At 54.5% G+C, this 56,648-nt stretch carries 54 protein-coding genes and 1 pseudogene; 28 read left to right on the forward strand and 27 right to left on the reverse strand.

Features of this window, described 5'->3' with window-relative positions:
- Window positions 1-140: 140 nt before the first annotated feature.
- Both SBL51_RS20985 and SBL51_RS20990 read left to right on the forward strand, forming a co-directional pair.
- Window positions 141-512 carry a hypothetical protein gene (locus tag SBL51_RS20985; protein ID WP_317933126.1) on the forward strand — a complete coding sequence of 124 codons (372 nt, stop codon included), beginning with the start codon at window positions 141-143 and terminating at the stop codon, window positions 510-512.
- A gap of 122 nt (window positions 513-634) precedes the next feature.
- Window positions 635-1,042 carry a hypothetical protein gene (locus SBL51_RS20990; protein WP_317933127.1) on the forward strand — a complete coding sequence of 136 codons (408 nt, stop codon included), beginning with the start codon at window positions 635-637 and terminating at the stop codon, window positions 1,040-1,042.
- 251 nt (window positions 1,043-1,293) lie between these two features.
- Here SBL51_RS20990 and SBL51_RS20995 read toward each other — a convergent pair.
- Window positions 1,294-2,338 (reverse strand): annotated as a pseudogene (locus SBL51_RS20995) (transposase).
- Window positions 2,339-2,598: 260 nt separating this feature from the next.
- Window positions 2,599-3,447: a hypothetical protein gene (locus SBL51_RS21000; RefSeq protein WP_317933128.1), complete on the reverse strand. Its 849-nt coding sequence runs from the start codon at window positions 3,445-3,447 to the stop codon at window positions 2,599-2,601.
- A 401-nt stretch (window positions 3,448-3,848) separates the two neighbouring features.
- On the opposite strand from SBL51_RS21000, the gene SBL51_RS21005 reads away from it, so the two are divergent.
- Window positions 3,849-4,256, forward strand: a complete 408-nt coding sequence (locus SBL51_RS21005; protein ID WP_317933130.1) for a nuclear transport factor 2 family protein — start codon at window positions 3,849-3,851, stop codon at window positions 4,254-4,256.
- Window positions 4,257-4,280: 24 nt separating this feature from the next.
- Complete coding sequence (locus SBL51_RS21010) at window positions 4,281-4,616, forward strand: hypothetical protein (protein WP_317933131.1); 336 nt, start codon at window positions 4,281-4,283, stop codon at window positions 4,614-4,616.
- A gap of 27 nt (window positions 4,617-4,643) precedes the next feature.
- Here the strand turns inward: SBL51_RS21010 and SBL51_RS21015 are convergent, their stop codons facing one another.
- Window positions 4,644-5,513, reverse strand: a complete 870-nt coding sequence (locus SBL51_RS21015) for an NAD(P)-dependent oxidoreductase (protein ID WP_317933133.1) — start codon at window positions 5,511-5,513, stop codon at window positions 4,644-4,646.
- 6 nt (window positions 5,514-5,519) lie between these two features.
- A complete protein-coding gene (locus SBL51_RS21020) occupies window positions 5,520-6,194 on the reverse strand; it encodes a peroxiredoxin-like family protein (RefSeq protein ID WP_317933134.1) in 675 nt (224 codons plus the stop codon).
- Window positions 6,195-6,302: 108 nt separating this feature from the next.
- On the opposite strand from SBL51_RS21020, the gene SBL51_RS21025 reads away from it, so the two are divergent.
- The 13 genes from SBL51_RS21025 to SBL51_RS21085 all read left to right on the forward strand — a co-directional run bounded on the left by SBL51_RS21025 (window position 6,303) and on the right by SBL51_RS21085 (window position 14,997).
- The gene (locus SBL51_RS21025) at window positions 6,303-7,205 is read left to right on the forward strand and encodes a LysR family transcriptional regulator (protein WP_317933135.1); all 903 of its coding nucleotides are present in this window, start codon (window positions 6,303-6,305) and stop codon (window positions 7,203-7,205) included.
- Between the two features lie 68 nt (window positions 7,206-7,273).
- On the forward strand, window positions 7,274-7,696 hold the full coding sequence (locus SBL51_RS21030; protein ID WP_317933136.1) for a PaaI family thioesterase: 423 nt from the start codon (window positions 7,274-7,276) through the stop codon (window positions 7,694-7,696).
- A 164-nt stretch (window positions 7,697-7,860) separates the two neighbouring features.
- Window positions 7,861-8,355, forward strand: a complete 495-nt coding sequence (locus SBL51_RS21035) for a VOC family protein (protein WP_317933137.1) — start codon at window positions 7,861-7,863, stop codon at window positions 8,353-8,355.
- Window positions 8,356-8,394: 39 nt separating this feature from the next.
- Window positions 8,395-8,865, forward strand: coding sequence for a DUF2938 family protein (locus SBL51_RS21040; RefSeq protein ID WP_317933138.1), 471 nt, complete (start codon window positions 8,395-8,397; stop codon window positions 8,863-8,865).
- A 41-nt stretch (window positions 8,866-8,906) separates the two neighbouring features.
- Window positions 8,907-9,185: a hypothetical protein gene (locus SBL51_RS21045; RefSeq protein WP_317933139.1), complete on the forward strand. Its 279-nt coding sequence runs from the start codon at window positions 8,907-8,909 to the stop codon at window positions 9,183-9,185.
- A gap of 121 nt (window positions 9,186-9,306) precedes the next feature.
- Entirely contained in the window at window positions 9,307-9,729 is a 423-nt protein-coding gene (locus SBL51_RS21050) for a cytochrome c oxidase assembly factor Coa1 family protein (RefSeq protein WP_317933140.1), read from the forward strand.
- Window positions 9,730-9,847: 118 nt separating this feature from the next.
- Window positions 9,848-10,789, forward strand: coding sequence for an AEC family transporter (locus SBL51_RS21055; RefSeq protein WP_317933141.1), 942 nt, complete (start codon window positions 9,848-9,850; stop codon window positions 10,787-10,789).
- Window positions 10,790-11,433: 644 nt separating this feature from the next.
- Window positions 11,434-11,886, forward strand: a complete 453-nt coding sequence (locus SBL51_RS21060; RefSeq protein ID WP_317933142.1) for a hypothetical protein — start codon at window positions 11,434-11,436, stop codon at window positions 11,884-11,886.
- A gap of 90 nt (window positions 11,887-11,976) precedes the next feature.
- A complete protein-coding gene (locus SBL51_RS21065) occupies window positions 11,977-12,519 on the forward strand; it encodes a hypothetical protein (RefSeq protein ID WP_317933143.1) in 543 nt (180 codons plus the stop codon).
- Between the two features lie 150 nt (window positions 12,520-12,669).
- Window positions 12,670-12,969 carry a hypothetical protein gene (locus SBL51_RS21070; protein WP_317933144.1) on the forward strand — a complete coding sequence of 100 codons (300 nt, stop codon included), beginning with the start codon at window positions 12,670-12,672 and terminating at the stop codon, window positions 12,967-12,969.
- Window positions 12,970-13,129: 160 nt separating this feature from the next.
- Window positions 13,130-13,306, forward strand: a complete 177-nt coding sequence (locus SBL51_RS21075) for a hypothetical protein (RefSeq protein ID WP_317933145.1) — start codon at window positions 13,130-13,132, stop codon at window positions 13,304-13,306.
- A gap of 90 nt (window positions 13,307-13,396) precedes the next feature.
- Window positions 13,397-13,870, forward strand: coding sequence for a GNAT family N-acetyltransferase (locus SBL51_RS21080; RefSeq protein WP_317933146.1), 474 nt, complete (start codon window positions 13,397-13,399; stop codon window positions 13,868-13,870).
- Between the two features lie 137 nt (window positions 13,871-14,007).
- Complete coding sequence (locus tag SBL51_RS21085; RefSeq protein WP_317933147.1) at window positions 14,008-14,997, forward strand: FUSC family protein; 990 nt, start codon at window positions 14,008-14,010, stop codon at window positions 14,995-14,997.
- 229 nt (window positions 14,998-15,226) lie between these two features.
- On the opposite strand, the gene SBL51_RS21090 is transcribed toward SBL51_RS21085, so the two are convergent.
- Window positions 15,227-17,677, reverse strand: a complete 2,451-nt coding sequence (locus SBL51_RS21090; RefSeq protein WP_317933148.1) for a TonB-dependent receptor — start codon at window positions 17,675-17,677, stop codon at window positions 15,227-15,229.
- A gap of 1,088 nt (window positions 17,678-18,765) precedes the next feature.
- Here SBL51_RS21090 and SBL51_RS21095 point away from each other — a divergent pair.
- From SBL51_RS21095 to SBL51_RS21110, 4 genes are all read left to right on the forward strand, one after another.
- Complete coding sequence (locus SBL51_RS21095; protein WP_317933149.1) at window positions 18,766-19,161, forward strand: ACT domain-containing protein; 396 nt, start codon at window positions 18,766-18,768, stop codon at window positions 19,159-19,161.
- Window positions 19,162-19,407: 246 nt separating this feature from the next.
- Window positions 19,408-20,718 carry a hypothetical protein gene (locus tag SBL51_RS21100; RefSeq protein ID WP_317933150.1) on the forward strand — a complete coding sequence of 437 codons (1,311 nt, stop codon included), beginning with the start codon at window positions 19,408-19,410 and terminating at the stop codon, window positions 20,716-20,718.
- A gap of 116 nt (window positions 20,719-20,834) precedes the next feature.
- The gene (locus SBL51_RS21105; protein ID WP_317933151.1) at window positions 20,835-21,044 is read left to right on the forward strand and encodes a hypothetical protein; all 210 of its coding nucleotides are present in this window, start codon (window positions 20,835-20,837) and stop codon (window positions 21,042-21,044) included.
- A 191-nt stretch (window positions 21,045-21,235) separates the two neighbouring features.
- Window positions 21,236-22,531, forward strand: coding sequence for an APC family permease (locus tag SBL51_RS21110; RefSeq protein WP_317933153.1), 1,296 nt, complete (start codon window positions 21,236-21,238; stop codon window positions 22,529-22,531).
- 16 nt (window positions 22,532-22,547) lie between these two features.
- On the opposite strand, the gene SBL51_RS21115 is transcribed toward SBL51_RS21110, so the two are convergent.
- The 14 genes from SBL51_RS21115 to cysD all read right to left on the reverse strand — a co-directional run bounded on the left by SBL51_RS21115 (window position 22,548) and on the right by cysD (window position 36,702).
- Complete coding sequence (locus SBL51_RS21115) at window positions 22,548-22,967, reverse strand: hypothetical protein (protein ID WP_317933154.1); 420 nt, start codon at window positions 22,965-22,967, stop codon at window positions 22,548-22,550.
- Window positions 22,968-23,289: 322 nt separating this feature from the next.
- Window positions 23,290-23,664 (reverse strand): DUF805 domain-containing protein, encoded by a 375-nt coding sequence (locus SBL51_RS21120; protein ID WP_317933156.1) that lies wholly within the window; start codon window positions 23,662-23,664, stop codon window positions 23,290-23,292.
- Window positions 23,665-24,253: 589 nt separating this feature from the next.
- Window positions 24,254-24,751, reverse strand: coding sequence for a RidA family protein (locus SBL51_RS21125; protein ID WP_317933157.1), 498 nt, complete (start codon window positions 24,749-24,751; stop codon window positions 24,254-24,256).
- Window positions 24,752-24,773: 22 nt separating this feature from the next.
- Window positions 24,774-25,397 (reverse strand): c-type cytochrome, encoded by a 624-nt coding sequence (locus SBL51_RS21130; protein WP_317933158.1) that lies wholly within the window; start codon window positions 25,395-25,397, stop codon window positions 24,774-24,776.
- A 9-nt stretch (window positions 25,398-25,406) separates the two neighbouring features.
- Complete coding sequence (locus tag SBL51_RS21135; protein ID WP_317933160.1) at window positions 25,407-26,963, reverse strand: flavin monoamine oxidase family protein; 1,557 nt, start codon at window positions 26,961-26,963, stop codon at window positions 25,407-25,409.
- 452 nt (window positions 26,964-27,415) lie between these two features.
- Window positions 27,416-27,802 (reverse strand): hypothetical protein, encoded by a 387-nt coding sequence (locus SBL51_RS21140; RefSeq protein ID WP_317933162.1) that lies wholly within the window; start codon window positions 27,800-27,802, stop codon window positions 27,416-27,418.
- 77 nt (window positions 27,803-27,879) lie between these two features.
- Complete coding sequence (locus SBL51_RS21145; protein WP_317933164.1) at window positions 27,880-28,845, reverse strand: ribonuclease Z; 966 nt, start codon at window positions 28,843-28,845, stop codon at window positions 27,880-27,882.
- Between the two features lie 62 nt (window positions 28,846-28,907).
- Window positions 28,908-29,330: a GNAT family acetyltransferase gene (locus SBL51_RS21150; protein ID WP_317933165.1), complete on the reverse strand. Its 423-nt coding sequence runs from the start codon at window positions 29,328-29,330 to the stop codon at window positions 28,908-28,910.
- A 6-nt stretch (window positions 29,331-29,336) separates the two neighbouring features.
- The gene (locus tag SBL51_RS21155) at window positions 29,337-29,531 is read right to left on the reverse strand and encodes a hypothetical protein (RefSeq protein ID WP_317933166.1); all 195 of its coding nucleotides are present in this window, start codon (window positions 29,529-29,531) and stop codon (window positions 29,337-29,339) included.
- A 41-nt stretch (window positions 29,532-29,572) separates the two neighbouring features.
- Window positions 29,573-31,102: an NADP-dependent phosphogluconate dehydrogenase gene (gene gndA, locus SBL51_RS21160; protein ID WP_317933167.1), complete on the reverse strand. Its 1,530-nt coding sequence runs from the start codon at window positions 31,100-31,102 to the stop codon at window positions 29,573-29,575.
- A 194-nt stretch (window positions 31,103-31,296) separates the two neighbouring features.
- Entirely contained in the window at window positions 31,297-32,907 is a 1,611-nt protein-coding gene (locus SBL51_RS21165; protein WP_317933168.1) for a C13 family peptidase, read from the reverse strand.
- Between the two features lie 33 nt (window positions 32,908-32,940).
- On the reverse strand, window positions 32,941-33,423 hold the full coding sequence (locus SBL51_RS21170) for an asparaginase domain-containing protein (protein ID WP_317933169.1): 483 nt from the start codon (window positions 33,421-33,423) through the stop codon (window positions 32,941-32,943).
- 448 nt (window positions 33,424-33,871) lie between these two features.
- The gene (gene cysN / locus SBL51_RS21175; protein ID WP_317933278.1) at window positions 33,872-35,776 is read right to left on the reverse strand and encodes a sulfate adenylyltransferase subunit CysN; all 1,905 of its coding nucleotides are present in this window, start codon (window positions 35,774-35,776) and stop codon (window positions 33,872-33,874) included.
- Between the two features lie 23 nt (window positions 35,777-35,799).
- Entirely contained in the window at window positions 35,800-36,702 is a 903-nt protein-coding gene (gene cysD / locus SBL51_RS21180) for a sulfate adenylyltransferase subunit CysD (protein ID WP_317933170.1), read from the reverse strand.
- A gap of 302 nt (window positions 36,703-37,004) precedes the next feature.
- Between cysD and SBL51_RS21185 the strand changes: the two genes are divergently transcribed.
- Window positions 37,005-37,598, forward strand: coding sequence for a TetR/AcrR family transcriptional regulator (locus SBL51_RS21185; RefSeq protein ID WP_317933171.1), 594 nt, complete (start codon window positions 37,005-37,007; stop codon window positions 37,596-37,598).
- Window positions 37,599-37,659: 61 nt separating this feature from the next.
- Here SBL51_RS21185 and mak read toward each other — a convergent pair whose 3' ends face one another.
- Window positions 37,660-38,559, reverse strand: coding sequence for a fructokinase (gene mak / locus SBL51_RS21190; RefSeq protein WP_317933172.1), 900 nt, complete (start codon window positions 38,557-38,559; stop codon window positions 37,660-37,662).
- A 218-nt stretch (window positions 38,560-38,777) separates the two neighbouring features.
- Between mak and SBL51_RS21195 the strand changes: the two genes are divergently transcribed.
- The 3 genes from SBL51_RS21195 to SBL51_RS21205 all read left to right on the forward strand — a co-directional run bounded on the left by SBL51_RS21195 (window position 38,778) and on the right by SBL51_RS21205 (window position 42,828).
- Complete coding sequence (locus SBL51_RS21195; protein ID WP_317933173.1) at window positions 38,778-41,051, forward strand: YgiQ family radical SAM protein; 2,274 nt, start codon at window positions 38,778-38,780, stop codon at window positions 41,049-41,051.
- Entirely contained in the window at window positions 41,052-41,336 is a 285-nt protein-coding gene (locus tag SBL51_RS21200) for a hypothetical protein (RefSeq protein ID WP_317933174.1), read from the forward strand.
- Window positions 41,337-41,697: 361 nt separating this feature from the next.
- The gene (locus SBL51_RS21205) at window positions 41,698-42,828 is read left to right on the forward strand and encodes a lactonase family protein (protein ID WP_317933175.1); all 1,131 of its coding nucleotides are present in this window, start codon (window positions 41,698-41,700) and stop codon (window positions 42,826-42,828) included.
- Between the two features lie 44 nt (window positions 42,829-42,872).
- Here the strand turns inward: SBL51_RS21205 and SBL51_RS21210 are convergent, their stop codons facing one another.
- The 4 genes from SBL51_RS21210 to SBL51_RS21225 all read right to left on the reverse strand — a co-directional run bounded on the left by SBL51_RS21210 (window position 42,873) and on the right by SBL51_RS21225 (window position 48,067).
- Complete coding sequence (locus tag SBL51_RS21210) at window positions 42,873-44,420, reverse strand: DHA2 family efflux MFS transporter permease subunit (RefSeq protein WP_317933176.1); 1,548 nt, start codon at window positions 44,418-44,420, stop codon at window positions 42,873-42,875.
- Window positions 44,395-45,393: an HlyD family secretion protein gene (locus tag SBL51_RS21215; protein WP_317933177.1), complete on the reverse strand. Its 999-nt coding sequence runs from the start codon at window positions 45,391-45,393 to the stop codon at window positions 44,395-44,397. Before SBL51_RS21215 ends, SBL51_RS21210 begins: the two co-directional genes overlap by 26 nt.
- Before the next feature lie 60 nt (window positions 45,394-45,453).
- Entirely contained in the window at window positions 45,454-45,885 is a 432-nt protein-coding gene (locus SBL51_RS21220) for a MarR family transcriptional regulator (RefSeq protein WP_317933178.1), read from the reverse strand.
- A gap of 259 nt (window positions 45,886-46,144) precedes the next feature.
- Entirely contained in the window at window positions 46,145-48,067 is a 1,923-nt protein-coding gene (locus tag SBL51_RS21225) for an endonuclease (RefSeq protein WP_317933180.1), read from the reverse strand.
- 328 nt (window positions 48,068-48,395) lie between these two features.
- Between SBL51_RS21225 and SBL51_RS21230 the strand changes: the two genes are divergently transcribed.
- The 3 genes from SBL51_RS21230 to SBL51_RS21240 all read left to right on the forward strand — a co-directional run bounded on the left by SBL51_RS21230 (window position 48,396) and on the right by SBL51_RS21240 (window position 53,710).
- Complete coding sequence (locus SBL51_RS21230) at window positions 48,396-49,211, forward strand: hypothetical protein (RefSeq protein ID WP_317933181.1); 816 nt, start codon at window positions 48,396-48,398, stop codon at window positions 49,209-49,211.
- A 463-nt stretch (window positions 49,212-49,674) separates the two neighbouring features.
- A complete protein-coding gene (locus SBL51_RS21235) occupies window positions 49,675-52,317 on the forward strand; it encodes a TonB-dependent receptor plug domain-containing protein (RefSeq protein WP_317933182.1) in 2,643 nt (880 codons plus the stop codon).
- A gap of 70 nt (window positions 52,318-52,387) precedes the next feature.
- On the forward strand, window positions 52,388-53,710 hold the full coding sequence (locus SBL51_RS21240; RefSeq protein ID WP_317933183.1) for a hypothetical protein: 1,323 nt from the start codon (window positions 52,388-52,390) through the stop codon (window positions 53,708-53,710).
- A gap of 49 nt (window positions 53,711-53,759) precedes the next feature.
- Here SBL51_RS21240 and SBL51_RS21245 read toward each other — a convergent pair whose 3' ends face one another.
- The 3 genes from SBL51_RS21245 to SBL51_RS21255 all read right to left on the reverse strand — a co-directional run bounded on the left by SBL51_RS21245 (window position 53,760) and on the right by SBL51_RS21255 (window position 56,648).
- Entirely contained in the window at window positions 53,760-55,034 is a 1,275-nt protein-coding gene (locus SBL51_RS21245; protein ID WP_317933184.1) for a hypothetical protein, read from the reverse strand.
- A gap of 720 nt (window positions 55,035-55,754) precedes the next feature.
- The gene (locus SBL51_RS21250) at window positions 55,755-56,429 is read right to left on the reverse strand and encodes an alpha-ketoglutarate-dependent dioxygenase AlkB (RefSeq protein ID WP_317933185.1); all 675 of its coding nucleotides are present in this window, start codon (window positions 56,427-56,429) and stop codon (window positions 55,755-55,757) included.
- Window positions 56,430-56,648, reverse strand: a complete 219-nt coding sequence (locus tag SBL51_RS21255) for a Nif11-like leader peptide family natural product precursor (protein ID WP_317933186.1) — start codon at window positions 56,646-56,648, stop codon at window positions 56,430-56,432. It abuts the gene before it with no gap.

A 56,648-nucleotide genomic window follows, 5' to 3' on the forward strand; every position in this document is an offset into this window, starting at 1 on the left:
CTTGGTGTGTTCGCGCTAGGTTTGTTCGCCTTTTCAATTCTCTTATGGCAAATTTCTAACAAGCGCAACCAGGCAGGGACAAACTTTCCGCTTGCGCTCCAAGTTTGCCCCTGTTGCGGTCGTTATGTTTCTGAATAGATATGCTCAGTGATCAAGAATTAATAAAAGAGGTATCGCCGACGACACGCCGAGTGCTTGGAGTTGTATGCTTAGTTCTTGGTTTGGGTTCTTTGGCGCTGTCGTATTTGGGCGGCAATGATATTTCATTGGTTTTAAGTATTGTTGTCGGCATCCCCATTATCTTCGTAGGTATTTCTCTGCTATTTGGCAGAGCGAGTAAAGGCAAGGGCATTCTATCGCCGTTTACACTTTACCTATTTGGTAGCTGCTCAGCTTTGGCGAGTGTTTGGGGTATCTATGCGGGTGCAAGTAAGGCCGGCATAGGTATTCTTATTGCATTTGGTTGTTTCGCATTGGCTAAAAAGCGCTCAAAGGAAGCTCGGTCATGGTAAAACATAACAAACGGCGGCAGGCGGACAGTTTTTCCGTGGCTCGTTTTGCGTATGGCTCCGCCATAGTCGCGCAAACCGTTCCACTCCAAAACTGCCTCAGTGCCGGGCGTTATGTGTAAATCATGCTGAGAGATCTACATACATTTAGTGTAATTGCCGCATTCTGCGCAATGTCTGTCATGGTCGTAGTGACCTTTACAGCCGGTGGAGGCATAGCAAGCATTTTGTACGGTGGCATGGCGCTACCTTTTGCGTATGTTTTTTCGTTGCTCTTTGGTCTGCCTTTGTTATTTCTCCAGAAATATTTGCACCTAAATGTATACATTTGGTTTTTTATCTATGCTTTTGCAGGCGTAATTGGTTCTGTTTTGGTGCTTTTCGTTCTGGGTATAAATATTACGTCGGCTACCTTTATAAATTCGGGGTTCTTTTTAACCTATGCCCCAATGGGCTTGGCCGCAGCTACTGGTGCATGGTATTTCTCGGTGTATCGTAAACAGAAATCAGGTGGGCGTAGTGTCAACACATAACAAGGCCAAGCACAATCGTGCAATGCAAAAAACGCATTGCACTGGACAGCCTACAATTAACAAGACACCCACATTAAGAAGAGCCAAATATTTAGCTAAGCAGGAGCACTTGAATATCGTATTAAATATAAATAATTCTGGTGTTCCCCAATAGTGGAATTCCAAAATCATCGGTTAATCTAGGTTAATTTAAACTAGAAGGTAATAAGAAAAGCTTTGAGGCGGACCTCTCCTTACGCGTGTGGAGAAGGCTAATTGAATAGTCGTTGGTTTTGAGTAATACCCGGGGTGCGCTGGTAACCGAGCATCTCGGCAATAGCTCTAATTTGTTTGGGTGATCCTACAAACCCGTGCATTTGCTCAAACTGAGTAGTTAACCATAGCCAGCGTTCGGGTGGTATTTCTAGGCGGCTTAATATTGAAGGGAGTCCGTTAGGAATGAACCCGCGCTTATCATCCCGAATTGCTCGGCCGGTCCAGTCCACCAGCTCTAAATAATCAGAAAAATTAAATGGAATTCCGATAGGGGTATCGTCACGGACGTTACCGGTAAATGGCAATAAGTTTGACGGTTTAGGTGGTGTTAGTGGTAGCGACTGAATTCGTTTTTGAATCGATGTGTGACTAGACGCCTCTGGTGTTTTCGCCAGTTTGGACCTTATAGGATTAAGGTCTACGTATGCCATACAGGCCAACAATGCCCACTCATCCAAAAGGGCTTGTGAAGTGAATCGCCCCTCCCACAAATTCATCCGGAATGAATTTGAACAGCTTTAGCTGGCCCGGAGGGTGATTGCCATGGATGGAAATCATAAAGCGCCCGGTGCAGTGATCTTCAGCATTGGCTTGACGAGCAATGGGTTCGTTCAGTGCCCGCATAAACCAGCTAATATCACACAGCTGTTGGCGCCATAGATCAATCTTTACATTGACAGCATCAAGTTCTGCTTTTGATAACGTATCACCGTTGGCATACTTTCGCGTAAGGAGAGTACCCTTATAGAGTTGATGCCAACGGTCACAAACCTCTTTATGGGATAGGGACTTGGCTAGATCTTGATTAACATGTAGTACCACATGTAAGTGGTTACTCATCACGGCATAGGCGCACAGATCAATAGTAAATACGTTAGCAAGCTCTAGGAGTCTATCCTCAACCCATTGCCGACGATGCTCGTAAGATTGGCCTGAGTAGTGGTCCTCACCACAGAGAAAGGCCCTCCGGACACACCGGGAGGTACAGTGGTAGTATGGCGTGGCATCTAAAGATACTTGAAGTTTCCGAGCTCTTGCCATATGCAAACCTATCGGTTGGACTGCGCCTGAAATACTGGTTAAAAATACAGTAATTGTCGTAAGTATCAAGTCTTTTTATGGGGTGTCTTATTAATTTTATTATTAATTTCTATTGTGGGTTCGGCAGAGCATATTATAGAGGTGGAGCCCTACATCTATTTGTCCGTACTCACCGCGAATTTAACGCCTGAGCTAAAGAAATCTCAATTCACGATTATCGTAATTAATAGGGCTCCGCCTCTGATTGCTGATACTCCTACTTAAGGTGCAAACGCGTGAACGTCGATCAGGTTGGTCCATACGGTCGGGCCGCCGGAAGCCTCTTTGACCTGCAGCAACGCTCCACGTCCGCCATCGGCCTCTGGGCAGTAGTACTTGTGCTCAATCGCACCGTGCTCCAGAGGGCTCCACTCCTTGGTTTCCAGGCAGTTCGCATACTGCCCTCCTGCTGAATCCTCAACCGTGACGAAATTGAGCACCTTTCCCCAGTCCTCGGCGTTTTCCTGGTCGAATTCCTGCTGGTAGAAGTCACCTTTTGAGGGCGAGGCCATCATTACAATGCCGGCAAGTGCATCGTTTTCACCCGCGATAAAGGAGCCATCCAGGCAGACGTTCAAGGCCGGAAAAATGGCATCAGTACCGTAAACATAGGTTTCACACTCTGCCGGTGCGATGGTCATGTCGAGAGTGTGTTCACCTAGGTACCAGATATTACCGGAGTCATCCTGTGCATGGTAATCTTGTGTAATCTCGGCCAAATTGCCATAGGGGAAGCCGCTGGGATAAACATTGAGTTGGTCCGCACAGTTTTCTGACTCATCCAGCCAGACCCGATCGAGCACAATCCGGGTGTTGATGCCATCAATGAACCGTATCTGGTTAGTGACATCGACCTCGTCCCACTCACAGCCGTCTGCGGTTTCGCTGAAGTATACGTAGGCTGTGTTAACGGGCAAAGGCCAGTACTGGTTGTTGATCGTGAGCGGTGTTGAAAAGTCACCCGGAAAAAACTCAGGTGCAAATAGCCCTCCAGCCATCACGTTGCCACTTGCGCACAGCACCAGCATGACTGGCATACTGAACCGAGTGTTTCTTTGTCGTTTTTTCATCGCCTTCTCCTTTTCTTTCGAAAATGGATAATGAAGAGCTGGCCGGAAGCGGGCAGGCCGACTCTATGATGTTAGTTCGAGTTGACGGCGTTCAGTTCAACCTGATTTTAATGTTGGAGGTTAAATCTCGTTTCACACTATGGTAGCTCTGTGCTTATCTGGATGAGTAATATAAAGTTGCCAATATTTGCTATTCTTTCCTTTTTATTCCCCGTTGTTATTCGCCTAAAAAGTGGGCGTAGGGCTGGCCGAGATGGGTGTGCTAGAGGCTCTAACTGTTTCACTATTGTTTACCATCTTTGTGTGGGACGTCATTGGATGCGATATCAATGAAAACCATTGGTATTACAAGGGACCACACTGTTTTTTTACATTGGCAAAATACGATATTGGAAATGCCCATGAACGACTTAATAGACGGAATTTTTAAAAAATGGCATACGTACGCTGAAGTACAAAATATTAAGGCTTTGGCTGCTCTGTATAGTGATGATGCGCTGTTTGAAAGCCCATTAATCCCTATTATTTTAGGCGGTAGCCTCGGTGTACTGCGGGGCAGGCCGGCTATTGAGCAATTTTTTGAGAAGGCTGCACAAATCAGATCCGATAAGCCCATTAACTGGTTTCGAACGGGCGACTATTTTACCGATGGTAAAACCCTGGTGTGGGAGTACCCGCGCGAAACCCCGGATGGGCAGCAGTTTGATGTGTTAGAGGTGATGGAGATAGACTCGGGAAAGATTAAAAAACACCGGGTCTATATGGGATGGTACAGTTGTGAGAATCTTTTTGGCGCTTCGCCTCCTTAACGCGATACAAAAAACGATAACCGTATGAATAAACTCACTCAATTATTGGCAGAGGCCGTTAATAGCGGGGCTAATAGTCGCGGCCGCGATGCGTTATCGCAGGCGATATTGGCGTATGGCTCCAGTACCGACGATAACCTCGCCTGCACAGCCAATATCGCGGTGGTGCAGGAGGAGGAATATATCGGCCTGGGTACGGCCAGCGGCCGGCTGCTATCGGGCATTACCAATAGCGCCGAAGGCTGCGCCATTCCGGCCGAGCTGCAAGAGTCTTATCCTGATCTGACCCAAGCCGAATGGGATGCGCTGCTTAGGGTGTGTACCTTGTTGCTGACTGATTTGGAACGGACAGGCAGCTAATAGCTTACCCATTATCCAGTCAGCAATTTATCTACTTTCCAAATAGAGCTTCATAACGCTGGTGATGTTTTCCCACCCCAACCCCTCAAACTGAGCCTGCTGGAATACCGCTGCGGTCTGCTCCGCCAGTGGTGCTGGCGCGGCTGCATCGGCGGCGTACTGTGCCATGTAGCCCAGATCTTTAACCACCAAATCCACCGGAAAGAGCGGCGCGAACTGACCCTTGCGCATAAGGTGCAGGGCTGCGGTCATTACCGGGCTGGTCACCGGCAGCTGTTCCAACAGTGGTGCCACCTGGGTCAGTGGTAGCCCGGTTTGTTGCAGCACGCCCATTAGCTCCGCCATGGCCGCCAGTTGCAGGGCAAACAGGGTGTTGGCCACCAGTTTTAATTTCATCCCCGCGCCTTGTTCGCCCACGTGCAGTACCGTTTTGGCGTTCACCTGTAGCACCGGCTGCACTTGGGCGATGGCTTGCGGGTTACCGCCGGCCAGGTAGATCAGTTGCCTCTGTTCGGCGTGGGGCAGGCTGCCCATTACCGGCGCATCAATAAACTGTGCACCGGTAGGCTGAATAGCGGCCGCCAAAGCCTGGCAACAGTCAACGCCGAGGGTGCTGCTCTCAATAGCGATATGTCGAGGGCTGAGGCCGTGAACGGCGCCGGTTTCCGGTGCCAGCCAAACGGCCCGCGCGGCGTCGTTGTCGGTGACCATGGCTATCACCACATCGGCCTGTTCCACAGCCAGGCAAGGGGTGGCGTAGGCCTTCGCCCCCAGCGCTGTCAAATCTGCACAGGCTTCTGATGTGCGGTTGTAGAGCGCCAGGTCAAACCCGGCGCGGATCAGATTTTTGGCCATGCGGCTATGCATGGCGCCGACCCCTAATAAAGCGATGCGCATGATGGCTCAACTCCCTGCGGTGGTGTTGATGGTGGCCAGCGCCTGGAGTATGGCCGAGGCTTCGGTGCGTTTGCGGTAGTCTCCATCTTCCGCCTCGGCAAAGACGATGGTGCCATCCGGCGCAATGACAAAGGCGGCGGGAATGGGCAGTTCGGCGCTGTCGTCGCCGTAGTAGCTGAAAAAGTCGTAACCGAGTTCGGTCATCGCCTGCATTGAGGGCATCGGATTTTTAATAATGGTGGTGTAGTGCCTGGCCACTTGGTTGCCGATATCGCTCAGCACATAAAAATCGAGCTCGTTGGCGTTGATGGTCTCCAGGGAGTTGTCCTGTGTCATGGGGGAGATGGCGATCAGCGTGGCGCCGGCGGCTTTTATCTCGGGCAGCACCGCCTGGTAGGTGCGCAGCGCCAGGTTGCAGTAGGGGCACCAGACGCCGCGATAGAAGACCACCACCGCCGGGCCCTGGGCCAGCAGCTGAGAGAGTTTCACCACCTGGCCATCGGCGTGGGGCAGGGCGAAATCGGCGGCCTGGCTGCCGGCGGTGAGTTTAAGGGGGCTGCGGTAAGCGGCGGCCAGCGCGGCGGCGTCTTGGCGAAAGATCGCCAGCTTGTCGGGCGGTAGCATCCCCTCCAACTGTTGTTCAAGTTGGGTGAGTTCGTGGAGATAGGAAGAACTGGACATAATCTTTGCTCCTGAGGCGAGTGGTTGAAAGGTCAGGAGCAGGTTAACTAGTGCTTATTTCGCAATAAACTGGTTGATGTGCAATTATAAAGTGCATAAATTGCAATAATGGATACCAAAGTACTCGCCATTTTTGTCGACGTTATGCAGTTTTTAAACTTTGCAGACGTCGCCCGCCTGCGTGGCCTGGCGCCGTCGTCCGTCTCCCGGTCCATTGCCCAGTTGGAAAATGAACTGGGGATTCGCCTATTCCACCGCACTACCCGCAAGCTGGAACCAACGGAGGCCGCCGAGCGCTTTTGTGAGCGTATTCGGCCACTGGTGGAAGAGGTGGAGAGTGCCTGCCAGTTGATCAAAGATAGCGACAACAAACCCCAGGGGCGGCTGCGTTTAACCGCTGCCACGGTATATGCGCAGACTTGCATTGTGCCTTTGCTGCCGGAATTTGCCCGCCGCTACCCGGAGCTGGAGGTGGAGCTGGTCATGACCGATGCGCAGCTGGATCTGGTGGAGGAACATATTGATCTCGCCATCCGCCTGGGGGCTCTTAACGATTCCAGCTTGATTGCACGTCGATTAAATAATTTGGAATTTCGAGTTTGCGCGAGCCCTGGGTATATAAATCATCAGGGTGTACCGAGCAGCCCGCAGGAGCTCACCGGGCGAGACTGCTTACTCTTCCACCGGGGAGAGGTACAAGCCAAGTGGCTGTTTAAAGATAGCCGGGGGGAAATAGAGAGTGTGCCGGTCAGGAGCCGGTACCTGATTACCAACTCCGCCGCTGTGTTAGCCTGTGCCGAGGCTGGCATGGGTATTGTGTTGCTGGCCGATTGGCTGGTGGCAGAGAGTATCCAGCGTGGTGATTTGGTAGCGCTCTTTCCCGACTACCAGGTGGCCCGGCAAAGTTTTGATAATGCCGTCTGGCTGGTCTATCCATCGCGTCACTATTTACCATTGAAGGTGCGGGTGATGGTGGAGTTTTTAGTGGAACATTTGCAGCGTACACTCTAGCAATTGTTAACTTGGGCCAGTGCCCCTTTTTAATAATCGCCTGCCACATGAATAGTCAGGAGCAGTCAATGACCGCAACCAAAGCTGAGGCGGCCGCGTTTATGGCGGCGGAGTTTCCGCAGAGCAAATGTGTGCTGGAGGATTTAACCCCTGGTACCGCTACTGTGTCGCACGCCATTGGCCACGATGAGCTGCGCCCTGGGGGAACGGTTTCGGGCCCGGTGTTGATGACGGTGGCGGACGTCGCCCTCTATGTGGCTATTTTGGGGGAGATTGGCATTGTGCCGCTGGCGGTGACCTCGAGCCTGACCATTAATTTTTTGCGTAAACCCTCGGCCCAGGCTGCGATTATTGGCCGCTGCCAGTTGCTCAAGGTTGGCCGTACCCTGGCTACCGGTGAGGTGCTGCTCTATTCGGAAGGCAATAGTGAACCGGTGGTGCATGTGGTGGGTACCTATGCCATTCCCCCAGCAACCTTAACCACGCAGTAATGAGAGATAGAAAGCGTTCTCCACACAGCAGAAGCATAGCCAGCGGGCTGATGCGAGTCATGGGGTCGCATTTAGTTGCCGGATGTAGTTGCCGGATGGTCACATTGCCAAAATATAAAACACCAATAACAACGACCAGTGTGTTAAAGCCATAGGGAGAAAAAATGATAAGAGGCATACACCATATTGCGGTACATGTGCACGATATGGAGCGCATGATCGAGTTTTACCGGGCCGCGTTTGGCTTTGAGCCCATTGCCAGCCGGCCCCACGCCTGGGCTAACGATAACAATATGGACAACATTATTGGTATCAAGGGCAGCGTTGGTAAGGTTACCACCTTAAAGGCGGGTAGCTGTTACCTGGAGATGTTTGAATTTACTCAGCCGGAGCCCGGTAGCCGCCAGGCAAAAGCCGCCAACGATAAAGGCTATACCCACTTTTCTGTGGATGTAATCAATATCGAAGCGGAGATGGCACGCTTGGCAGGACTTGGCATGAGCTTTCATCGTGCTACGCCGGTTGCGAATATGGGCGTGGTGAAATCGATTTACGGCAAGGATCCGGAGGGCAACATTATTGAGTTGCAGGAGACCTTGGTTGAAGGCTTCGAGCTGGAAGATCTGGCACCGGTGGCTAAAAAATCACGCCGGCTGTAAAGCCATTACATTATTCAATTTATTTTCTGGAGCCGACGCATGTTAGTGAGCGGGTTGGTTATTGGTGTAATCGGCACTCTGGGGATGGATCTCTGGGCGCTGGTGGTTAAATACGCGTTGCGCTTGCCGGTTAGCGACTGGGCCATGATCGGTCGTTGGGTGGCCTATCTCTTTCGTGGCCGTTATCGCCACTCACCCATTTCGGCAACGCCGGCGGTAAAGCACGAACTGGCACTGGGCTGGGTGGTGCACTACCTCACTGGCATTAGCTACGGTTTGCTCTACCTGTTTATTTTGGAGAGTATTTTGGGTGTTGCCCCCAATTTAGGGTCGGCGTTGCTGTTTGGCTTGGCGACATTGGCAGCACCCTGGTTGGTTATGCAACCGGGCTTGGGGTTGGGCCTGTTTGCAGCGAAGGCACCAAAGCCTTGGTTGATAAGAGCGATTAATCTTTCCATGCATTTGGCTTTTGCCTTGGCCATGTATTTGGCCTGGTTGCTGTGGCTGTGAATGGGGTCTCTTGATATTGATCGAATACAAAGGGTCTCTTCATGACTACCACTGAGAAAGCGTTAGTGCAATTTCGGTTGGCCAAACAAGCGCTGGCCAGCTACAAGTACCTGCTGGCGTTGGCCGCGCCTATTATTTTCCTACGGGCCTTGCAGGCCGATTTTTTTGAACTGGAAACTTATATCGTTGTGTATGTTGCGATAACGCTGTTGGGCACTGCCATTCGCGCCTTTGTGGTGGGTCCAACCACGGTTAATATCGCCTTAACGGAAAAATTTATTAATGAAACTGCCGGCGCTATTATCAGGCAGCCCAAATGACGGCTGTTCGCTAAATAAAATTAAATAGGGGGCTTGATGTCGCTGTTGTTTAGTAGCGGTAAACAATTTCCCGCACGAGTGAACGTTTGCGCTGTGGCAGTAACACTGAGATGAGGGTGAGATGGTTAGAAATTTAAAATGGATTTTACTGGGCTTATTACTGGCGTTGCTGGTGTTTGCCTTAATGGCGACATTTGTTTTCTTCCTGATGCGCTTGATGATGGGCGAGGCTTATCAGCTCTCTTGGGCGGCGGTGAATAGCAGCCCTGCGGTCGTGGCGGTAATTGGCGAGCCCATTGAGCCTGGTTGGTTTGTGCTGGGCAGCGTCTCCACCAGTGGCCCAGAGGGCTCTGCCGCCTTGCAATACTCCATTACCGGCAGCCTTAACACCGGCATGGTTTATCTGATGGCCAGTAAAGTCATGGGTGAGTGGCAGCTCGATCAGGTGATTGTTCGGCCAGAGGGGGCCGCAGCAATTAATGTGGTCCCTAAGGCCGGGTTGGAGGAGAGCCGCTTCCCAGCCGATTCGGCTATATCCATATAACTCGGCCGCGGTTCGGGCATCCTGTGCACGCTTATCCACTCTGCCACCAATAGCTAATGGCACAGTTGGTGGGAGTCGGTTACTGTAGTCGCCCATTTGTGGTTGTGCCGTTCCCTTTATGCTCTCGATACTCGCCCTGATTCTACCGATTTTTGCATTGATCCTCTGCGGCTGGCTGGTCCGGCGGGTGGGCTGGGTAAAAGATGCTGCCGCCGCCGAGCTGAATCGGTTTGTGGTACTGCTGGCGCTACCGGCGCTGCTGTTTGATATCGTTGCCGAGGCCGAGTGGGCCAGCCTTTGGCAGCCGGATTTTATTCTCTGCTATACACTCGCCACCTTTGCCATTTTTGTGGCCACCATTGTTGTTCAACGCCGGCGTCGACGGGCGCTGGCCGATGCCGCTGTTGATGGCCTTAATACCAGCTACTCCAATACCGGTTATATGGGTTTTCCGCTGCTGTTGGCGGTATTTGGTAGCGATTCCCAGCAACCGGTAATGATTGCCACTCTGATCACCGTATGCCTGCTGTTTGCGGTGGGTATTACATTGATTGAAGCGGGTTTACAGTCGCAGCGCGCTGGTGGCCAGCTTGCCCTGATGGTGGTTAAAAAGGTGCTCAGTAATCCCATTGTGGCGGCACCCTTGTTAGCCCTGGTCATTCCGGTTTTCAACTGGTCGTTGCCGCAACCGGTGGCTGCGTCTCTCAAACTACTGGGTGATTCTGCGGCGCCCTGTGCCCTGGTAACCATTGGTCTCTTTTTGGGTGGCCGGGCCGGTGGTCGGGGATTACTCTCCGCAACCAGCGGGGTGATGGTGGCGACCAAATTAATTGTGCACCCGCTACTGACCTATCTGTTGGCGGTTTATGTTTTTCATCTACCCGACTACGCCATGCAGTGTGCGGTTTTGGTGGCGGCGTTGCCCACCGGCACCGGGCCGTTTATGGCTGCGGAGTATTACCGCCGCGAAACCGCTGTTACCTCTAATGCCATTTTAATTTCCACGCTGCTATCGCCCATTTCACTAACGTTAATTTTGGCTTGGTTTGCGGCCGCTTAGTGGTTGTTTTAATCGCGATCCAGAGGCGCACCCTTTGCCTGTTGGACAGTTTCTGCTTGAGTGAAGCAATTTTCCGATTGTGTTATTTGAAAAGTTGATTAGCCTATTCACTTTTCTGTTAATGACGGTTATTCATTCGACTGCTTGTGACCAAATTTAATAACTGGTTTTCTCTATATTCACTCCAATGTTAACGACAAAAATAATTCTATTTTAGCTGTCGTCTAAGTTTACATGGCTCTCTAATTTGGATAGTTTTAACGCTGTCGCTGTTAGTGACACGGTTCGTGGCCCATGCTGCTGGGTAGGGTGAGACTGTGTTATAGCGATATTGGCTTCTGTTCCCCGCGCAAAAGCTCTCTACCTATGGTTTGTCAAAATAGGTTTATCAAAAATAGGTTTGTCGATATAGGTTTGCCGAAATAGCTCTGCAGATTATTGATGATGTGAGCGACTAGACTTTTGCCTCAGTGAGTGTTCATCTGGCACTCGCTGGGGTTTTTTATTGTCGGTTGAATGGTAAACGGCGTGGTAGTTTTTCTGCTGCAAATTCACTGAGGTAAACGAGAGCCAGCTAAATGTTATTGCTAGAATCGCATTCTGTTGAGTTAAGTTCTTAGATTGCAGATACAGGAGCCAGGGTTATGGTTGACGCAAGTGGTTCGGGTGGTGGCTCTACGCACTCCGTAATTGGCGATATTGAGAAGGAGTCGCCCTATTGGCCAGAGTATCAATATCGGCACACCCATATTTGGAACAATATCTACAAGTTAACCTTTGCCGTGGCTTTTCTTTCTGTGGTTCCCTATCTCTACCCCAAAGTGGTTTTTGTCATTACCTGGTGGGCCATTTGGCCACCGTTGTTGGCTTTTGCTTTGGCTCTGTTTGGTACTTTTCGGGCCCATCGGGAGTTGATCGCTTTGGGCGAGATTAAAGATCGGCACCGGGAATTTCTTCGGCTGAATTTACCCGGCAACAGCAATTTTAAGCGCGATGTAATGGTCTACCTTGTTACCTTGCTACTGGCGGCGGCCGTCAACACCTATGTGGTATTGGTGGCGTGGATTCCCAATGTGCAAATGCCGGCTTGTGCTTAGCCGATGAGTTGCGGCAATTGTATGAGCTGTGTAACTCTATAAAATTGTCTGCTTGTTTGTTCATGAAGCATCTGTTTAACGGAGTAATCAATGGACGGCTGGGATAAGTTTAAAGTGGTCAGTGCGGTATTGGTGCCAGCGGCGATTGCATTGGTGGGCCACTGGTATACCTCGGCCATTGCCGAGCGGGAAATTCAGGCGAAATTTGTTGAGCTGGGGGTGTCGATACTACAGGCGCCGCCCAATAAAGAGACGGCCAATCTGCGCACCTGGGCGATTGAAGTGCTCAACCGTTACTCCGGTGTGCCACTGAACGAAGCGACGCGTAAAGATCTCATCGAAAATGTGCCCATCCCGACGGCGGACCGCTGGAGTGAAGCACCGCCGGTCTCCGGCTGGTGTTATCAGGAGGATAGTTTAAAGCCTGGCCCACAGCAGTTTTCCGTTCATTGCCACTGGTCTGAGCCACGCTGCAATGAGGCGCGTGGCCCCAATGCGAGAACCCGGCAATCGGCCTGTACGTTGGTGGATTTGGCCCAAGCCCAGTGGCAGCCCAACGCCAAGGGCTGGCAGGGCTCCTGGTTTGAATTTCGTGCCCAGCCTTTTCCTCCACCCTTTCCGCCGTTACCATAGGCCGCTACCCGATTCCGCTTGGCTCGTCGTTGCCTAATTTATATATGGTCTAATTTGACTATGGGTTAAGTTGTCTATGGGTTAAGTTGTCTATGGGCCCTGATGGCGGCCGGCGGGGTTATCCATATCGCATTATGGAATTTTAAAAATATGGATGTTGTTATCGCCTTTGCTATCGATGCGCTGATCAGTGGTGCTATTTTGTGGTTGGCTGCCAAACTTACCAAGGTCGATCTGGCTTTTATTACTGCGGTGATGGTTGCTGGAGCCTCTGCCCTGGTGGGTATTATTCCCTCGGTTGGCTGGTTGCTGTCGATTATTGTTTTTTTCCTGCTGCTTAAACAGTACACACAGGCAGCCATCTGGCCAGACCTGATCTTAATGGTTTTGGTCAGCAAGCTGGTGGCGCTGGTGGCTGTGTTCGCGCTGGCTGGCATGGTTTCGGCTTAAACTTTTGGAACATTTACCACTTGCTAAAAAAGTTAGGCGAATCAGTTCTGCTGTCGCGGCTATCAGTTGTCTGATTTTTGTTGGCAGTTCTCTTCGTTTTCTCTACGTGATGACTACCTATTACCAGCCAAGTGCACCGCCCAGTTATTTGGGGTGGGCTGTGGTTAACGCTCTGCTGGTTGTGGTGCTCGCGCAGCTGCCAGCCGCGATCATCTGGTTAATGGTGCGTCGTCACTTTCGGCAAATCTGGTTGTGGTCGATCAGCGCCTTTTTTATTTTGGGTACTGGTATCTACCTGTTTTCCAGCTATCTGGCGCTTTGGTCGTTGGCGCATTGATCTGCACCAAACTCAAGCCGATTAATCGGTTGCGCAGGGTTAACATCTCTGGTTACCTACCGAACCCAATAATTGCCACAGTGGGTAACAATGATGAAGATCGTGGCGGCCGATGAATCACACTTTGCCGATATCGCGTGCTTGGTAAGCACGCCTGAAGAGCTCTATTTGGTTTATCCCAGAGGGCGCTTTCCGTGGAGTGGTGAACAGGTTAAAGCGTTGGCAGTGAGTCGACGCGAGCCAACGGTGGTCTTGGTTGACGGACAGGTGGTGGCCTTTGCCAACCTTTGTAATGTCGACCCAGGTGCGGTGGCTTTTATTGGCAATGTCATCGTGGCGGATCCGTTTAAAGGTCGGGGTATTGGCCAGGCGCTTATCCGTCACATGATTGAGCTCTGCCAAAATCGATACAGCGCGGTTGCCCATTTGGCGGTGTTTGGTTTTAATGCCCGGGCACTGCTGCTCTATGCCCGGTTGGGCTTTAAGCCCTATGCTGTAGAGGCACGCCAAAACCTGAGTGGTGAGCCGGTCGCACTGATTAAAATGCACTATGTGGAAAGTTAGCCCGCGAAATACCGACTATGGCCACCGATAATCCTCCGCCCTCTAATTCTTCACCGCCAGATAATAAAACCGGTCTCTGGGCTCACATCCGCCCGCTATTAACCTTGAGTGACCACAAGCGTCCTCTGGGTTTTTTAATGACGGTGACTCTGGCGATTGCCGGGCCGGTAGTGTTGGGGGCTTGGCTCGGGCAGTTTGAGCTGGGAGTGGCGGCCAGTATTGGCGGCCTGGTGAGCACCTACCTGCGCCAGACGCCGCTGTCCCACCGGATGGTGACCATGGCGGTGGTTACCGTTGGTTTCTGCGCGGCCTTTACCCTCTGTCTGCTGGTGGCATTCAGCCCCTGGTTGATGGTGGCCGCGCTGGGGCTGGTGGCCTTTTGGGCCACCTTTGTCTGCCGCTATTTTACGGTACCACCTCCGGGTAGCTTTTTCTTTATTCTGGTAGCCGCCATTGCCGGCGCTCAGCCGTTTGACCTTGCTCTGTTAACGGAGCGTACCGGGTTGCTGCTGTTGGGCTGTTTGGCCGCCTGCGCTCTGGCGCTAACCTACAGCCTGCTGCAGCTGTTGGCGGGCCATTCCAACGGCGTGCAGCCGGCAGAGACCACAGACGTGCGTGTGGTGGCTATTTTCCTGGAGTCGGCCACCATCGCACTGTTTATTGCCATCAGCTACCTGCTGGCACTGGGCTTGGGATTTGACAACCCCTATTGGGCACCCATCTCCTGTGCCGCTATTTTGCAGGGGGCCAGCTTTCGAGCGGTGTGGCAGCGCAACGTGCACCGGGTGGTGGGTACTGCCATTGGCATGGGGTTGGCCTGGGCCGTTTTTCAGTTGCACCCCAGCCCCTGGGGGCTGGCACTGCTGATGGTGGTACTGAGTTTTGTGATTGAATGGCTGGTTACCCGTAATTACGGCCTGGCGGTGATTTTTATCACGCCGCTCACGATTATTCTGGCTGAGGCAAAAAGTGCCTCGCTCGATACCAATACGGTTATCTTGCTGCGTATGGTCGATGTGTTGTTGGGCAGTAGCGTGGGCTACCTGGGTGGCTGGTTGCTGCACCGGCAACAATGGTATGCCGGGCTTGAGCAACGCCTGGCGCGGATGATTGGCAAACGGGATTGAATGCTGCCGTTGTTAACGATTGGTCGCTAATGGCTGTGGTACTTAATTGTTGTGCTAGGTAATTGCAGTGGTAGGTAATTGCAGTGGTAGGTAATGTCAGCAGTTGGTTATTGCTAAGGCAGTTGTTGGCTGCAATGGCTACTGAGTTTGCGATGGGCAAAAAAAATCCCGGCCCCAATCATCAGGGCCGGGAGATTCTTAAGCTAACTCAACATTTGGAGAATCGAGTTTAGAAGTTGTAAACCGCTTTGATACCCACTTCGCGTGGTGTGATTGGGTCAACCACAACACCTTGAGTGGCGAAGAAGTTAGGCATGGCACCGAAGTCGGTCAGACGACGACCGGTAGCCCAGCCCTCTTTGTCGAAGCAGTTGTCGCAGTAGAGCTCCAGGTCGACACCGCTCATGCTGGAGATACCGGCACGCAGGTTAACCAGTGAGTAAGCTTTGATGGTGGTCAGGTTCAGCTCGTCGGCGTAGGTTTCGCTGCGGTAGACAACGTCAGCTCGCAGGCTGTAATCCCAACCGTCCATCAGGTCGTCGGTCCAGGTAACACCAATGGCACCGCTGTGCTTGGGTGAGCGGGGCAGGGTGTTGCCGTCGGCCTTGTAGAAGGTGCCGTAGCTCAAGCCCAGCAGTGAGCGGAAGGAGTTACTGTTGTATTGATCGTACTCGGATTCAACATAACCGTAGGCACCTTGTACGGTCAGGTTTTCGGTAGCGCTCCAGCGGACTTCCGCCTCAATACCTTGCTGAGTACTGGAACCGGCAATAGTCGGCGTCAGGAAGTACGGTGTACCGGAGGAGGCGGTGAAGGTGTACAAGCCGGAAGACTTCATTCCATCCCACTCTTGGCTGAAGGCAACCAGTGAGTACCACAGTTGGCCGTTCATCAGAGACTGTTTCCAGCCCAGTTCCATCAGCTTCAGAGTCTCTTCGTCGGTCTCTTTGGCAACATCCGGGTTAGCGGCCAGGAATTCGGCGGCATCGGTTGGATCCATTGAGTCAAACATGGCGTTATAGGCGCCTGGCAGTTGGCCTTCTGAGTAGCTCAGGTAGAGGTTGGAGTCAGGCAGTGGCTCGAAGTTAATACTTACACGGGGCAGAATGGCTTCAAAGGAGAGCTCAGTTTCGCCGGTAAGGGTTGCTTCGGTATAGCCAGAGGAGTTTTTGGTGGTGTCATCCTGGTAACGGGCTTCTGCCACGAAGGTTGCCCAATCGGTCAGATCCCATTCGAATGAACCAAATACGCCCAGGGTTTCGATGTTGGTTGCGTCCAGAACACTGGCACCGTAACCGTACAGGAAGCCGCCAAAGTAGCCGTTAAATGCGTTCCAACCACCGTCGACGTCACCCATTTGGTCGAGTTCAGAGTAGTTCAAACCACCCATCAAACGGATAGCACCGCCGTTGTCCCAATTGATACGGGCTTCAACGTTGGTGGATTCCAGTTCCAGGTAGGTGTGCAGCATCCAGGCCTGGGAGTCGGTTTGGTCGGCGTCACGAATCTGGGTGGTGTCGCGCTTGCTGTAGCCCACCAAGGCAGACAGCGTCAGGCTGTCGGACAGGTCGTAGTTCAATGCGGTGGAGAAGACCAGCAAATCCGAACGCAGGCCAACGTGGCTGAGTGAGGGAGTGTCGCCTTCGGCATCGCGGCCGGCCAGCAGTTCAGCAACGCTGTAGGTGCCATCGGCCAGTGGGCTGCCGTACATCGCCTGGCCATTAACCAGGATATCGTAGAACGAGGTGTTACTGCTGATATCGATGTAGGGAACGTCGCCAGACAACCAAGGCTGACGGAAAGCGGTGGTTACAGTACCGTTGCTGGTTGGTACTGTGATGGCGTCACCCACAGCGATGTTGTTGTAGGTAGAGAATGGTACAAAGGTAGAGGCTGGAGCGCCGTCGTCGTCCTGTGAGTAGGCCAGACGGGTTTTGATATCCAGTTTGTCGGTTGGAGTGAACGACAAAATAACAGAGATACCGTCGGTCTTCTCTTCGCCCAGAGCGCCGCCGTCGTTGGCGTCAAACGGCGCGCCTTGTTTGCGAGAGAACATAGTCAGGCGGCCGTTAACGTTGTCAACCAGTTTACCTTCCACATAGCCGTTGATGTCGGTGCTGCCGAAAGTGGGGCTGTAGTCAACAGAGATTTGGCCACCAAACTCTTCAGTTGGGGTAACGGTGGTGTAGTTGATGGCACCACCAAAGGTTCCGCGACCAAAGTAGACAGGCTGTGGACCACGAATCACTTCCACCTGGCCAATATCGGTAAAGGAGACAGAGCCAGCACCGCCCAGAATATTAACGCCATCCACATAGAAACCACCGGTTTGGTTGGTGGGGGTGGTGATCGACATATCCATACCGCGGAAACGGATGGCGGAGTTGAAGCGACCTGGCTGAGAGTTACCCACGTTTTGGAAATCCATGTTCGGGGTAAATTGGGCAACGGATTCCAGCTCGCTTAGGCCGGCGGCATCCAGGTCACGCTTGGAGAACGCCTGAATGGAAAGCGGAACATCCACGATGCTCTCTTCCCGCTTACGGGCGGTAACGACCATCTCTTCAATGAAAACCGGCTCGGAGGATTCACTATCCTGGGCAATGGCTGCGTAGATGGGGTTGAGCGCGAAAGCGGCTCCAGTTAAATAAAGATATTTTCCAACCTTGCTGTGATTCATGCATCATCTCCTAGCAAATTATCGTAATCACAAATTAAATCGTTAAATTGACACAGTGGCGCTTTCCGCCACGACGCCGCCGCAATTTAAGGAATATCTTGTTGTGGTAGCCAACGGGAGTGTTTCACTTGTAGCGCTTCACTCTGCTGGTTACCACAACATGCCTTTGCCGCGTTATTCGGCCAGCCCGACAATCTTTACGCTCTACCGTTAGGAGTTTTAAATGGCCAGCTCAAGAATGGCTGGTTGGCACTCGCTTCCGTTGTGGTAAAAAACGAAATTACTTTCGCGCTCCATCTGCCGAGTTGATAACGGCACCATGGCAACGCTTCAGCCTCTAAACTGGGCGGCAAATTACTGGATGCCGCCTTTAGTGGTTGCACAGGCTTAGGCTGCAGGTCTTCAATCTTTTTTGCCGATGAATATTGTCTATTCATCGGCGATAAACTGTCTTTTCGACTTTCGTCGGTGCGGGCGGGAGTTGCCCGGCTGTCATTCTTAGGCCCGCCGCTGACAGATGTGCGGGCTTAAATTTATTGGTTGCCCATCCCGCTGCTGGCTGCTCACTCTTACTGGCGCCAGTGCCAACTCCACGCCTTCAGCGAAAAATTGGTGAACCACGAACAAGAGTGCTTGTCTCAGTTTCTCTTGTGTCGTCAGGGTTGTTGCTGAGCTTTCAGAAATCCTAGGTGGAGCAAGCGCGAGTCGCTATGACAAAAGTCAAGCGCCATCAGGCCGAAATCGACTATAGGTCTCGTCTATGGCTGGTATAAGGTTCAGACAAATCGCGGTCGCGGTCGCCCACCCCCCGCCAATCGTGGACTCCAGCGTTATTCCTTGCCGTTGCCGAGCGCTCGGATGGACGACACAGAACACTTTGGCTTCAGTAAAAAAAACTTCATTTATTACGGTTATTAGGGGTATAACCCCTGTTACCCGGTGCCCAGCACGTGGCTGGCCGGTAGCTTGTGGGCTGGCTTGGGGCTGGCTTTTAATCGGTTAATAGCTGTTGGCTCGAGGTTGTCGCGTTAAGGCATCGTTGAACAAGCTCGGTCTGTTTCGAGCTACCGGTGAGGGGGGAATCGTCTATGTCGGGCATTACCGATTTGGAACAGTTACTAAAACGGATACAGCCACAACTGCAGGCCGGGGAGTTTGTCTTTTGCACGGTTGCTGGGCCACTCACTGAGTTTCTGCCACTGGCACCCATCGCCAGTTTTAAAGAGGCTGAAGGTCTGACTCTGGTGCTGACCAGAACGGCAGCGGAGGCCGCAGGGCTACCCTTCGAGGGCTTTTTTCGCCAAATCACCTTGAATGTTCACTCCAGCCTGGAAGCCGTTGGCCTGACGGCAACGGTCGCCACCCGCTTGGCTGCGGAGGGCATTAGTGCCAATGTTATCGCTGCTTTCTATCACGACCATATTTTTGTGCCGGCAGCAAAAGCCGAGCAGGCTCTGGTGGCTTTGGCAGCTCTCAGCTGTTAAACGAGAGTGAGCCGTTGCCCAGGTTGACGGTGGTCGATTGGCTTTGCCCAGGCCTCAGGGCAACAACCGGCTGTGGTAAACTCCCGGCTTTTCTTTGCCTGGGTGTTAGCCTTGGCTAGGCTCCTCCCGCGGGCGTTGCCTGGGCATAACTTTTTTCGCACTCTCAATAAATCCAGGCGAGCAATGTGGATACCTGGAATAAAACGGACCATTAAAGACGGACTAAAAACGCCGAGAGCCGTGGCCATGATATTTGAAAAGAATAAAACTGCAGACGCAGACAATACTCCTTGGGTAATCGGCCAGCTGTTTAACCTGGCTATTCCCGCCGATGCCGAAACCTTATTAGCCGACGGTTGCGCTTTCCTTACCCGGGCATTTCAATCCGCCGGAACGCTGGCTGCCAACAACCGGGTAAGCCAGATAATTACCGCCGAGGAGTTTGTGGGTGGCGGTACCGGTAAAAAGCTGTTGTTAACCGTCGCCTATGCTGTGCCAGCGTCGGACCTGCCTGAACAGCTGTTTATAAAATTCTCGCGCAATTTCACCAATGAATTGGCTGATAGAGCGCGCTTTATGATGATCTCGGAGGCTAACTTCGCGGTGTTGTCGCGTGCCCCGGATTTCCCCGTGACCGTGCCCCGATGCCTGTTTGCCGATGTCGAGTCAAGCTCCGGCACCGGGTTGATTATTACCGAATGTATCAGCTATGGCCACCAGGGGGTGGAGCCCTTCTACCCCAAATGCATGGACTCTGTGGTGCCCGAGCCCCTGGAGCACTACACCACCATTGTGCGCGCTTTGGCCAGGTTGGCGGGAGCCCACGCCAGTGGCCGGCTGAGCCCGGAGTTCGATAAGCGATTTCCCTATAACCCCAAACGCGCGGGCGCGATGTTGACTTTGGGTGCAACCGAAGAGAAGTTGCTGGAGCGGGCCGGGCGCATGTTCGATTTTATTGCCCGCTACCCCAGGCTGGTGCCCGGGGCACTCTGCGACGAAAAATTCCAACAGCAATTTATAGCCGACCTGCCAGCCTTGGTGGCCGCGGAAGAGAAGGTCCGGGCGCGGCTGTTTGCTAATCCGGCGATGATTGCTTTTAACCACTGGAACGCCAACATCGACAATTGCTGGTTCTGGCGCGATGCGCTGGGTGAATTACAGTGTGGCTTTTTGGATTGGGCCAATGCCGGGCCGATGAGTGTGGCTCAGTCGATCAACGGTGTACTAAGTGGTGCCGACCTGAGTATCTGGAACCAGCATCTGGAGGAGCTGTTGACGACCTTCATCACGGCGTTTGCTAGAGCCGGTGGGCCGAGCCTGGAACTCGATGAACTGCGTTTACAGGTACTGCTGATTGTTGCGCTCTCTGGGGTGGCTTACGCAATGAATGCCGGTATTGCTATCGCGCGCGAAATCGAAAATCTGGAGGGGGTGCAGGGTGCTCACGACGACTGCTTCCGGCAACACGACAACGCCCGCATTCAGTTGCACATGATGACCAGGCTGTTGAGTGTCTGGCAGACGCACCGACTGGGCGACCTTATTCGCGAGCTGTAGTGTCGCAATTGCGCAGCGCATATTAGTTGGGGCTTGAGTTTAAACAGTGGGAAATTTGTCGAAGCGTGGACTATATTGAATTCGACAACAGTAAATTGATCAACACTGGATTAGGTATGAAAAGAGTTGCAACATCGGCCCTCTGTATTAGTGTTTGCTACTGCCTGGCGGGTTGTGCCGAATTAAAAGATACCGGTCGCACCATTGGCCACGGCACCAAGGAGGTGGCAACCGCTATCGGTCACGCATCGCGGGACACGGTAAAGTCCATTGGCCACAATACCGAAAAGGTGGTTACCCAAAGCCAAAAGAGCAGTGATGATTAACTCCCATTTTTAAGCGAGGGTGGCGTAACGCCAGTTAGCCCTGGCAAGCCACTGCTCTCTCCGCCATCTCTATACTCCCGCTCCCTTCACGCCAAAAAAACTATTTTACCGCTGACGTTGTCTGAGCCTCTGCTCGGGCAAGCCTTGCCTGCCTATGGTAAGCTGCCCCGCTCAGATTGGGGGATGCGTTTATGCACACATCGCAAAAGCCCATTGGTTTTTGGTCGGCCGTCGCCATGGGGATTGGCGCCATGGTGGGAGCCGGCATCTTTGCTCTGTTGGGCGAGGCCAGTGCCATTTCGGGTAGCGCGGTTTATCTGTCGTTTGTCGCCGGCGGTATCATCGCCCTGTTCAGTGGTTATTCGCTGGGTAAATTGGGCGCCCGTTACCCCTCATCCGGTGGTTTGATTGAATACCTCTCCCAGGCTTACGGCAGCGGGCTTTTTACTGGCGGCATGGGCATTGTGCTCTACCTGACCGCGATCGTCAGTTTGAGCCTGATTGCCAAAGCCTTTGGCAATTACGCTATCACCTTTATACCAGCGGCAGATTCACCCCTTTGGCACCATCTCTTTTCGATCGGTATTATTCTGCTGTTTGTGTTGATTAATCTCGGTGGGGCGAAGGACGTTGCCATCTGGGAGCGGATTACCGTGGCGGTAAAATTTTTGGTGCTGGTGGTGTTGTCGGTGGCCGGCATCTGGGTGCTAAAACCACAACTGCTCTCGCCATCGCACTACCCACCGGTGAATGCCATCTTTTTTAGTCTCGCTATCACCTTTTTTGCCTACGAAGGTTTTCGAGTGATTACCAACGTTGCGGAGGATATGCCCGACCCGGGTAAAACCCTGCCAAGGGCTATGCTGGCGGCTATCTTGTTGGTGATGCTGCTCTATGTGGCGATCGCTTTTGCCGTGTTCGGCAATTTGCCGGTAGCGCGGGTTATCGCGGCTAAAGATTTTGCATTGGCGGAAGCGGCGTTACCCATCTTTGGCTCGATCGGATTTTATGTGATTGCGGTGACGGCTTTAATTGCCACGGCCTCTGCCATTAATGCCAACCTCTATGCCGTCACCAATGTTACCTATCAGTTGGCAAAAGATGGTGAGCTGCCCTCGCTGTTTGGCCGGCCGATTGCTCATAGTCGTGAGGGGTTGATCGTTAGTGGAGTGCTGATTGTAATTGCGTTGCTGCTATTTGATCTGTCGGAGATTGCTGCGGTTGGCTCGGTTTCGATTCTGTTTGTGCACCTTATTACGCACCTGGGCCATCTGAAATTAATTGCCGAGACGGGCGCCTCCCGAGTTATGGTGTTAATGGCGGCGCTATTTAGCCTTTTGGCGATAACCCTGTCGTTTTTCTATATGGCCCATCACCTAAGCCACACCATTACTATTTTCTGTGGTTTTCTCGCCGTGGCTGTGGTGACGGAACTGGTGCTACGGAAATTCTCCGATAAAAAAATTTGCTCCCGTGTCACCGACTAAAGCCGTGGCTGAAAGTCTAGTTGCAATTTTCACTATAGCCTTCCGGTAGAGTGCTCACTTCGGTAAAGCCTAAGACCTTGGCGGCAGCCAGATGGTTGGCGGCAATGGTGTGGATATTGATGTTACCCGTGCCGGCGCCACACACCATCGGGTAGGCGACGCCATTGATCACACCGCAGCGACTGCGAGCAACCGGGATGCCCTGGCCGGTGAGCAGTTGTGCCGTAGCCGCGGGTGGCTTGCCTTTAAATTCACACTGGACGGCACCGTTGCTGATATAAACCTCAATCATTTTCTCTGCAGCCATGGCGGCCGCGAGTGGTGGGGATTCTTTGGTGGCGGAGGGTGCTGCACTGAGGCCACTGGATTCACTGTGGCAGCCGCACAGCATGGCCGCCGTTAGCGCAATTATTAGCGATAATTTTTTTAACGGCATAGAGCCCCCCAGGCATTATTAATGGTGACTACACGCTTTTTATCAGCGGCGGGGAAATCAGGCCACTGAGTAGAATTAACCGCCGCTTATTGTAGGGCTGTTTTTAACGGTAATGAATGTTCACCCCAGTAAAGTGTGGCAGATTGCAGATTTGGAGTGGTTTGGCCCGATGCTGGTGATTACGAGGTGAATTGAGGGTCGAGCGCAATAGCGGGCAAAGTAAAGCGGTAAAGAGTGGTGATAAATTAAAACGGGGGCTTCTGGAGGATTTTGTTGGGGGGGTGCTAGGCAGCACTGGTGGGTGCTGCCTAGCGAAGAGCCATTAAGCGGCTTTCGGGTCTGAGCCGTAATCGTTGTCGCCTGGAGTGCCATCCATAATGGTGAAAATCAACAGAATAATGCCACCAACAATGGGTACAAACTGAATGAAAAACCACCAGCCAGAGCGATTGGTGTCGTGCAAGCGGCGCACGGTTACACCCAGTGCCGGCAATATGATGGCCAGCATGTAGATCGCGATCAGTATTCCTGCGATACCTGCCAGGGCCGCGATATTATTTACGGCACCAACAATAACCAGGATGTAGAGCGCCATCGTGATAAGGATATTGAAAAGGGCAAACAGCCAGTACTCTTTACGGCGGGCACGGCCACTAAAGACGGCATATTTTTTCAGGGCTTGTAGATACCAGTTCATGGAATTCTCCTTGTTGATTTAATCGTGTGTGGCGGTTCCAGCCTTCGGTTTATTAACAGCCTATTTTCCGCAAGTGGTAACAGTGTGGGGGTGTACAAATAACAGCCGACATACCACCTGTCGAAGGGCTTTGCCAGAGCCGATCATCAAAACAGTATAGTCAGCAATTAGGTGCTTGCCAGTTGGCCGGGGTTCGCGGCTGCCTTGGCGTCGTTATTATCGTAATTCTGTGACGTTTTCCGACATTAGCCGGGGTGTGGAATTTAACAATCGCTAATACTGGGGGCCAACGAGCGGGCAGTCAGCATGAGATTTAACCGATGATACTTGAATGATCACCCTCTTTTTGTGAGTACTGGTCAGTGCGGGAAAACCCCACAGCGTCGAGCTGAGTTCGGTGGGCCGGCTGATGATTTTTGTTGAAGGGTGGCTGGTGGATCCCCCCAGTTGGTGGCGGGCAGAAAAGTTAATGGGGTTATGGCCTTGGTGAATTTGTGCTGCGCAGGCTGGGCAGCAGGAAGATAGGCGGGAGGAGAAGGGGAGTTGTTGGAGAAAACAGTGGCGCTTGGCGCCACTGTTTATTGGCCGCTTACTGAGGCTTGGCCAGAACCATCTCAATTTCGATCAACATGCCTGGGCCACCGGCGAGGCCGGCAATCTGAATTGCAGAGCGCGCTGGCAGGTTGGGCTGAGCCTCGGTACCGAAGTACTGAGTGTAGGCTTTCATAAAGCCGGCAAAATCCATTTTTCCATCCATGGCGGGGTCACCCACCAGGAACACGGTCAATTTCACCGCATCGCCAAAGCCCAGGCCCATCTCTTTCAGCGAGGACTCATATTTGGCAAAAACACTCATGGCTTGGGTGTAGGTGTCGCCATAGTACTCACGGCTGCCACGGGTGGCCTCTTCGTTGGCGGCACCCGGTACCTGGCCGCTGTGGTAGATCAGGGTGGTGCCGGCGGGCACCTCTACGGCGCGGGCAATGGGGAAGGTGCTGTTGTTCGGCAGTGGGTGGCGAATGGGTTCAGCACTGGCGGCTGTGGATATCAGCAGCGCGGCGGCAAGGGCGGCAATTTTAACTTTCATGGATGCTCCAAAAATAATTTGATTAGTTAAGGGTTTGAATAAATGCGACAACGTCGGCCACGGCTTGTTCATCGGTCAGTACCGTTACCGCAGCAGCCATTTGACTGCCGGTAACGTCGCCGTCGGCGGCTCCGCGTTTACCACTTAGGAAGTTGTTTAGCTGGCGGGTCAGGTACCAATCGTTGCGGCCAGTCAGTGGTGGTGCAAACAGGGCTTCATTGCCTTGCGCCTGGTCGCCGTGGCAGGCCATACAGGTGGCAAACAGCGCCTTGCCCTTGGTGGCATCACCGGTAAGTGTAGCGGCTGGTAGCGGCGACTGGGTGGCACTGGCAAAGGCGGCCGCGTCGTCGAGCATATCGCTGGTGATACCCTCGGCCGCGATGCGCATTTCGTTGCCGGGTTGGTCACTGGCATCGGTGCCGCGGTAGCTGTGCTGGAACGACTTGAGCTGATTGACGATATACCAGCTGGGCAAGCCACTGATGCGCGGTGCCCCAGTGGAGGGGTTGCCCTGCATCTGGGTACCGTGGCAGACAGTACAGTACTGGAACTCTTTGGGTACTGGTTTTAGGTCTCCCTCCGCCAGGCACAGGGAAGACAAAGCGAGGCTGATACAGCCACTGAGCATTAACATTAGCGATCGCATGGGAACTCCTTAAGCGGCGGAAACCAGTTGGTTGAATTGCAGCAGCGCGGTTTCAGCTGAAGCCAGCGCGCCCTCCTGCCAGCCGGGGTGGTAGCTGACCTGGTCGCCAATCAAGAAGTGGCGGTTGCCCTCTGGTTTTTGTGCCAATGGGAAGTTGCGTTCAAAATGGGATTCACTGATGCGGTTGCCACAGCCCATCATGTTGTTCATGCGATGCCAGGCGATGCTGACGCCGTTTTCGATGTAACCGCTGTAGCCTTTATGAATGGCTTCACCCTGGGCTGCGGCCTCTTTCAGGCGATCCTCAAGCGAGAGATTGGCGAAGTGCTCGATATCTTCGGGATTCCAGATGTAGGCACCCAGCAGCACGCCTTTATCGGCGTTGATGTCGTGGCCCGGGTACCAGATCTGGTTGATGCGGTCTGAGGTGTAGGTGATACCACCGTAGATCCCTTCCTCTTCCCAGAACCGTTTTTTCATCTGGAAGCCGATTTTGAACAGGCTGTCCCGTTCAAAGGAGGCGATCACATCGCGGTAACCTTCGGAGAAGTTGTTGGGAATACCTGGCAGGAACGGAGCCGGAATGTTGTTGAAACAGTAGTCGGCTTTCAGGGTTTCGACTTTACCCTTGTACTGGTAGGCAATTTCAACACCGTCGTCGCGCAGGTTGATCGCCTGTACCTGGGCTTTCAGTTTTACCTTGGCCTTGAGGTTGCGTTTAAAGCCTTCCACCACCTGATCCATGCCCCCTTTGGGCTCCATCAGCGGGCTCAACCAGTCGAAATTCTCGGGGGAGTTCATTGAACCCTTCCAGTATTCACTGTTGACCAGTTGTTGCAGGGCCATGGGTTCGTACTTGTCTCCGTGGCTGAGCATGCGATCGGTGGTGGCTCCGGCGCGGTAGGTACCACTGTATTGGCCGCTGGTGTCCAGATCGCCGTAGCCTCGAATAAAGAACTCCAGCTTTTCTACATCTTCTTTACTGAGTGGTTCATCAAACAGGTTTTTCTTAACCGCTTTCCAGGCGAGCTCGGCCAGGAAACCGCGCGCATCGGAGATGTAATATTGTTGCCGGGTCATGGCTGGCGCGCCGGGGACATTGTCGTAGGCATAGGCCAGACGGTTGTGGTTGGCTTTAATGGCCAACGGCACATGGAATTTTTTGCAGTAGTGCAGTAGTCGCCGATGGTGGCCGGGAATACGGGCTGGACCAGCGTTGAAGTAGAGATTGGGGGCTTTGTCGAACTGGCAGTAGTTAGGGCGACCCAGTTCATCGATTAAATCGCCGTGGCGCAGAGTTAAGTTGCGGCCGCCCAAGCGGTGGGAGGCTTCCAAAATCACCACGTTGTAACCGGCTTCGCCCAGTTCATGAGCTGCGGCCAGTCCGGCGATACCGCCGCCGAGTACAGCGACTGTCTGTTTGCTGGTGGTGGGTTTGAGCTTAAGTGTGGTTAAAGCATCTTTGTTGCCGACTAAGTCCAACGCCATTGCGGTGTTATAGACGGCGAGCGTGCCTCCAGCCATTGCCACCTGAGCCAGGAATTGGCGGCGGGAAATCTTTTTCATTGTCTACTCTCTGTATTTTTAGTGCGCCTGGATGGTCAGCCAGCACGCCCTGGTGATTGAAACACACCCGTATCCTAACCCTACCGAGAGCCCGGCTTCCTGCCACCGGTATATTTGTATCCTTTAATTATTATTGTTTTAGGTATTTTTTTGTTGTGTCGCTTTCTTTCGTTTTACTGGCTTTTAGTTTGTTACTTTGTTTGTCACTAACGCCAAGCGATGGCCATAGTGGCAGATCAAACTCGATTAGCCAAGTCGGCTGCTGCCAACGCAAATAGTTTGCCAATATATTAAAGGCTGATTATTACAGTGGTTATGACGATTGTTTAAACAATTACCCGAAACAGTCTGCACCAATTGGAATCAGTCATAAGAGATCTGCGCTCTCAAATTGCAAAAAATTTATAGCCTGTCTATTTATTGGCCAGGTTTATGGCGGTCACGTTCGGCAGCTATTGCACACCACTGTCGGTTTGTTGTGAGACATCGGGTGGTTTATTTGCAGGGTTGAGCCAGGCGGCGCGCAAGCTATCTATCGTTGCCAGCAGCCAGAAGAGAATCACCAGGCCGCCGGTGCGATAGACGCGAGTGCCCAGGGCTTCGGCTAAATGCCATTGTGTGGATTGCCAGAGCCCGTCCAGGGAGAGGGCCACCTGGCCGCTGCTGAGGTCGGCGGCCACGGCCTGAGCAAGGTGGTAGAGGGCAACCACAAACAGAGCCAGGGCGACGCTGGTCACTATTGCGTGGATGGCGCCAGTGATACGGCAATTCAGGTAGAAGTGGCCGAGTCCGGGAAAGATAAACGCGGTGAGAAGCGCGGCTTTTAGAGTTCTGCTCAACGATCGGTACGCCTGTGTTTAGCTGGTGGGGCAAAGCTTAGGGGCCACTGCCCATTGCGGCAAGTCGCAACGCCAGCCTATCGGATTTGCGCCACGGCAATCAGTTCCCCGCCGGTGGTTAAACGGTAGCGGGAAAAATCTTCGGCGATAAAGAGTCGGCCATGGTAGTGCGCCTTCGCCTCCTGTTCGATTTCGACCAGGGCTGGGCGTCGGTTCGGGTTGGACTGATAACGTGGGCTGATGTGGGTGAGGAGCAGATTGGCGATCTTCGCCTGCTCGGCAAAAATGGCCACCTGCTGGGCGCTGCTGTGACCAAATTGAGCACCGATTTTCAAAGCCAGCGGCTGGCTGAAGGTGGCCTCGTGAACCAGCACCTGGCAACTTTTTGCTGCCTCGGCCAATAGTTGTGGCTGATCGTTGTCGCCAGCAACAATAATCGAGCGGGGCAGAGCGGCGGTGACATAATCGGCGGCGCTGACCTGGCGGCCATCAATCTTCACATCTATGCCGCGCTGTAATTCACCCCACAGCGGCCCTTTGGTGATTTTGTCACGCTCAAGTTTTTCAATATCGAGCCGGTTGCGCGGCTGCTGTTCGGTAAATTGGTAGGCGTAGGAGGGGACCCGGTGTGAGAGCGGGGTGGTGGTGATTTGAACCGTCCCCAGATTCAGCGCTGTTAAGCGCTCAACCGGTTGCCACTCCAGGGCGTAGGGCAGATGTAGCTGAGTGTGTTGCTGTACGGCGGCGATCCATTCGGCAATGCCTTTGGGGGCCACAATCGGCAGGGCATCGCTGCGGCCCTGCATGCCGGCGCTGGCCAGCAGGCCGGGCAGGCCATAGCAGTGGTCGCCGTGCACATGGGTAATAAAAACCCCGCGCAAAGTGGCCAGTGATAGTCGCGTGTGGAGCAGCTGCTGTTGTGTACCTTCGCCGCAGTCGATCAGGTACCAATTTTTGCTTTGCTGTTCGATGAGCGCAATGGCGGTGACGTTGCGCTCTTTGGTGGGGGTGCCCGAGGAGGTGCCGAGAAATAAGATATCCATTGCCAAGCCCTAGCCAATAAACCTTTTCCAGCTAAGCCCTCTCAACTAAGCCCAGGTTCCGGTTATTCGTTATCGGTAATCAGCCGTTTGCCCAGGCTCACCACCTTATCCTCAATGAAACCCAGTGCCCGATAAAACTCTATCACGTGGCGGTTGCTGGTACGGATCTGCAGATTGATTTTGGGACAGCCGCGCGCCAGCAGCAGTTGTTCAACCTCGACCATCAAGGCGCGACCCAACCCCTGCTTTTGCCGCTCGGGGGCGACTGCCAGGTAGTTGACCCAACCGCGGTGGCCCTCGTAACCAGCCATCACACTGGCGACCACCTCGCCGGCAATCACGCCGACCAGAAACAGCTCGCCATCCTTTTGCAGCTTACGGTCGATATCCCGCTGCGGGTTGTTGTGCGCCACCACCAGTTGGCAGCGCTGCCAGAGGTCGACAACGGCGGCCCGGTCGCCGGCCTGAAATGCGCGAATCTCCATGCTGGATTAGGCTTGCGCCAACCCCTGGCCACCCAGGGGCGTGGTCTCAACGCGTTCTGCAAAGCCCACGATCATCGGTTTGCCCTGCGCGATAACGTAACTCAGGCAGCCGGGCAGACCCGGTACCGCGGCCAGCAGTAGTTCGGCCAGGGCATCCCGCAGGCCTGCGACACAGACAATTTTGCCAATCAACCCATACATACTTGTCTCCTGCGGTTGCGCGCTTTGGCGTGCTGGCGGCGCTACTTGGTTTGGATGAGGGTTCGTTGTGGTTGCGACCACTGCAGGTGGAAGCTGTGGGCCGGGTCTTTATCGACCCGCTGGAAGGTGTGGGCGCCGAAAAAGTCGCGCTGGGCCTGCAGCAGGTTGGCCGGCAAGGTCTCCGACCGGAAGGCATCGAAATAGCTGAGCGCCGAGCTCATACAGGGCATGGGCACGCCAGTACGGATACCGGCAATCACCGCCTGCCGCCAATGGGCTTGGCGGGCGACCAGGGTGTCGCCGAAGAAGCCATCAAACAGCAGGTTGGGCAGCTCGGCATCGCGCTGGTAGGCGTCGGTAATCGACTGTAGAAAGCGCGCGCGGATGATGCAGCCCGCCCGCCATATTTTGGCGATCTCAGCAAAATTTAGCGGCCAGCTGTTGTCGCTGGCGGCCATTTGCATCAACTCAAAACCCTGGGCGTAGGCGCAGATCTTGGCGCAGTAGAGGGCGTCGTGCAGCTGTTGCAGGGCAGACTCAACCTCAAACGCGGGCAGAGCGCCGTCAGCTGGACCACAGAGTAGTTGTGCGGCCTGTACCCGCTGCTGTTTCTGGGCCGATTGGCTGCGGGCGTAGACTGCCTGGGCGATGACCGTGGCGGGGGCGCCGGCCTGCAGGCTGTGCACTGCCGTCCACAGGCCAGTGCCCTTCTGGCCGGCTTTATCGAGAATAATGTCCACCAGCGGCAGGCCGGTCTCTGGGTCCGCCTGGGCCAGGACATCGGCGGAGATCTCCATCAGGTAGCTGTTGAGCTCGGTTTGGTTCCATTCGCTAAACACCTGGGAGATTTGCGCGGGAGTCAGGCCTAGGGCGACCCGCATAAAGTGGTAGGCCTCGCAGATCAACTGCATATCGGCGTACTCAATGCCGTTGTGCACCATCTTCACAAAGTGGCCAGAGCCGGAGGGGCCGATATAGGCCGCGCAGGGTTCGCCCTCGGTTACCGGGTTGCCGGGCTCCTGACGTTCGATGGCGAGGCCGGTGCTTGGCTCAACCTTGGCGGCGATGGCGTGCAGTATGGGCTCCAGTCTCGGCCAGGCGCTGGCATCGCCACTGGCCATCAGGGATGGTCCAAAACGGGCGCCCACCTCACCGCCGGAGACGGCGGTGCTGAAAAAGAGAAAGTGGGAGCGGTAGTGTGCCTCCCGGGTGTTGGAGTCGGTCCAGAGGCTGTTACCGGTATCAATCACCACATCCTCCGGGCCAATGCCGGCGACAATCAGCTGCTCGCACACAGCATCCACCGGCTGGCCGGCGGGTACCGAGAGAAACACGGTGCGGGGGCTGGGTAGCTGCGCCAGCAGGTCAGTCAGTGAGCTGCTGGCAAAGGCGCGGGCAGAAGCCCGCTGACGTTCACGTTGCTCCTGTTCCACAAACAGATCGATTTTATTGGGGTCGGTATCGAAGCCCACCACCTGAATCTGGTTGTCGGTTAAATTGAGGCCGAGATTTTTGCCCATGACACCGAGGCCGATTAATCCCACCCGGGTGTGGTTGTTTTGACTTGCCATGTTGAAAACTGCCGCGCTTATGCTGGTTGATTACTATTGCTGGAGAGTACTGCTCGTCAATTTCGAAGCCACCGGCAAGGTAAATTTCTTTGCCAACCAAAGCCTCTGTTTGGTTCGCATAAGGCCGGCCAGTGTAGCAGAGCAACGCTGGAATTTTTATCTCTCTTTTCCTACGGCGGTATACCAACGGGTGGTTAATGGGCCTTGCTGAATTGCTGTTGATTGGCCAGACGCCAGGCTTGCAATTTTTGTTCGATGGCGCTGCCAATAGCAATTTGTGGCAGCGAGTGCTTGCTGTCGGGGAAGTCTCTGTTTTCCCAATCGGTTACAGTCTGCTCGGCCAGAGTAAACGCGTTGATAAAATTATCTGCCTTGGGCAGCGACTCCATAAAATAGGCTTTGGCAAAATAGGTCATGTCGCTGGTATTGCTGCATCCAAAGGAGCGGCGGTCGGAGCGGGCGGCGGTGATCACCAGGGTTTTATCATCGGCCAGTTCCGGAATAAAACCGCCGGAATAGCAGGCGGAGATAAAAATCACTTTCCATTTTATCGGGCTCTGGTTAACGATTTCCGCCAGGCGCGGTGCCGATAGGTCTGGCAGTGAGATGCCATTTAAACGCACACTCAACTCGTGTTCGCGCGAGCCGTGGCTGGTTAAATACAAAAACAGAATGTCTTCATCCACGTTCATTTTATTGGCCAGCGCCTGCAGTGCCAGCTCTAACGCGTGGCTGGTGGCGAGCGGTGTTTCGGCCATGGATTGGTGATTGTTGATCAGCTTCAGCACCCGCCCCTGGGCGTAATCGGGGCTATTGAAAATGTTGGCAATGGTGGTTAACTCTTTGAGAAAAACATCCTGGCTGCCGTAGCCGGCAAAACCCAAAAAGTAGAGCTCGGTTTTACCACTGATTCCGGGCGCGACGGTGGCCAATTCGTTTTGCAGCAGCGGCGCTTGATTGTAGAGCGCCTGCTCCATGGCCTGGCTGTAATCGATATTGGGGTAGCGCGGGTCGTTTTCCAAACGGCCGTAATCCCAGGTGCCTTTTAACTCGGTGTAACCCTGCTCCTCTGCGGCCAGTGTCAGCACGCCCTGGCCGTGGTATTGGCCATATTGAAATTCACCTTGGTAGCGGTCGCCATTGGCCAGCTGCAGGTTGCCCTGGCCCTGGTAGTAGTAATTTTCAAACTCGCCCTGATAGTGGTCGCCGTCGCTGCTGGTAAAGGTGCCCTGGCCAGTTAATGAGCCCTCGGCAAACTGGCCGGTATAGATGTCGCCATCTTCGGTGGTGAAGGTGCCCTGGCCGTTAAATTCCCAGTTGGCAAATTCGCCTTGGTAATTGATACCTCGGGTGTCGCTGTAGTGGCCCTTGCGAATAGTGCCTTCGACAAACTCCCCTTCATAAACCTGGCCGTCGGGTGAGCTCAGCTTGCCCTGTCCGTGCCGGAGATTATTGACCCACTCCCCCACGTAGAGATTGCCATCGCTGTTGCTGTACTCACCACTGCCGTTAAACATACCTTCGCGAAAGTTGCCGACGTAGTGGGAGCCATCCGCCCCCCAGAGTTCGCCGGGACCATTGAACATCCCATCGACAAAGAGACCTTCAAAATGGCTGCCATTGGGCCAGACCAATTTGCCCTGGCCGGTTAGCAGGCCCTGGTCGATTTCGCCGTAATAGGCCGAGCCATCGGGCAGAATAAAGTCGGCCGGATAGAGTGGCGGCAGATGTTGGTTGACGCTATTGATGTACAACAGGTAGAGGCTGGTGGTGGCCAGCAGGGCGATGAGTGTATTGCGTATCAAGCTGGAGTCCTTTTTGGCTTGGCAGGTGGCCGCTCAAAGATCCTCGAAGCAGCCGGCGTGGCGATTTTTCTTGACGGTACCGGCGGGGAAGAGCCGGCCGTTCATGGCGATGTAAACACCGTACGGCAAAGTTTGTACCGCCGCCAGGGCAAACCCGACATTGAAGATGGCATCGGTGGAGCGCAGACGGGCCGGCTGCATGGCGCCGGTGAGGACGATGGTTTTGTCGGCCACGCTCAACAGTACCTCGGCGGTGTGGGCCATGGTGTCGGTGCCGTGGGTGATTAGGATCTGCCGGGCGGGGGATTGTATAACCGCTTGGCGGATGGCTTCCCGGTCGGCGTCGGTCAGCTCCAGGCTGTCTTTGCGAAACAGCGGCTGGGTGGGAATATCGAGGGTGACGTTGGCTTCGTGCAGGATGCTGGCGATGGGCGATTCGCCGACCTGAAATTCGCTGAGCGCATCGAAATAGATTTTATCGATGGTGCCACCGGTGGTGATAATTTGGATTGTCATATGCGCTGTATCCGGTACTGGCCGAGTGAGTACTTGGAGTCGTGGTCGGATTTAAGAGTTCAGGCAAAATAGCAGTTTTTGTCTGTGAGCTCGAGAGCGGCTTAGGTAAATTGTGACGACGCCCTGTGGTTGGCTGTGGTTCGCCCCACGCCTAAACACGCGGGTCGTAAACAGACCGGTTAACCCCCGCTCGGGGGGCGGTGGGGTGGCCGGGGTAGGGTGGCCGTGATCAGCCCACCCGGCGCTGCGACAGCCAGCCCAGTGTGCAACGGAGGATGCCTAAAACCACCGGGCCGGAACATAAAAAAAAGCAGGCTTAAAAGCCTGCTAATGCCTGCAAGTAAAGCGTTAATTAACGCCCTCCTGGCGAGCTGCTTGAAATTGGCCTGAGGTCACATCAGGGGCGGGCGAGCTGGCCGCCCATACCGCCCCGACGCTGCTATGCCGCTTAAGGGCTTAAAAAGCCGTTGTCATCCAGATAGCGGATAACCATATCGGCCACCTCTTCCGGGGTGTGGCCCGGGGTTTGGAGGCGCACTTCCGGATTCTCTGGCGGCTCATAGGGGCTATCCATCCCCGTGAAGTTTTTGATTTCGCCGGCCCGGGCTTTTTGGTAGAGCCCTTTGGGATCGCGCTGCTCACAGGTGTCGAACGGCGTATCGACAAACACCTCAATGAACGGTGTCTCGCCACAAACCTCGCGGGCGGCCTGACGCTCCTGCCTAAACGGCGAGATAAAGCAGCTCAGTACAATCAGACCGGCGTCGGTCATCAGGTTGGCCACCTCACTGACGCGGCGGATATTTTCAATGCGATCCTCGTCGGTGAAGCCCAGATCCTTGTTGAGGCCGTGGCGGACATTGTCGCCATCCAGGATGTAGGTGTGGTTGCCACGCGCGTGCAGTTTCTTCTCCACCAGGTTGGCAATGGTGGATTTGCCTGAACCGGAGAAGCCGGTAAACCACAACACGGCCGGTTTTTGGTGTTTGGCGCTGGCACGGGCCTGCTTGTCGACATCGAGGGCCTGCCAGTGAACATTGGAGGCGGTGTCGAGGCTGGCGCGAATCATACCGCCGGCAATGGTCTTGTTGGTCATGCGGTCGATCACCACAAAGCAGCCCATACTGCGGCTTAGCTCGTAGGGATCGAAGGCGATGCGGTCGGTCAGTGCCAGTTGCACCCGGGCCACTTCGTTGAGGGCCAGATCGTCACCGCCGGCCAGTTGCTGCAGGTTGTTGATATCGACCTTGTAGTCGATGGCCGTGACGCGCCCGGGGACGGTTTTGTTCTCCAGGCGGATCAGATAGGGGTGGTTGAGAGCCATAGCCTGCTCATCCATCCAGATCAGATCGGCGGCCACCGCGTTGGTGACGGTGGGGCGGTTCTGTACGGCGGCCAATACGTCGCCACGGGAGATATCGATCTCATCTTCCAGGGTGATGGTCACTGCCTGTTCGGTGTGGGCGCTGTCGAACTCGCCATCGAAGGTGACAATTTTAGCCACCTTGCTGGTGCGGCTGCTGGGCAGCGCAACAATTTCGTCGCCAACCTTAATGGTACCGCTGGCGATGGTGCCGGAATAACCGCGGAAGTTGAGGTTGGGGCGGTTGACCCATTGCACCGGCATACGGAACGGGCGGGTGTCGTCGCCGGCGTCGATATCGAGCGTGTTGAAGTACTCCATCAACGGCTTACCGGTGTACCAGCCCATGGTTTCGCTCTGGTTGAGCACGTTGTCACCATTCAGAGCCGACATCGGAATAAAACCGATCGTGCTGAAGCCCAGGGTCTCGGCAAAGTCGAGGTAGGCTTTTTGAATCTCTTCGTACACCTCTTCGGAGTAGTCGACCAAGTCCATTTTATTGATGGCCACCACCACATGCTTAATGCCCAGCAGGGAGACAATAAAGCTGTGACGCTTGGTTTGGGTCAGCACGCCGCGACGGGCGTCAATCAGAATGATGGCCAGGTCGGCGGTGGAGGCGCCGGTGGCCATATTGCGGGTGTACTGCTCGTGCCCGGGGGTGTCGGCAATAATGAATTTGCGCTGGTCGGTGGCAAAGAAGCGGTAGGCCACGTCGATGGTAATGCCCTGTTCGCGCTCGGCGGCCAGGCCATCAACCAACAAGGCTAAATCCAGAGCTTCGCCGGTGGTACCGACTTTTTTGCTGTCGCGCTCGAGGGCGGAGAGTTGATCCTCAAACACCATTTTTGAGTCGTACAGCAGGCGGCCGATAAGCGTACTTTTACCGTCATCAACGCTGCCGCAGGTGAGCAGGCGCATAAAGCCTTTGTTCTCTTGCTCGTGCAGGAACTGGTCAAACTTTTCTGAAGTGTCGTCCACTTCATCCATTTTAAAATTGGCGTAGATATTCATTAGAAGTAGCCCTCCTGCTTTTTCTGCTCCATTGATGCACCGTGATCCTGGTCAATCACCCGTCCCTGACGTTCGGAGGTGGTGGAGAGCAACATCTCTTCGATAATCTCAGGCAGTGTCTCCGCATCGGATTCCACGGCGCCGGTCAGTGGGTAGCAACCCAGGGTACGGAAACGCACTCTCTTCTCTTGAATCACTTCGCCTGGCTTCAGGTCGAAACGGTCGTCATCGACCATGATCAAGGCGCCATCGCGCTCCACCACCGGCCGTACCTTGGCGCGGTAGAGGGGCACAATGGGGATATCCTCACGGTAGATGTATTGCCAAACGTCGAGCTCGGTCCAGTTGGAGAGCGGGAAGACGCGCATGCTCTCGCCTTTATGGATGCGGTTGTTGTAGGTGCGCCACAACTCGGGACGCTGGTTTTTGGGGTCCCAGCGGTGGTTGGCATCGCGGAAGGAGAAGATGCGCTCCTTGGCCCGGGATTTCTCTTCGTCCCGACGGGCGCCACCAAAGGCGGCATCAAACTGATACTTACTCAGCGCCTGTTTCAAGGCTTGGGTTTTCATCACATCGGTGTGTACCGCCGAACCGTGGCTGAAGGGGCCGATACCCTGCTCCACTCCCTCCTGGTTGATGTGCACAATCATGTCGAGGCCCAGGTCTTTGGCCAGGCGATCGCGGAATTCAATCATCTCCCGAAATTTCCAGGTGGTGTCCACATGCATGATGGGGAAGGGCGGCAGAGAGGGGTAGAAGGCCTTCATGGCCAGGTGCAACAGCACGGATGAGTCTTTGCCAATGGAGTACAGCATGACGGGATTGCGACATTCGGCTGCCACTTCGCGGATGATGTGAATGCTCTCCGCTTCCAGCCGTTCAAGGTGAGTAAGACCGCTCATAGAGTTAGTTACCTGCGTTTGTTAGTTCCCTTAAGAGTTGAATCCTGAATCTATAGGTTAATAGTTTTTCTATAGATTGATAGGTATTCTATAGAGCTATTGATAGCTAGCAAGTGCCATGCGTTAACTTTTTTGGCCATATTCCAAAATTGTCTAATTTTATGCGGTTTAGTTTTAAGAGTTATAAGTGGGGGTAAGGCTATAAAAACTATGGGTTTATGGCATTTGCGGGGAGAATTTCGTAGCATTACCGCCGCCTCGTGGCGGCGATGGTGATTATTGAATCGGGGAGTAGAGGGGTTATGGCGGGTAAGCCATCCAAATACGATAAGCGCTATTTGGCGGCGGTGGATGCTGCGGCGGCGGTATTTGCAGAGAAGGGCTACCACGGCGCCAATACCGTCGATATTGCCAACCTGCTGGATATCAAACAGGGCAGCCTCTACTACTACTTCCGTTCCAAGGAGGAGGCGCTGGAGGCGGTCTGCCTGCAGGGGATCACCTGGCAGGTGAGCAATCTGCAGGAGTTGCTGGATCAGCAGTTGCCACTGGCACGGGCCATTGCCGAACTGTTGCGTTACAACTTCCAGAGCCTCACCGACCGTGCCGACTACATGATTGTCTTCAACGACGACCGCCAGGCGATTCCACTGGAGCGACGGGGCCGTATTCGTGAGCAGTCGGTCGCCTACCACGGCCTGCTCGAACAGCTCTTCACCGAAGCCCAGGCCAAGGGCGATGTGCGCGAGGAGCTCGATCCCCGTATTTTGGTACGGGCCCTGACCGGGTTGATCTCGTCGGTCTTCTCCTGGTATCACCAGAAGAATGAGCTGGATATGGAGAAGATCTCCGAACAGTACTGCCAGGTGTTTTTGGCGGGCTGCTTGAAATCCTAGCCGCCCGCGTCCACCGCCACGCCCTGGCGCCGGCAGCCGTTAGCAAATTCTCCCTACCTCTCTACCAAAGCCAGGCGGCGCCGCGCACGCCGGATGAGTCACCATGCTTGGCCGGTCGAATGGGGGTTTTAAACTCACCGCCGAAGATGGATTGGCGCACCAGCTCCGGCAGCCGATCATAGAGCCGGGTGACGTTCGACATACCCCCACCCAAGACAATCACATCCGGGTCAATACTGTTGGCGATACCGGCGATGGCTTTGCTCAGACGGTGTTGAAAGCGATTGAAAGCCTCTCGCGCTTCGGCCTCGCCGTCGTCCATGGCCGCCAGAATCTCTTCGGCCGAGAGCTGTTTGCCGGTGTGGCGATGGTAATCGTTGGCAAAGCCGGTGCCGGAGACAAAGGTCTCTATGCAGCCGTGCTTGCCGCAGTAGCAGATGGGGCCGGGGTATTCGTGGGTCTCCAACCAGGGCAGGGGGTTGTGGCCCCACTCGCCGCCCAGGCCGTTGGCGCCATTGTGCACCTTGCCGTTGATGGCCAGGCCGCCGCCGACACCGGTACCGGCGATGATGGCAAACACCACTTCACAGCCGGCGCCGGCGCCATCGATGGCCTCCGATAACGCCAGACAGTTGGCGTCGTTGGCGAAGCGGACGGGGCGTTGCAGGTGGTTTTGCAGATCCTGGTCGAAGGGTTGCTGGTTGAGCCAGGTGGAGTTGGCGTTGCGCACCAGGCCCGAGCTGGGGGAGAAGCTGCCGGGCATGCCGATACCGATACTCCCCTGGCAGCCGAGTTCGCTCTCGATATAGCCAATCAACTGGGCGATGGCCTCTAGTGTGCCGGGGTAATCATCTCTGGGGGTGGCAATGCGTTTGCGGGCGACCACCTGGCCTGATTCATCCAGTGCTGCGGCCTCAATCTTGGTGCCACCCAGGTCTACCCCAATTCGAATTTGAGTCATTATTATTAGCGCGCTGCTGATTAGACCGCGCTATTGAATAGGGTGTTTGGCCGCTTGTCCAGCAGTTATCGGCGTCAGTAAGTACTTACGTTTGCGTCCAGCTGGCACCGGCATGGGCAGTTGATACCCTTACTTGGCGCGCGTCTATAACTTTGCGGGTAATTCTGGGAGAATGCGCAGGTTTTAACCCATCTCTCCTCTCTATACCTATTTTGCCTATGCCCATTACTGCCCCTGATCTGTTCGGCCACCCCAAATATTGGGCCGAGTGCTTTGGCTCCGCCCCTTTTCTGCCTACCTCCCGGGCGGAGATGGATCAGTTGGGCTGGGACAGTTGCGACATCATTATCGTTACCGGTGATGCCTATGTGGATCACCCGAGCTTCGGCATGGCGGTGCTGGGCCGGTTGCTGGAGGCACAGGGTTTCCGGGTGGGCATTATCAGCCAGCCCGACTGGCGCTCGAATAGCGACTTTGAGGCTCTGGGCAAGCCCAACCTCTATTTTGGCGTCACCGCCGGCAACATGGACTCCATGATCAACGCCTACACGGCGGATCTGCGCCTGCGCAGCGACGACGCCTACACCCCCGGTGGCCTGGCCGGCAAGCGCCCGGACCGGGCGGTGATTGTCTACAGCCAACGCTGCAAAAGTGCCTATAAAGAGGTGCCGGTGGTGATTGGCGGCATCGAGGCGAGTCTGCGCCGTATTGCCCAGTATGACTACTGGAGCGACTCAGTTCGACGCTCAGTTTTGATCGACAGCACCGCCGATATTCTGCTCTACGGCAATGCCGAACGGGCAGTGGTGGCGTTGAGCCATCGCCTGGCCGCCGGCGAGGCGATCGACACCATTACCGACCTGCGCGGTACCACACTGGTACTGCCGCACACCCCCGGTGGTTATACCGAACTCGACTCCACTCGCATCGACTGGCCGGGGCGCATCGATCAGATGCCAAGCCCCTACGAAGTGGTGCACCACGGCCAGTCGGTAGACGCCGAGGGCGAGGTGATGTCAGCCGTGGCCGAGGGCGCCGAGGCCTTGGCCGCCGGCGATGAGCTGGTGCGCATTGTGCCCATGCCGCTGCGCCGCTTTGAGCAGAATCTGCAGCCTGAGCAAACCTGTATTCGCCTGCCCAGTTTTGAGAAAGTAGCCAAAGACCCGGTGCTCTACGCCCACGCCTCGCGGGTGTTGCACCAGGAGTCCAACCCCCACAATGCCCGTGCGCTGGTGCAGCGCCACGGCCACCGGGAGATCTGGGTCAATCCGCCGCCAATTCCACTCACCACCGAAGAGATGGACGGCGTGTTTGATCTAACCTACGCCCGGGTGCCCCACCCCAAATACCAGGGCGAGCGCATCCCCGCTTACGACATGATCAAAACCTCGGTCAACATCATGCGTGGCTGTTTTGGTGGCTGTACCTTCTGCTCGATCACCGAGCACGAGGGGCGCATTATTCAGAGCCGCTCGGAAGAGTCGATTCTGCGTGAAATTGAGTTGATCAAAGAGAAGGTACCCGGCTTCACCGGCACCATCTCCGACCTCGGCGGCCCCACCGCCAATATGTACAAACTCAACTGCAAGGATGACAACATCCAGGCCTCCTGCCGCAAGTTGAGTTGTATCTACCCGGAGATCTGCTCCAACCTGAAAACCGACCACAGCGCTACTACGCAACTCTACCGCAAGGCGCGTGCGATTGAGGGTGTGCACACCATCGCTATCGCCTCCGGCCTGCGCTACGACCTGGCGGTGGAAGACCCAGAGTATGTGAAAGAGCTGGTCACCTACCACGTGGGTGGTTATCTGAAGATTGCCCCGGAGCACAGCGAGCAAAATACCCTCTCGAAAATGATGAAACCGGGTATGGGCACCTACGACCGCTTCGAAAAGATGTTCTACAAATATTCGAAAGAGGCGGGCAAAAAGCAGTACCTGATTCCCTATTTTATTGCCGCCCACCCGGGCTGCGATGACAGCGAAATGATGAACCTGGCGCTCTGGTTAAAGCAGCACAATTTTCAGGTCGACCAGGTGCAAACCTTCTACCCCTCGCCTATGTCACTGGCCACCGCCATGTACTACTCCGGCCGCAACCCGTTGAAGAAGGTAAGCTACAAATCGGAGAAGGTGTTCAGCGCAAAGAATATTGATGAACGGCGCGCGCAGAAATCCTTTTTGCGCTATCACGACCCGGCCAGTTGGCCGCGCCTGCGTGAAGCGCTGCGCAAACTGGGGCGGGAGGACCTTATCGGCACCGGCCCCCAGCATCTGGTGCCGGCTGAGCACGAAGAGTATAAGGTGCGCCGCAAATTGGGTGGCCCGGCCAAGGGTGCCAAACCCGCCCGCGGCGACAAACGCCAACAGGCGCTACCGACGGCGCCTAGATCCAACACAACTAGGCCAACCGCCACCAGGTCCAACACAGCCAAGCCCGGTGCCAAGCCCCCTTGGCCGGGCAGTCGCAAACCCAAGCGAGGCCGTTAATTGCCAGCGGCCGAACAGCAGTGTGCTCTGTGTGGCAGCCGCACACTGCTGACCTTTCACCACCTTATTCCCCGAACCCTGCACCGCAACAAGTGGTTTCGCAAAAATTTTGAATTAACCGACATGCGTGAGCGGGGCATTGTGGTGTGTCGCCGTTGTCACTCGTTTATTCACCGCCAATTTGATGAAAAGCAGTTGGGGCGGGAGTTTAATACCCTGGCAAAACTCCTCGCCAATGAGGCGGTGGTGCGCCACAGCCAATGGTCGAAAAAACATCGCCATTAATTGGGGGCGCATGCCGCTGCGAAGTGTGTGGGTTGGTTTTAAGGGTTGCGTTTTTTCTGCGTTTTTTTTGCGACGCTGCTAATTGGCCAAACTTCTCTGGATCTGTCGCAGGTGGTTCGAAACCCTCTTTGCCAGATCGAAAATCGACTTGTGCGACAACCCAGTTATCACTTCTGCCTTTGTGATGAAATCGTTTTCCGCGCGTGACCTACGCGTGAATTTTCCTCTCTATGATGGCCGCCGCAGCATCGGCTAAACGGGTTGTTGCCGCAGTTAGCGTTTTTTCAATACCCACGCCTGTGCTGTCTGTAATTTTCATCGATTGCAGTTAACGCTTAATGGTTAGCAGAGAGGATGGGATATGACTCACAATAAATTTTTTCTACGAGTTACACGGTTATTAATTGCGCCTGTGATGGCGTCGCTGTTGCCACTGATGGCAGAGGCATCGACGAAAGTGATTGGTGCGGTTTACACCATGAGCAACGCCGCCGAAGGTAACAGTGTGTTGATGTTCAATCGGCTGATCAATGGCCGTCTCTGGCCGGCGGGTGAGTTTGCCACCGGTGGTTTGGGTAGCGGTACCGGCCTCGGTAACCAGGGCGGTGTCATTCTCGATACCGGCAATCGCTGGTTGTTTGCGGTGAATGCTGGCAGCAGCGATATCTCGGTGTTTGCCGTAGGCGAGGCTGGCCTCACCCTGGTGGATGTCGAGCCATCCGGTGGCCTGCAACCAATCAGCCTGACCTACTCCGGTAATGTGCTCTATGTGTTAAACAGTGGTGGCGCCGTGGGCGGTATTGATAATATCGCGGGCTTTCGCTTGAGCGAGGAGGGCGATTTAACCCCGATTGCCGGGGCGACTCAGTTGCTCAGCGGCGACAACGTTGGCCCGGCGCAAATCAGTTTCAACGGTGATGGCGACGTGCTGGTAGTCACCGAAAAGGCGACCAATTTGTTGGTGACCTTTACCGTCGATGAGAGCGGTGTGGCCGGAACGGCCAATCTTTTTCCCTCGGCAGGAGTTACCCCCTTTGGCTTTGCCTTTGCTGAACGCGATCAGATATTGGTGAGTGAGGCGGCCGGTGGCGCCGAGGGGGCAAGTACACTCTCCTCTTATCAACTGAGCAAGGATGGCAGCCTGGTACTGATCAGCGACGCTGTTGCTTCGGGTCAAAGTGCCGCCTGCTGGGCGGTGGTCAGTAACGATGGCCGCTTTGTCTATACCACCAATACCCTCACCAACAATGTCTCTGGTTATCGTGTCGCCTTCGACGGCAGTGTGATGTTGCTGAACGACTCCGGTATAGCCGCAACCACTGGCGCCGGCCCCTTGGATATGGTGGCCAGCAGTGATGGTCGCCACCTTTACACACTCGATAGCGGCGCTGCCGCGCTCAGCGGCTTTCGGCTGACACCCTACGGCAGCCTGGTACGGATTAAGGTGAATGTCTCTGTGCCGGCCACGGCCAACGGTTTGGCGATTCGCTGATCACCTTATGCCGCCACCGTAAGTGCGTGGCGGCACCTGTGAGATTAACGCCCGCCCGGGCCTAGTTTCACGGGTTTAAGGAACAGTGGCAGCAAAGATACGAAGAGGATGAAAAACGCCATCATGTAGAAGTTGTCGATGTAGGCAATCATCAGCGCCTGGCGATTAATCTCGGCATCGATGGCGTACATAATCACCGAGCCATACTCCGCAAAGCGGTCGGCCATTGAGGCGATATCGATACTGGGCAGTGTGTAGTCGGTGATGTGTACCGCCAGGTCGGCGTGGCTGGTCTGGGTGTTGCGCGACAGCATGGTGACGATCACCGAGATCCCAAAACTACCACCGACGTTACGCATCAAGTTGAGCAGGCTGGAGCCATCGGGCCGGTGCTCCGGTTTTAAAATCGACATCGCCGCCACATTGATCGGCATAAAAATAAAACCCAAGCCCAGTCCCTGCATAAAGCCACTGGTGACAATTGGCCACTGCCCCATCTCCAAGGTCCAGCGCGACATCTGCCACATGGCAAAGCCGGCAACCATGTAACCCCCGGAGACCAACCATCGGACATCGGTTTTATGCATTATCCGGCCGACAATGGTCATGGAGATGAGTACGCCGATGCCGCGCGGCATCATCAACCAGCCGGTGTCAAAGGCGCTGTAGCCCCACACGGTTTGATACATGGTGGGCAGAATGGAGGCGATGCCGACGTTGGCCACACCCAGTACAAACATAAAGATAAACACTCCCAGGAAGGCCGAGCTTTTAAACAGCTCCCCCGGGAAGAGGGCATTTTGGGTGGTTTTGGTGTGTACCGCAAAGATCCAGAACGCCGACGCCATGATCACCAGCTCCAGGACAATCTCTTTGGAGCCCAGCCAGCCGAGCCCCTGGCCACGGTCGAGAATCAACTGCAAGGTGCCGAGTGCCAGTGCCAAAAACAGCGCCCCAACGGCGTCGAGGCGCCTATCGGTAATCGCTCGGGAGGGCAGCAGCCACAAGAGCACGATAAAGGTGGGAATGCCCAGGGGCAGGTTGATGTAAAAGACCCAGCGCCAGTTGAGTGTGTCGGTGAGAAAGCCACCCAGCATTGGCCCGGTAATGGGGGCGACCATCACCACCGCTCCCCACAGAGACATGGCCGAAGCGTGTTTGCTGGGTGGATTGGTGTCGAGCAGAATGGTTTGTGACATGGGCCCGACGAAGGCGGCGGAGATCCCCTGGGCTATACGAAACAGTACCATCTCTTCCAGGCTGGTGGCGGCACCGCAGAGCATGGAGGAGATGAGAAAGCCAGCCACGGCCCACAAAAAAACGGTGCGCGATCCAACCCGGTCAGAGAGCCAGCCGACCACGGGCGTGGCCACCACCGAGGCGATAATAAAACTGGTGAGCACCCAGGTGATGTTGTCCAGGGTTGCCCCCAGGCTCGACTGCATATGGGGCAGCGCTACGTTGGCGATGGTGACATCCAGCAGCTGCATGACAGAGACGCCAATAACGGCCGCCATCAACAGCCCCGGATGTTTACACTCCAGCGCCGCGCGATCTTGGTAGCCCTTATCGGCTGATATCGACTCGGACATGGACCGACAAGCCTGCGATTAAGGGGAGTTCTGGTTGATCGTGAATAGCGATGCGCACCGGTACACGTTGGGTGACTTTTACCCAGTTGGCATTGGCATTTTGTGCTGGTAGCAGCGAAAACTCCGAGCCGGTGCCAGCGCCGATGCTCAAGACATGGCCGGCCAGGGGCAGTTCGGGGTAGGAGTCAATTTCAATCGTGACCGGTTGGCCGACTCGCAGCTTCTCCAGGTCGGTCTCCTTGAAGTTGGCTTCGACCCAACTACTGTCGTTTTTCACAATGGTTACCGCCGGCAATGCCTGCATCATCATCTGGCCGATGTGCAGACGATCGGTTTGGGCGACGATACCGGTCACCGGGGCATAAACCTCGGTGCGTGACAGATTTAACTTGGCCTGTTGCAGCTGTACCTCAGCGGCGCGTACCTCTGGGTTGATGTCGGCGGCAAAACCGCCGGTGGAGAGTGCGGCTTGGGCTTTATCGGCGTCTGCCCGGGCACTGGCCAAGCGGCTGCGGGCCTCAGACAACGCATGTTCCGCGGCCTGCACCGCAGCCTGGGTGGTGACGCTGGTTTTTACCAGCTCCAATTGACGGTGGTACTCCTTCTCGAAGTAGGCGACATCTTCCAGAGCGCTCTCGATATCGACATCGGAAGTCTCCAGCGCGGTCTGCAGCTGCACCAGCTTGGCCTTGGCCCGGGCCACGGAAGCCTCGGCCTCCAGCACGGCCAGTTGGTAGGGCTCCGGGTCGATGCGAAACAGCAGGTCACCGGCTTGCACCTGTTGGTTCTCCTCGACCGCCACCTCGACAATACGGCCACCCACTTCGGCACTGATGCTCACCTTGCTCTGTTGAATGTAGGCGTTGTCGGTATTGACCGAGTTTGCAGTCGAAAGGTAATAGGCGGTCACGCCAATAATTAAAACTAATGGGCCGACCAGCATGATGGTCAGCCGTCGCATAGACTGGGACAAGAGACTACTCCAAAAAACTTGCTGCTACTTGGCTACTGTTTTGTTTGGCTGAGTGAAGGCTCAGCTCTGTTCGGTGCGCCTGGCCAGATTCTGGCGCACTAACTTCAATGTGCTGCGAAACTGCTCGCGCGCAGACTCATCCAGCCCCTCCAGGGCCAGGTCGTTAACCTCCACACCCAATGGCCGCAGCTGAGTTAACAGCTGTTCGGCCTTGGGTAACAGATAGAGCCGCCAGACCCGGCGGTCGGCCGGGTCGCGACGACGCTCCACCAGCTCGGCCTGCTGCAGACGGTCGAGAATGCGGCACAGGGTGATTGGCTCGATATCGAGAATCTCGGCCAGGCCACCCTGATTGATGCCTTCGTTGCGTTTTAGGGTGGTCAACACATACCACTGGGGCCGGGTAATACCGATGTTGCGCGCTTTTTCGTTAAAGGCGCGCCGCATCAGCCGGGAGACATCCGCCAAAATCACACCAACACTATCTTCCATAGCGCTCCATGAGTTTATTAATAATAAGTGTGCTTATAATGTCGCTGCTTAGTTTAGTCATTCGCCCGATTTACGCAATGACTTTTTGTAGCCTATTGACTGTTCGGTTGATTGGCGGAGGGGGTGGGGCCAAATAGGTGGGCCCTGTCAGGGTGATACGGTGCCAGTGTCGGCCTCCTGGCTCGCCACTGGCGCCCTACCGGTAGTGGCCTATGCTGCTTGGGCCACTGGGTCTGTTAGCTAAATAGGTGCTATTGGTTTAGTTGCCCCAAATCGTGGTCACCCATTCCGGATGATCGACAAAGGGGTTGCGGTTGCCCTGGTATTGGTAGACGGCCTCGTTGCGGTCGATCTCTTTCTGGCTGACCGGGTCCTGGTTGTGCCAGCTTTTCAGCAGGGTGAGCATCCAGGGCTCGAACACCTGGTCGCTGGTACCGTTCAACACCGCGTCCGCCTCAGCGGCATTGCTCTGCCAACCGGCGATCTGGTTTTGGTAGCGGGTGGCCATATAAAAGTAGGCGCGCGCTAAATCACCCTTAAATTCATCGATCGGCTCAAACACCGTACCGCTATAGCCCAGGCCTACTGCAGCGCTACCCAGCTTGGAACCGTTGCTGCTGGTAGTGGTGGCTGTGCCCACCTCACCGTAGGGGTAACTGCTGCGATAGGCATTGACCTGGCCATCGGTGGCAAAGATATGGTGCACATCGGAGTTCATCGGCTCCACCTGGCCGCCAAACCAGTTGCGCGGGAAGGAGTGTTCGCGGTTGTAACAGTCGGCCTCACTGTTGTAGGTGCCGCACTGATTGCTCACCGGGGTGTAGTTGTAGGGGTCGCTGCCGGATGGGTTCTCGGAATAGATATCCAGAATAGAGCCGTCATTTTCATAGTAGTGGTCCAACTCATTGGCCGAATAGAATCCCCACAGTGCACTGTAACCCTGGTTGTTGTGATCTTTAATGATGTTGTAGAGCGCTGTTTTTAAGGCGTAGCCGGAGAGACCGGCGGCGGCATCGTAGTAGCCGCCGCTACCGCCACCACCGCTTACGGCGGGCAGGTCAAAATTGATGCTTTCACTGCTGGTAAACTCGCCGCCTTCTGCGATGGTGATGCCGTTGCTGGTCAGACGGTAGGAGCCATTGCCCACACTGCAGCAGATACCATCGCCATAGCTGTCGCTGATGACAAAGGTATAGCTGTTGTCGGCCAGGCAGAAGCTCTCGTTGTAGAGGGTGTTGGCGGTGTAGCCACTACCGGTGCCGAGTGTGGTAGTGCCCTGCAGCAGCTGCCAGCTGGTTTCCGAGCCGTAGTTATCGGTGAGCAGGACCAGCTCCAGCAGATTACTGGCGCAGCCCGATGGCGGCTCGCTGCTGGCGCTGGGCAGGGAGAAGGGCGTCGCCTCCTCACCGCTGAACTCGCCGCCACTGGCAATGGTTTCGCCGGCCACTGTTAAGGCGTAGCTGCCACTGCCATAGCTGCAGCAAATACCATCGCCGTAGCTATCGTAGATCACAAAGGTGTAATCGCCATCTGCTAAACAGAGGCTCTCGCTGTAGCTGCTGTTGTTGGCGTAGCCGGAGCCGCTGGCGGTTACCTGGCTGCTGCCGTCGAGAATTTCCCAGCTGGTTTCGCTGGCGTAGCTGTCGGTGGTGAGATCGACCACCGCCTCGCTACCGCTGCAACCACCACCGCTGCTGGTACTGGGTTGGAAGCTGTCGACATAAACCACCTCCGAGCCATCGAAGCCGGTTACATCGTAAAAGCGCAGGCCAACTTCGATATCGGTGCTGCTGGCCGCGGTGTAGCTGTAGCTGAGTTGCTGCCACTGGTTAACGGTGGTTTCACTGGAGTACCCCTGATAACCATCGACATAGAGACGGGCGCGCACATGGCCTTCGGTGTGGTAAACCCAAACGCTGAAATCGTAATTCTGGCCGGCCACCACGGCCACCGATTGCCGAAAATCGGTGGCCGCCTGGCTGGCGGTGTTAACGCTGATGGACACTGACTGAGCTCCCGCCTGTGCGGTTGCGCTGGGGGCGGTGGTAATGCCGCTGTCGATGGTTGTCCAGCCATCCGGTGTGTTACCGGTAAAAGATTCAAAGCTACCATTGCTGATCTGAGCGTGCACAGACTGAGAAAATAAAGCAGCCAGGCACAGAAGTCTTGCGTAAGATTTCATAATTGCTCCTAAAGAGAGGTAGGTTGGCAAGCCAATATGGGAAGACAATAAATGGCAGACGAGTCAGAGAGATGAATCCCAACAGCTAAGGATCAATTTGTTGATGCAGTTGACATCCATGGCGCAAACAGGCTGGGCTTTGGTCTAATTGCGTATTCCATGGTTGTTTTTGACGACGCTGCATTTTTTGACGGCGGTAGGCATTTGCTGTAAAAGCGCCTGCAATATTTTCCCGCTACGATATGATGTTGTGGTTTTAACCGGGTGAAAATCTCAACACAGCCAAACCCGACAGAAGATCAAATGCTAATAAGCACCAGGAGGCTACATGGCAAGAATACATTTAATTAGCGGTGAGAAGGGGGGCGTGGGTAAATCCTTTACCGCACGGGTGCTGGCACAATATTTTATTGATCAGAAAATGCCCTTCATAGGATTTGACTCCGATCAGTCGCACAGCACCTTCTCCCGTTTTTATGCGGAATTCGCGGCGCCGGTTAAGGTGGAAAATTTTGAGAGCCTGGATGAGATTCTCGCCCGGGCGGAGCAGCAGCCCGACCAGGATATCATTGTCGATCTGGCCGCACAGACCACCAAGTATCTGCAGGCCTGGATTGGCGAGAGTGACCTGTTTGCCGTGCTGAAGGCAATCGATGCCCAGCTCTACTGGTGGCATGTTATGGATGATGGCGCTGACTCCGCCCGCCTGTTGCAGGACCTGTTGGTCGCCTTTAAAGGGGCACCGCTGCAGTTGGTGGTGGTGAAAAACATGGGGCGGGCACACAATTTCAGCCTGTTTGATGCCTCAAAAATCAGCCAAGCAGCCCAGGAGCGCAAAGCACTCTTTTTTACCCTGCCTGAGCTCTCGGCCAACCTGGCTCAAAAAATCGATTTCTACAACTTCAGCTTTTGGGCTGCGGCCAACAACACTAAAGCGATGTCGACTGTTGAGCGTCAGCGGGTGAAGGTTTGGCTGCAGAACTGCTATACCAAATTTGCCCGCTTTTTAAAGCCCTTGGCCAGCTCATCGGAACCCAGTCAACCGGAAAAAGGCCTGCCGGAAACAAGCCAGCCGGATTCTAGTCAGTCAGAACAAGGCCAGCCCGCACCAAGCCAGATAGCAGCGAATCAACCCCTCCAGTGAGAGCACTATCGCTAAACCGGCGGTGGTAAATTACCGCCGGAACTTTCTCTGTTTCCAGTATTGATTAATCATTGCCAGTGGCGGGCGCAGTAGAGTTCACAGCCTGGGCGGCTGTAAACCTGCTTGTGGCTGCTTTGCGACAACCAATTTCAAGTCGACGGAAAGTTAGGCAGGGAGTTGGTCGACGTTGGTTTGTGGGTAATGCAAAACCCCGATTGGTCGCGACCTGTTCAATAACTGGCTACTCTTTTTTGAATTTCTAATCTTAATAAAAGATTCATCACTCTTCCATTTGGTGGCCACTTTGGCCAGTAATGATGGCGTGTTGGTTTAAATTTAAATTTTTCTCTAATTTTCTACTTAAATATTTTTACTATAAATATTTCATATTTCGGTAAATTATTTTTAATTTGCCAATGACAGTCTTCCCCACCGGATTTACACAACCATTAGGGGAAGTACCATGCATTATAAATTCAATCAGCGTCGCCTGGTTCAGGCGATCAGTGCAGCGGCCACCATCGCTGTATCGGTTCACGCTTACAGCCAGGAGCAAGAGATACCGACCAGTGAACTCCCAAAATCAAAAAAAATAGAGGAGGTTATTGTTGAAGGCAGTCGTATGAGTGAGGGGATTTCGGATCTGGCGATTGATGTCGCCCGCTTTGGAACCCAGGTGCAAATTATTAACTCCGAAGAGATTGCCACCGGCGGCTTTACCAACTTTGGCGAGTTGGCTGCCGGCCTGATTCGCGGTGCCAATATCGGTTACTCGCCGGACGAAGGCGAATTTACCATTCGCCTGGACGGTGGTACCGACCGCGACACACTTTTATTGCTCGATGGTGTCCCCACCTTCGACCGGGGCACTCCGCTGGAGAGTTTGTGGGGGGCCACCGCCATTGACCCGCGCATGATTGAAAACGTGGAAGTTTATCGCGGTGGTCAGAGCCTCTATTTTGGTGGTAATGGCGGTTTGGGTGTGGTTAATGTTTTGTACAAACGCCCCGAAGCTGGCCAGGAGACCAAAGGCGAAATTGGCTTTTACGGCGGCAGTTTTAAAACCCGGGAAATGTATGGCAATGTCTCTATGCGCCTGTTTGATAGCGACGAGCACGCCATTATGTTTTTTGCCCGCTCCTATGAGACCGACGCGCACACACTGTTCGACCGCGAAGCACACGTGGATACGGTCCGAGCGTTGGGTGGCTTTCACGATTTTCCCTACTCCTACAACTTGTTGGGTGTGAAGTACGTTTGGCAGATGAACGATGACACGTCACTGCGCTTGGGGTATCAACACGCGACGATCGATTTTCGCGACTCGTTTCCTGATCGAACTGTGTTTCAACCGAACTACACCGAGTTTCCGATCTACGACCTCAACTTTGAAAGCCAGTTAAGTGACTCCACTACACTCACCCTGGATGCCTACTACACCGCACCGACACTGAAAAACAGTGAGGTGGATGTGCGCGTCTGTAATATTCCTCGAGTGCGGGATTTGCCTGCTGATATTCAACAGATTGCTGCAGACCAGGGCATTACTGAGTTTACCAATGCCGCCCAGTTTGAAGCCTTTGCTGATGGCATCGATAGCCTCCCGGCCGGTTGTGTGACCAACCCGGACAACGCTATTACCTCTGTCCCCACCGGCGCCGCCACCAGTGCCCGAACCGGCTTCCTGGTCGATGAGAATGGCAACCCCTACGGCACCGTTGATAATCCCTTCCCCATTGGCGCACCCATCGGTTATGTGATTCAAAGTACGGCATCCTTTGGTGATGGCTCGCCCACCAAAGGTTTTGGCGAGGGTGATCAATACAAAGCCGGGTATGTCGACTACGGCTTGAATACCCGGGTTAAAACTGTTTGGAACGATACCTTGCAGACGGTGTTTGGTTTTCAAAATATCACCTACTTCGACAACTCCGCCGCTGCCTACGGCATGACGGACGATAAGGTCGAGAGCAACGGTATCTACGCCGATGTGCGGTTGGATTTTGATATTTTAGCGGGCTCCAGTTTCTCGCTTGCCGGTCGCCAGGATTTTAACAACGCGTTTGAGGATGAGTTCATCTGGAAGTTTGGTTTCCGCCAGGAGTTTGGTGGTGGCTATTATGCTCGCGCAAATGGTGGTACCTCCTACAGCAATCCAACTTTGACGGAAATCGGTGCCCGGGAAAATCTGCTCAACAACCCAGATTTGGAAACTCAAGGAGTGGATACCTACAGCCTTGGCTTGGGTTTGAACGGCGAGGCATTGGGCGGTACCTACAATGTTGAGGTCGGTTATTTCAATACCGAAATTGACAATCAATTTGGCAGCGCACGTTTAGAAAACGTCTGCCCGGATATCGCGGCCACCAACGGTACTGATCTGGTTGACGATATTGTGCGCCCAACCTCCTTCTGTAATTACGCCAGCAACGAGTTTGAAGCGGGTAATCTCAGTGGCCGCGAGACGGCTTACTTTAACTATGACCGCATTCAAGAGATTGAAGGTTATACCATTGATGTCTCTTTCGACTTTGATCAGTGGCAGTTGGACTTCACCTACACCGATATGGAGTCCCTGGAGAGCAACCCGATTTATGGTTTAACCGCCATTCGAGAGGGCACGGGTGAATCACTGGATTTCGTCGTGCCAGGAGCCGCTGGTGCCAGTGCCACCCGTCAATCATCAGAGCGTCCGGAATGGTCCGCCTCGGCACTGCTCACCTATACCCCTACCGAGCGTTGGGCGCTTGCGCTTAATCCAACCTGGCAGGGGCCTGAATGGGCCTACGCCGGTACTACCCAAAGTCGTTTGGTGGATGAGAGCGGCCAGCGAGTCAGTGAAGATTTGAACTTTGGCGATTACTTTGTGCTGAACGCTTCTGTGCAATATTTCATGGGTAAGGATTTGGAGCACCGCTTCCTGTTGCGTATGGTTAATATCACTGATGAAGACTACTTTGAGCGCGCTTCAGCCAGTGCCACCCAGCGAGCTTCCACTGCAGGTGTGCGTGGTGAAGTCGGTATCTACGATCAGGAGTACTACTACCAGTACGGTTGGAACGGCAAACCCCGCTCTTTCTGGCTGCAGTACGAATATCGTTTTTAAGCCTTTATCCAATAACTCATCGCCAATTAAACCATCGCGGTCGCCGCGATGGTTTTTTTAGGAATAAATTATGAAAAAGATAGCTAGAAAGATAGCTAAGAAGTCAGCTTTAATGGTTATCGCCCTGGCCGCGTTAAGCGCGGTTGATGCCAGTGCCGAAAGTCAGTGGTGGAAAGGTAATACCCATACCCACACCTGGTGGAGCGATGGCGATTCACCGCCGGAAGTGGTGGCCGATTGGTATAAAGAGCACGGCTACCAATTTTTGGTGCTAAGTGACCACAATATTATGCAGCAGGGTGAAAAGTGGTACTCCATTACCAATAGTAAACGCAATGCCGAGCAGGTGCAGGCTGCCTACCAAACGTATCACAAGCTGTTTCCCACCGGTTGGATTGAAGAGCGGGAAGTGAACGGGGATAAGCAGGTGAAATTAAAAACTCTGGATGAGTTTCGTTCACTCTATGAACAGCCCAACCGTTTTATTTTTGTCAAAGGCGAAGAGATTTCAGATCGCTTCCGCGCCCATCCGATCCATATGAATGGTGTTAACACGGTGAAGAAAATAGAGCCGCAGGCTGGCAACAGTGTGGCCGATGCCATTCAGAACAATATTGATGCGGTGCGCCGCCAAAGTGAGCAATTTGGCCAACCTATGTTTGTCCATCTGAACCACCCCAATTTCTACTACGCGCAAACCGCCGAGGATTTTTTCTATCTCGATTACGCCCCCGGTGAAGGCTACTTTGAGATGTACAACGGCCACCCTCATGTCAATAACTACGGCGATGCGCTGCACGATAGCGCCGAACGTATCTGGGATATCGTACTGGCCAAACGCCTGGGCGAGCTGCACCGCAGTGTGCTCTACGGCGTGGCAGTGGATGATGCTCACGAGTACACCCGCTGGGGTGTGGGCGAGACCAACCCAGGCCGCGGTTGGATCATGGTGCGTTCCGAGTGGTTAACCCCCAATAAAATTGTTGAGGCCATCAAGCGCGGCGACTACTACAACAGCACCGGGGTGACGTTGAAAAAGTTGGCCATCAGCGACAACCGCATCGATCTGGAAATTGACGCTGAACGGGGTGTCGATTACCGGGTGGAGTTTGTCGGTACCCGGCGCGGAGTCGATCTGGAGCCCGAGATGAGTGTTGTGCCGCATGATCACATGGGGGTTACGGATCACGAGCATAAAGCCATCAAACGCTACAGTGCGGAGATCGGCCAGCTATTGAAGGTAGTCGAGGGCCGTAAAGCGAGTTATGTGGCTACCGGTGATGAGATCTATGTTCGGGCGCGTATCATCTCCAGTAAGGCCAAGCACAATCCCTTTGCCGAGGGTGATGTGGAGATGGCCTGGACGCAACCTCTGGTGGTGGCCGCCCCCTAAGAGCGATAACCAGCCCTTTGGGGCTGGTTATCAGCTTGGCTGAGGCAGATTACAGTGTGGCTGGCAGTGGGTATCGTTTAACCACGCCGGTGGCATCCACTGGCTCGCCATCAATCAGCTTGGGCCGGTACTTGCGGTTAAGCAGGGAGTTCTTCAGTGCGGCCAGGGCGCGTTGGTTGTCGATGCTGGTTTCGACGACCTCTACCTCACTGGCATTGCCGCGCCAGGAGACATTGTAGCGAAACACAGCATAGTCTCCGGCGGGCTCCTGCTCGAGATCTTTAGCTTGATTCAGGTTGGGCAGGTCGACGGGCAGGCGGACAATCTCGTTGCCATTGTCGCTATCGTGTTGCAGATTTTCAAATAGGGTATGGTAGGCCTTGCGATACTGTTTGCGGGCAGACTCCGGCCGGTTGTAGAGCATGTACCAGTCGGCCAGCATAATTTCGGCATCAAACAGCGACTGAAAATCGTGGTCGCCGTCGCTGGCTTCGATTGTCACCATACGCTCAATGGCTTCGCGCCCAGAGTTGTACTGCTCAATAATGAAATTCTCTTTCTGCGCGGCCAGTGTGGTGGCTGGGTCGTTGGCTTCCAGTTTGCTGTCGACGATAGGGCGATTTTTTTCAACGCTCACCACCGACAGATAGTAGGCGCTGACGGAGAGATCATAGAGCCACGGCACCATGGCTTGATCGCTCGTACCATAGTGTTGCTCGAGTGTAGCCAACGCTTTGGTAAACAGCTGGTTGGCGCGCAGCAGGTGCAGCTCAGGCCGGCCGCCAACGCTGGCATCGTGGCCGAAGTAGTTAACCATGTGCAGGCTGGCCAACTGGCGGACGCCTTGCAGGAATTTTTCCGGGCCATCGACGCCATGTTCCGTCGCCAGCCACTGCCAGTGACCCAAAAAGTTCTGAGCCAGCTCCCAGTCGTCCATGGCCACAGCGCTCTCTACCATAGCGGCCAGAATCACCTCTTGCCCGGTTGAGTAGAGGCCCTGATTGATACGCTCCACGTGCATGGCGCTTTTGAAGGCCTCCAGGGCGGCGCTGTGGTCCTGCTGCTGTTGCAGTTGCATACCGAGGCTGGTGTAGAGCTGGCCCAACTCGGCGGCGTAGGGCCCCTGTTCAGATTGGACGGCGGCGATGGCGTCGGCAACGGTGGTTGCCACAGGTTTAGGCTTGGATGAGGTTGTGTTGGTGTGCAGGGCAGCCAGTTGCAGCGGCTCTTCGCCGGCGGCTAAAGCTATGCCTGGCATGCCTGTGCCGGAAACAAATGGCAATGCACACAGCATTAGCCTGTGAATGGTTTGGCGGACTTTCATTAACCTATCCTCTTACAAATACCCAATCTCAAAAAACAGACACACAAAACCCTAGTAGCAAGGCACCCGCGCTCCTACGCGACGCTATTTTCGTTATGGTTGTGATTATTATTTTGAGAGAGAGTCACCAGCCCTGGTTGTTGGCCACGAATCAGCCTGGCACCAGGAGGGTGCTCGAGAGGTGGGCTTACAGCTTCTTGCCGGTTTGGTTAGCCCCGCCGTCACTCTAGGTATAGTTCATCCCTTTCGGGCATGACAAATCGCTGTTGGTTTTCAAGCTAACGCTGATAAGGCAGCGCTAACCTTTGGTCGAAAAGCCCCAGCCGGTGACGTTATCTTGCTACCGCAGTCACAATTTCTAACTGGCCGCGATACTCTATCTTGTCGTTTTCGCTAGTTGCAGAAGAGGGACATACAAATACCGTACCTAACCCATCCGCTCGCCCCGGGTTAGTGAGGCAATTAGCGAAGTTATTGCGCACTTATCACCCACTGCGGCAGATAAATCTCTATTCAATACGGTTAAAAGGACATTTCTTCTCCCCACACGGCCAGCGTCAGTTGGCCGGGGTCAGCTGCCTGCTCAATTTTGGTGCTTGATTCGGAGTGACGTGTTGGTCACTGGTTGCAAACCGAACAAAATCATCCGTTAATCGGCAATAGGGCTGCGGAGCTGTGTAGGCAAACAGGCAAGTTGGCTGACGGCGGTAGCCTGCCCACCTATTTGGCGGGTGGTGGCAGTACCCGGCGGAAGGTCAGATTAATGCGCGGCTGATGGATTTCCGGGGCGGGGGGGACTCCGTGCTGGAAGTGACGCTGAAATTCCGGGTGCATAACCAGCAGGCTGCCACTGTTGAGTTCCAGTTCACCGACCTCGCCGGTGGCAGAAGAGCGGTATTGGAAACCTCGTGTCGCGCCGAAAGTGACAGAGGCGATGAGCGGCTCGGTGCCCATTTCGCGGTCGTCGTCACTGTGCCAGCCGACATAATCGCTGCCATCCCGGTAGAGGTTCACCAACACGGCATTAAACGGATAGTTGAGTTTGGCTTCCAGTGCCCGGCGAATCTGAAGCAGCAGAGCATTCCAGGGCTGGGAGGTAAGCAGGTTATCGGTGTAGCTGTAGACGATACCTGGGTCTGCATGCCAGGTCTGCTGCCTGGGCAGTTGGAAGGAGCGACCGGCCACCGAGTAGTGGTTGGTTGGCCAGGGGTGTTGATGCAGAAAGTACTGCAGGTAATCGGCCTGCTGGGCTCGATTGAAAAAGCCATCCCACAAGCTCAAAAAGGGCGCGATACGTTCATCCACGGTCCGGCTTGTCGGTACCTCTATAGAGGTGACCGGCGGTTCACTGGTAACCGCCGGTACAGGCGCAACCTCAAATACCGAAGCCGACATTTAGGCTCGCAATAGGGCTTTTACCAAACGCTCAGAGAGCTGGTCGGGCGTAAATTGCGGCTCATTGGGCGGATAGAGGGAGTCTTCATCAAACTCGAAGCCGTTGTCCCGAGCAAGGGCGAACATCTCTTTAAGTTTTTGACAGCTTTTCAATTGTTCGGCCAGTGCCGGGTCGCTTTTTGCCTTGGCAGAGAAGGCAGCAATCACATTTACAGACAT

This window comes from Halioxenophilus sp. WMMB6 (assembly GCF_033283405.1).
Lineage (GTDB): Bacteria > Pseudomonadota > Gammaproteobacteria > Pseudomonadales > Cellvibrionaceae > Halioxenophilus.

What these genes read in the sequence shown, in the direction of transcription:
- SBL51_RS21195 (WP_317933173.1), top strand. Translation starts at nt 38,778, where the DNA reads ATGCCCATTACTGCCCCTGATCTGTTCGGCCACCCCAAATATTGGGCC.
- SBL51_RS21035 (WP_317933137.1), top strand. Translation starts at nt 7,861, where the DNA reads ATGATAAGAGGCATACACCATATTGCGGTACATGTGCACGATATGGAG.
- SBL51_RS20990 (WP_317933127.1), top strand. Translation starts at nt 635, where the DNA reads ATGCTGAGAGATCTACATACATTTAGTGTAATTGCCGCATTCTGCGCA.
- mak (WP_317933172.1), bottom strand. Translation starts at nt 38,559, where the DNA reads ATGACTCAAATTCGAATTGGGGTAGACCTGGGTGGCACCAAGATTGAG.
- SBL51_RS21225 (WP_317933180.1), bottom strand. Translation starts at nt 48,067, where the DNA reads ATGAAATCTTACGCAAGACTTCTGTGCCTGGCTGCTTTATTTTCTCAG.
- SBL51_RS21255 (WP_317933186.1), bottom strand. Translation starts at nt 56,648, where the DNA reads ATGTCTGTAAATGTGATTGCTGCCTTCTCTGCCAAGGCAAAAAGCGAC.
- SBL51_RS21095 (WP_317933149.1), top strand. Translation starts at nt 18,766, where the DNA reads ATGTCGGGCATTACCGATTTGGAACAGTTACTAAAACGGATACAGCCA.
- SBL51_RS21235 (WP_317933182.1), top strand. Translation starts at nt 49,675, where the DNA reads ATGCATTATAAATTCAATCAGCGTCGCCTGGTTCAGGCGATCAGTGCA.
- SBL51_RS21055 (WP_317933141.1), top strand. Translation starts at nt 9,848, where the DNA reads ATGCTCTCGATACTCGCCCTGATTCTACCGATTTTTGCATTGATCCTC.
- SBL51_RS21240 (WP_317933183.1), top strand. Translation starts at nt 52,388, where the DNA reads ATGAAAAAGATAGCTAGAAAGATAGCTAAGAAGTCAGCTTTAATGGTT.
- SBL51_RS21015 (WP_317933133.1), bottom strand. Translation starts at nt 5,513, where the DNA reads ATGCGCATCGCTTTATTAGGGGTCGGCGCCATGCATAGCCGCATGGCC.
- SBL51_RS21185 (WP_317933171.1), top strand. Translation starts at nt 37,005, where the DNA reads ATGGCGGGTAAGCCATCCAAATACGATAAGCGCTATTTGGCGGCGGTG.
- SBL51_RS21000 (WP_317933128.1), bottom strand. Translation starts at nt 3,447, where the DNA reads ATGAAAAAACGACAAAGAAACACTCGGTTCAGTATGCCAGTCATGCTG.
- SBL51_RS21045 (WP_317933139.1), top strand. Translation starts at nt 8,907, where the DNA reads ATGACTACCACTGAGAAAGCGTTAGTGCAATTTCGGTTGGCCAAACAA.
- SBL51_RS21155 (WP_317933166.1), bottom strand. Translation starts at nt 29,531, where the DNA reads ATGTATGGGTTGATTGGCAAAATTGTCTGTGTCGCAGGCCTGCGGGAT.
- SBL51_RS21085 (WP_317933147.1), top strand. Translation starts at nt 14,008, where the DNA reads ATGACGGTGACTCTGGCGATTGCCGGGCCGGTAGTGTTGGGGGCTTGG.
- SBL51_RS21120 (WP_317933156.1), bottom strand. Translation starts at nt 23,664, where the DNA reads ATGAACTGGTATCTACAAGCCCTGAAAAAATATGCCGTCTTTAGTGGC.
- cysN (WP_317933278.1), bottom strand. Translation starts at nt 35,776, where the DNA reads ATGGATGAAGTGGACGACACTTCAGAAAAGTTTGACCAGTTCCTGCAC.
- SBL51_RS21245 (WP_317933184.1), bottom strand. Translation starts at nt 55,034, where the DNA reads ATGAAAGTCCGCCAAACCATTCACAGGCTAATGCTGTGTGCATTGCCA.
- SBL51_RS21115 (WP_317933154.1), bottom strand. Translation starts at nt 22,967, where the DNA reads ATGCCGTTAAAAAAATTATCGCTAATAATTGCGCTAACGGCGGCCATG.
- SBL51_RS21135 (WP_317933160.1), bottom strand. Translation starts at nt 26,963, where the DNA reads ATGAAAAAGATTTCCCGCCGCCAATTCCTGGCTCAGGTGGCAATGGCT.
- SBL51_RS21205 (WP_317933175.1), top strand. Translation starts at nt 41,698, where the DNA reads ATGACTCACAATAAATTTTTTCTACGAGTTACACGGTTATTAATTGCG.
- SBL51_RS21020 (WP_317933134.1), bottom strand. Translation starts at nt 6,194, where the DNA reads ATGTCCAGTTCTTCCTATCTCCACGAACTCACCCAACTTGAACAACAG.
- SBL51_RS21090 (WP_317933148.1), bottom strand. Translation starts at nt 17,677, where the DNA reads ATGAATCACAGCAAGGTTGGAAAATATCTTTATTTAACTGGAGCCGCT.
- SBL51_RS21005 (WP_317933130.1), top strand. Translation starts at nt 3,849, where the DNA reads ATGAACGACTTAATAGACGGAATTTTTAAAAAATGGCATACGTACGCT.
- SBL51_RS20985 (WP_317933126.1), top strand. Translation starts at nt 141, where the DNA reads ATGCTCAGTGATCAAGAATTAATAAAAGAGGTATCGCCGACGACACGC.
- SBL51_RS21010 (WP_317933131.1), top strand. Translation starts at nt 4,281, where the DNA reads ATGAATAAACTCACTCAATTATTGGCAGAGGCCGTTAATAGCGGGGCT.
- SBL51_RS21100 (WP_317933150.1), top strand. Translation starts at nt 19,408, where the DNA reads ATGATATTTGAAAAGAATAAAACTGCAGACGCAGACAATACTCCTTGG.
- SBL51_RS21130 (WP_317933158.1), bottom strand. Translation starts at nt 25,397, where the DNA reads ATGCGATCGCTAATGTTAATGCTCAGTGGCTGTATCAGCCTCGCTTTG.
- SBL51_RS21025 (WP_317933135.1), top strand. Translation starts at nt 6,303, where the DNA reads ATGGATACCAAAGTACTCGCCATTTTTGTCGACGTTATGCAGTTTTTA.
- SBL51_RS21125 (WP_317933157.1), bottom strand. Translation starts at nt 24,751, where the DNA reads ATGAAAGTTAAAATTGCCGCCCTTGCCGCCGCGCTGCTGATATCCACA.
- SBL51_RS21070 (WP_317933144.1), top strand. Translation starts at nt 12,670, where the DNA reads ATGGATGTTGTTATCGCCTTTGCTATCGATGCGCTGATCAGTGGTGCT.
- SBL51_RS21150 (WP_317933165.1), bottom strand. Translation starts at nt 29,330, where the DNA reads ATGGAGATTCGCGCATTTCAGGCCGGCGACCGGGCCGCCGTTGTCGAC.
- SBL51_RS21080 (WP_317933146.1), top strand. Translation starts at nt 13,397, where the DNA reads ATGATGAAGATCGTGGCGGCCGATGAATCACACTTTGCCGATATCGCG.
- SBL51_RS21050 (WP_317933140.1), top strand. Translation starts at nt 9,307, where the DNA reads ATGGTTAGAAATTTAAAATGGATTTTACTGGGCTTATTACTGGCGTTG.
- SBL51_RS21230 (WP_317933181.1), top strand. Translation starts at nt 48,396, where the DNA reads ATGGCAAGAATACATTTAATTAGCGGTGAGAAGGGGGGCGTGGGTAAA.
- SBL51_RS21250 (WP_317933185.1), bottom strand. Translation starts at nt 56,429, where the DNA reads ATGTCGGCTTCGGTATTTGAGGTTGCGCCTGTACCGGCGGTTACCAGT.
- SBL51_RS21110 (WP_317933153.1), top strand. Translation starts at nt 21,236, where the DNA reads ATGCACACATCGCAAAAGCCCATTGGTTTTTGGTCGGCCGTCGCCATG.
- SBL51_RS21210 (WP_317933176.1), bottom strand. Translation starts at nt 44,420, where the DNA reads ATGTCCGAGTCGATATCAGCCGATAAGGGCTACCAAGATCGCGCGGCG.
- SBL51_RS21145 (WP_317933164.1), bottom strand. Translation starts at nt 28,845, where the DNA reads ATGGATATCTTATTTCTCGGCACCTCCTCGGGCACCCCCACCAAAGAG.
- SBL51_RS21065 (WP_317933143.1), top strand. Translation starts at nt 11,977, where the DNA reads ATGGACGGCTGGGATAAGTTTAAAGTGGTCAGTGCGGTATTGGTGCCA.
- SBL51_RS21220 (WP_317933178.1), bottom strand. Translation starts at nt 45,885, where the DNA reads ATGGAAGATAGTGTTGGTGTGATTTTGGCGGATGTCTCCCGGCTGATG.
- SBL51_RS21105 (WP_317933151.1), top strand. Translation starts at nt 20,835, where the DNA reads ATGAAAAGAGTTGCAACATCGGCCCTCTGTATTAGTGTTTGCTACTGC.
- SBL51_RS21060 (WP_317933142.1), top strand. Translation starts at nt 11,434, where the DNA reads ATGGTTGACGCAAGTGGTTCGGGTGGTGGCTCTACGCACTCCGTAATT.
- SBL51_RS21170 (WP_317933169.1), bottom strand. Translation starts at nt 33,423, where the DNA reads ATGACAATCCAAATTATCACCACCGGTGGCACCATCGATAAAATCTAT.
- gndA (WP_317933167.1), bottom strand. Translation starts at nt 31,102, where the DNA reads ATGGCAAGTCAAAACAACCACACCCGGGTGGGATTAATCGGCCTCGGT.
- SBL51_RS21030 (WP_317933136.1), top strand. Translation starts at nt 7,274, where the DNA reads ATGACCGCAACCAAAGCTGAGGCGGCCGCGTTTATGGCGGCGGAGTTT.
- cysD (WP_317933170.1), bottom strand. Translation starts at nt 36,702, where the DNA reads ATGAGCGGTCTTACTCACCTTGAACGGCTGGAAGCGGAGAGCATTCAC.
- SBL51_RS21040 (WP_317933138.1), top strand. Translation starts at nt 8,395, where the DNA reads ATGTTAGTGAGCGGGTTGGTTATTGGTGTAATCGGCACTCTGGGGATG.